This window comes from Citrobacter sp. S39, assembly GCF_009495675.1.
In the GTDB taxonomy this organism is placed as follows: Bacteria; Pseudomonadota; Gammaproteobacteria; order Enterobacterales; family Enterobacteriaceae; genus Citrobacter; species Citrobacter freundii.
In genome coordinates this window covers 1,324,120-1,381,388 of sequence record NZ_CP045555.1, presented here as the reverse complement: position 1 = coordinate 1,381,388, position 57,269 = coordinate 1,324,120, and the positions used below count along the sequence as shown (strand labels likewise).

Here is a 57,269-nt window from a genome sequence, read left to right as displayed (position 1 = left end):
ATCGGCTTCCCGCATCTGATGACCGCACTTAACACACTCAACAATATCGATATTATTTTCACGCCACATCGCCAGCGTATCCTGCGACTGGCAGGACGGACATTTTGCGCCTGCGATAAAACGTTTACGAATTGCCATGATTATCCTCTACTCAAATTCATCCCAGCCATCCAGCTGACGTCGCTCTTGCTGCATCTCTCGTTGGAAAATTTCCTCCAGCTCGCGCCGTGCTTCCCTGGCTCGAGAGATTTGTACCGTATCTGTATGCATGGGGATCAGTTCCCGCAGCATGCGCATATCCAGCCGACGAAAATGCAGCTGGGCACGCTGGGCCTGGTGCGGATGCATCCCCAGTGTAACCAGCGTTTTACGCCCCAACTCCAGCGCACTGGAGAACGTTTCGCGCGAAAACTGCGTCACACCGGCCTGTAATAACTCATGCGCCTCTACACGTCCGCGCGCTCGCGCAAGAATATGCAAATGCGGAAAATACTGTTGGCACAGTTCCACCAGTTTCATTGTGTCTTCAGGCTCATTACAGGTAATAACAATAGACTGTGCCGCCTCTGCCCCTGCGGAGCGCAACAGTTCCACCTGAGTGGCGTCACCGTAGTAGACCTTATAGCCATATTTGCGCATCAGATTCACCGCGCTGATATCTCGCTCCAGGACGGTAATACGCATTTTATTAGCCATCAACAGGCGACCAATAACCTGACCAAAACGCCCAAACCCCACCACAATCACCTGCGGTTTATCATCTTCCACCCAGGGTTTTTCGTCTTCCTCATCCGTGCCGTTAAACTGGCGGGAGAGCCATTTATCAATCAACTTCATCACCAGCGGCGTGGTCATCATCGACAGCGTGACGGTCACCAGCAGCAACGCCATTTGGTCGCCCTGAAACAGCCGTTGCGAGGATGCCGTTGAAAACAGCACGAAAGCGAATTCACCACCCTGACTTAAAACCCCGGCAAATTGCATCCGTTCAGAGCTTCTCATGCCGTTAAGACGCGCCAGTACATACAGCACCAGCATTTTTACGACCACCAGCACGATCACACTCGCTGCCACCCACAGAATATGGGTGTAGAGCACGCCGAGATTGAGCGACATGCCAACGGAGATAAAAAACAGCCCGAGCAACAGTCCTTTAAAAGGATCGATTGCCGTTTCCAGCTCATGTCGGTATTCACTTTCCGCCAGCAGCACACCCGCGATAAACGTTCCCAGCGCCATTGACAGCCCCAGCGCATCCATAAATAAAGCAGAACCCAGCACCAACAGTAGCGTGGCAGCGGTGAACACTTCCCGCACGCCAGAATCCGCAATAAAGCGGAAAACCGGACGCAGCAAATAGCGCCCGCCAATCAGCATGCCGGCAAAGGCCAGCACCTTCATTCCCACTTTAATCCAGTCAAAATGTTCGTCAGCAGACCCCGCCAGCAGCGGAACCAGCGCCAGCGCAGGGATCACCGCCAGATCCTGAAACAGCAGCACCGAAAAACCCAACTGCCCGGATTCACTGCGGTTCATGCCTTTCTCACGCATCAACTGCAGCGCCATCGCGGTCGATGACATCGCCAGACCAATGCCGCCAACCACTGCCGCCTGCCAGGAGAACGCAGTGAGCATCAATAATCCGGCCAACACCACCGCGCTCAGCATCACCTGCGCGGCGCCGACGCCAAAAATTGAACGCCGCAGTTGCCACAGCTTGGCCGGATTAAGTTCCAACCCAATGATGAACATCAGAAAAACCACGCCCAGCTCGGAAAAGTGCAGGATTTCATCCACATCGCTGATGAACCCTAATCCCCACGGGCCGATGGCAATACCCGCCAGCAAGTATCCCAACACCGGGCCGATACCCAACCGCGATGCCAACGGTACCGCCGCCACCGCTGCGAAGAGGAACAACACTCCGGCTGTCAACAAATCTGAACCTTCCATCAGCGGCCTCCCACAGGGATCGGATTCGCCAGCCAGTCACCATACGCTTTCGCATGGCTGTCCAGCTCCTGCTTCGTTTGCCTTCTGGCCCAGTAAACGATAATAGGGCTCATCCAGTGCATGCGGCACATACCGGCCGTCAGCTCGAAAGGGCGCAGCACATCGCTCATTGGATAACGGTTTAGCGCGTCATAGCGGTAGGCACTTTCCGGTTCTCCGGTAGTGATAACGCTACGCCAGTACTTTCCCGCCAGTTGATTCCCTCCGGGACCGCTGGCAAATCCGCGGCTCAGTACGCGGTCAAGCCACTCCTTTAACAGCGCCGGACAGCTATAGGTGTAAAGCGGATGCTGAAAAACGATCACATCATGCTCACGCAGCAGCGCCTGTTCATGCGGAATATCGATAAAAAAATCAGGATAGTGCGCGTAAAGGTCGTGCACGGTAACATTGCTGAGCTGCATGGCCGGTTTAAGCAGAACACGGTTCGCGACCGAGTCCTGAGATTCCGGATGGGCATACAGCAGCAAGACTTTCGCTGGCTGGAACATCATCCCCCTCCCGGTTTTGTCTTTTGTCTATTTTCGACGTTTTGGGCTACCATTGCGCCTCGGTGCGGCAAACGGCCCGCACATTACATTATCATAATGATAAATTAACATAGTCTGAACATACGGCGCCTTATGATTGTTTTCTCATCGTTACAAATTCGTCGCGGCGTGCGCGTCTTGCTGGACAATGCCACGGCCACCATTAATCCAGGGCAGAAGGTTGGCCTGGTGGGTAAAAATGGCTGCGGTAAATCTACCCTGCTGGCATTGCTGAAAAATGAACTCAGCGCCGACGCTGGAGGATTTACCTATCCGGGAAACTGGCAGCTCGCGTGGGTGAATCAGGAAACGCCTGCGTTGCCACAGCCCGCGCTGGAGTACGTCATTGACGGTGACCGCGAATATCGTCAACTGGAAGCGCAGTTGAACGACGCCAACGAACGTAACGATGGACATGCCATTGCCACTGTCCATGGCAAGCTGGATGCCATCGACGCCTGGACCGTGCGTTCACGCGCCGCCAGCCTGCTGCATGGCCTCGGTTTCTCCAACGAACAGCTTGAACGGCCGGTCAGCGACTTCTCCGGTGGCTGGCGTATGCGCCTCAACCTGGCCCAGGCGCTGATTTGCCGTTCAGACCTACTACTGCTCGATGAACCTACCAACCACCTCGATCTCGACGCGGTGATCTGGCTGGAAAGATGGCTGAAAAGCTATCAGGGCACGCTGATCTTGATCTCCCACGACCGCGACTTCCTCGATCCGGTGGTGGACAAAATTATTCATATCGAACAGCAAACCATGTTCGAGTACACCGGCAACTACAGCGCGTTTGAAATACAGCGTGCGACCCGCCTCGCGCAGCAACAGGCAATGTACGAAAGCCAGCAGGAGCGCGTGGCACATCTGCAAAGCTATATCGATCGTTTCCGCGCTAAAGCAACGAAAGCAAAACAGGCGCAGAGTCGTATCAAAATGCTGGAACGCATGGAGCTGATTGCCCCAGCGCACGTGGACAACCCGTTCCACTTCAGCTTCCGTGAACCGGAAAGCCTGCCAAACCCGCTGCTGAAGATGGAAAAGGTCAGCGCTGGCTACGGCGATCGCGTCATTCTCGATTCGATCAAACTGAACCTGGTGCCGGGTTCCCGCATCGGTCTGCTCGGTCGCAACGGCGCGGGTAAATCGACGCTGATTAAGCTGCTGGCCGGCGAACTGGCCCCCATCAGCGGCGAGATTGGCCTGGCGAAAGGCATCAAGCTGGGCTACTTCGCGCAGCACCAGCTGGAGTTTTTACGCGCCGATGAATCACCAATTCAGCATCTGGCGCGCATGGCGCCGCAGGAGCTGGAGCAGAAACTACGAGACTACCTGGGTGGATTCGGCTTCCAGGGCGATAAAGTCAGCGAAGAGACTCGCCGCTTCTCCGGTGGTGAAAAGGCGCGTCTGGTGCTGGCATTGATCGTCTGGCAGCGCCCGAACCTGCTGCTGCTCGATGAACCGACCAACCACCTGGACTTAGATATGCGTCAGGCGCTGACCGAAGCGCTGATCGATTTTGAAGGCGCGCTGGTTGTCGTCTCGCACGACCGTCACCTGATCCGCTCCACCACCGACGACCTCTATCTGGTACACGACAAGAAAGTCGAGCCGTTTGACGGCGATCTGGAGGATTATCAGCAGTGGCTGAGCGATGTGCAGAAACAGGAAAATCAGAGCGACGAACCAGCGAAAGAGAGCGTTAACAGCGCCCAGGCACGTAAAGACCAGAAGCGTCGTGAAGCGGAACTGCGCACTCTGACGCAACCGCTGCGCAAAGAGATCACCCGTCTGGAAAAAGAGATGGAGAAACTGCACGCGCAGTTAGCTCAGGCGGAAGAGAAACTCGGCGACAGCGAACTGTACGACCAAAGCCGCAAAGCCGAACTCACCGCTTGTCTGCAGCAGCAGGCCAGTGCGAAATCCGGACTGGAAGAGTGTGAAATGGCCTGGCTGGAGGCTCAGGAGCAGCTTGAGCAGATGCTCGCCGAGTAGTCATAATTGCCGGATCTGACGCCAATACGTCCTATCCGGCATTTTTGTTGAATTATCCCTGCATCGCCAGACGCTGGCGGATTTCTTCGAAATGCTCGCGGTTAAACAGCTTGCCGTTGAGAAAACGAGTTTTCAGCTCCCCTTCCTGCTCTTGTTTCCAGGTTTGTTCATCATGCAGACGCAATTCCCCTTGCTCATCACGCGTGACGCGAAGCAGACCACGGGCTGAACGCTTCAGGCCATTATCGGTTTTCGGCTCTTTGAAAATCGTCCGGCCTTTGCCGTCGACTTCTCCCCACGTCGCTTTCATCGCAAAACCGAAGGTGTCACGCGTGTTGTACTGATAGGTAAAGGAACCGACGCCAAACACGACGTTTGAACTGGCAAAGCCTTTCGCTTCCAGACGACGCAGGATCTCATTCGCTCGCTCAAGGGTGATGGAGTCGCCATAAATCAGTCCAACATGCGGGTCGAGCACCTTGTAACCTTTGGCGTTAATCGTACCGCCAAAAATCTCCCACAGCACTTCCACGGACCCTTTCTCCTGAGCGGTACGATCGCTGCTTGTATCGTTATCTTCGCCAGTACCGCACAGAATCTCTACCGGGTTGCTGCTATCCGGACGGAATACCACACGACCTTCACGCGCCAGAATGATGCTCTTCAGTTCGCGGGTAAATTCCATCAGCACCTGCCAGTAGTCCCAGGTATCAGATACTATCGATACAAATCCTTGCGGGTAAAGATCGGCAATCAGGCGGCGGAAGGTTTCAATCTCATGCTCGCGCTCGCCCATACACATCACGCTGTGTTCAGTAGCTGGAATGCTGGCGCCGATAAAATAGGGCTCGCCGTCGGTGTAGTAATCGCGGGCGTACAACAGAGATGGAATACTGTCGGTCCCTTTAAAGCTCAACAAATGCCCACTGCCCGCCTGCATGGTGTCCTGTAATCCGGACATACCGCGAAATGAAAAGTCATGGCACTGGAAGTCAAGATGCGTCTGGTCGCTACAGGTTTTCTGTGCCCAGCGTGCGCAGATTTTGCGGTAATGGTGAGCAATCGTGGCGTTTGTCGACGCTTTCCACAATTCCGCCGACAGGACGGTCTCCAGGTAATTCACCAGCCAGAAAAATTCGGGTTTGGTGTTGATAATGGTTAAAACCGGCACCGTCATTGGGACTTTGCTACCTTCATCCAGCGCCTTGATGTGCAGCGGCAGATAGCCCAACTGATGCAATGCACGAATATGGTCCACCGCCACTGCATCTTTGCCGAGATAGCTATCCATGACCTGTTTGTATTCACTCACAACCTCATCTTCCGGGCGGGCAAAGAACGCCTCATTAAACAGGTCGACTAAAAACCACTGCATAAACCCCTGCAGGCCGAAAAATACCAGTTTGCCATCCGCCAACGGCGAGGAGAAAAAGCGATCGCTGCGTGGGGTAAAGTTGGAATACACGCGACGGGTGCCCTGCGGATACTGCACGCGGTGAGACACTTTGTAGCCGTCGATAGCTAAAATTGGATTCATTTTCATAACAGGTGTCTCCCTCAGGCGCGGTAAATCGCGTCAATATCGATAAGTTCAAGCTGCGGATGTTCCAGCGTCGGGGCAGCTAAAGAAGTGGTGGTGTAGATGGCGTCAATACCGTTAGCAAACAGGTGTTCAACGCCCTTAGAAAAGATCCCGTGGGTGACGTACAGGCTAACGCTGCGGGCACCGGCATCACGTAGCACCTGCGCAGAACCTATGAAGGTGCCGCCAGCATCACACAGGTCGTCGACAATCAGCAGATCCCTCCCCCTGACGTCTCCGGCCAATAACGCAAATCCCGTCAGGCTGCCGCTTGCCACATCACGTTTTTTGCTCAGGATGGCGTACTGCTCCACACCGGCCGCTCTGGCTACGGCATCAATCTTCTTCAGCGATCCTGCATCGGGAGCAACCAACATCAGCGCGTTTTGCTGAAACAGCCGCGATAATGACGCGCTTTGCATCAGGCAAACCTCCTGGGGGATCGCCACAAAGTTGTCGATTGCAGCCGCCGCCGCGTCACTGTGCGGGTCGAGCACGTTGACCTTGTCAAATTTCAACGTATTGAGCTGACTGGCGAAGACTTTCAGCGCAAAGCTGTCACCCGATACCATATGTCTGTCCTGACGCGCCCACGGCAGCCAGGGAAGGTCGAGATGGCTGACCAGTACATCGGTCTGATGACGGACCGCCTCAACCAGTTGCGCCAGCAGCATAAAATCGTTCATATCGCGCATAGCCGTGGCACGGATGCGCATCAGGCGAGCAAAGGTTGGCAACGCATCGGTGACTTTTAACCAGACAGCACCATCAGGAAAAACACCGCTGGCAACGGCATAGACCTGGTCGTCCAAAGTTAGTGTCAATTTTATGTTCATCGCGCTCACCCCTTAATTGTGTCCCTTCGACACAATTAATAGTGTCCCTAAGACACATATTAAGCAAGCAGAAAATGAATTATTTTTAAGCTGTTAGTTAATCCACTGATAAGTAATGAGAAAAAACGAACCTTGCCCCCCGTTGCCGGGCTGGTACACTTATCAGCGTTACAAATCATCGTGAGTACCTTATGACCACCGAAGCCGACTACCTGAATCAGTACGACGCCAGCCGCTTCCCTTCACCTCTGGTGACAGTAGATAGTGTGTTATTTACCCTGCATCAACAGGCGCTGTGCGTATTACTGGTCGAGCGGGCAAAGCAGCCGCAAAAAGGACGTTGGGGATTACCCGGCGGCTTTATTGATATCGAAAACGATGATTCAACCCGTACCACCGCGCTGCGCAAACTCACTGAAAAAACGGGTGTTTCGCCTTCGTGGCTGGAACAACTGGATACCTTTTCCGGGCCTGATCGTGACCCGCGCGGCTGGAGCCTGACGGTCACCTGGTTTGCACTAATCGCCTGGGTAGACTGCGCGCCCCATATCGCCAGCGTCAGCAATGCCCGTTGGGTGCCGGTTGATGAGCTGAAAAACTATTCACTCGCGTTTGATCACGAGAAAATCATTACAGCGGCGCTGCATCGCTTGCGGCAAAAAACGATGTACTCGCTCCTGCCAGTGTACTGCTTGCCAGAAACATTTACCCATGGGCAACTACTCGAAGCCACTGAGGTGATCCTCGGTCAGTCGATCCAGCGTAAAAGTCTGATTCGTCGCTTTGAAGCGTCAGGAATGTTTGAAGATACTGGAGAAAGCGTGGCGACAGGGACGCGTAAAGCCCGCCTGTGGCGACGTAAACCTAACGTCGATTTTCATTTTTTCTCGCGTAACCTGCTGACTGACTAGCGACAAAATCACATATTGGCTAACCCGCACGCGCTGTGCGCGGTATAGTTATTCTTTCCGATTATTAATTGCTCCGGTGTTATGGTTGAAATCACGTCCACAGAAATGACCCCACCTACCGACGATTCGCGAGAATTCCGCCCGATGCGCGGTATCAGTAACTGCCATCTGCAGACGATGCTGCCGCGATTAATTCGCCGTAAGGTGAAGTTCGACGCCCACTGGCAGCGTCTGGAATTGCCCGACGGCGATTTCGTCGATCTGGCGTGGAGTGAAGATCCGCAACAGGCGAAACACAAACCGCGCCTGGTGGTTTTTCACGGTCTGGAAGGTAGTCTGAACAGCCCCTACGCACATGGCCTGATTGAAGCAGCACAAAAGCGCGGCTGGCTGGGCGTGGTAATGCATTTTCGCGGTTGCAGTGGTGAGCCCAATCGTTTGAACCGTATTTATCACTCCGGTGAAACAGAAGATGGCACCTGGTTTTTACACTGGCTGGATCGTGAGTTCGGTCGCGCACCGACCGCCGCGGTAGGTTATTCACTCGGTGGAAACATGCTGGCTTGTCTGCTGGCAAAAGAAGGCAACGATATTCCGATAGATGCAGCGGTTATCGTTTCTGCGCCTTTCGTGCTCGAAGCCTGTAGCTACCATATGGACAAGGGCTTTTCCCGTGTCTATCAGCGCTACCTGCTCAATTTATTGAAAGCCAACGCCTCGCGTAAGCTTGAGGCGTATCCAGGTTCGCTGCCGGTAAGTCTGGCCCAGTTGAAATCTTTGCGCCGCATTCGCGATTTTGACGATCTGATCACCGCCAAAATCCACGGTTTCGCCGATGCTATAGACTATTACCGCCAGTGCAGCGCCATGCCGTTGCTCAATCGGATCGCCAAACCAACGCTGATTATCCATGCTAAAGACGATCCGTTTATGGATCATCACGTGATCCCGAAACCGGAAAATCTGCCTTCGCAGGTGGAATATCAGCTGACTGAACATGGCGGCCACGTCGGATTTATTGGTGGCACAGTGTGCCGTCCTGAGATGTGGCTGGAATCAAGAATCCCGGACTGGCTGACAACGTATCTGGAGGCGTCATCATGATTATCCCATGGCAAGATATCTCTCCGGACGCGCTGGACAATCTGATTGAAAGCTTTGTCTTGCGTGAAGGCACCGATTACGGTGAACATGAACGCTCGCTCGAACAAAAAGTCGCCGACGTCAAACGCCAACTACAATCAGGTGAAGCCGTGCTGGTGTGGTCCGAACTGCATGAAACGGTCAACATTATGCCGAGGAAGCAGATTCACGAGTAATCCGTAGCCGTCGGCCGACTTTACTATAATTACAACCATTTCATGGAGTTGTTATGTCTGCCAAACATCCGGTGATTGCGGTAACAGGATCCAGCGGCGCGGGGACCACCACCACCAGCCTCGCGTTTCGTAAAATTTTCGCGCAGTTAAACCTGCGCGCCGCCGAGGTGGAAGGTGACAGTTTTCACCGCTATACCCGTCCGGAAATGGACATGGCGATTCGCAAAGCACGCGATGCCGGGCGGCATATCAGCTATTTCGGCCCCGAAGCTAACGACTTCGGTCTGCTGGAGCAAACCTTCATTGAATACGGCCAGACGGGCAAAGGTCAGTCGCGTAAATACCTGCACACCTACGATGAAGCAGTACCGTGGAATCAGGTTCCGGGGACATTCACGCCCTGGCAGCCGCTGCCTGAACCGACGGATGTCCTGTTCTATGAGGGACTTCACGGCGGCGTTGTCACCCCTCAGCAAAATGTGGCCCGGCATGTCGATCTGCTGGTTGGCGTGGTGCCAATCGTGAACCTGGAGTGGATCCAGAAGCTGATCCGCGATACCAGCGAGCGTGGACACTCGCGTGAAGCGGTGATGGACTCGGTGGTGCGCTCAATGGACGATTACATCAATTACATCACGCCACAGTTTTCCCGTACGCATATCAACTTCCAACGCGTACCAACCGTCGATACCTCTAATCCCTTTGCCGCCAAGAGCATTCCGTCACTCGATGAAAGCTTTGTCGTTATTCATTTTCGTAATCTGGAAGGGATCGACTTCCCGTGGCTACTGGCCATGCTGCAGGGCTCATTCATTTCTCATATCAATACGTTGGTCGTACCGGGCGGAAAAATGGGTCTGGCGATGGAATTGATTATGCTGCCGCTGGTGCAGCGACTGATGGAAGGCAAAAAGATAGAGTGATATGTGGAAAGCGCCCGATGGCGCTTCGCTTATCGGGCCTACGACTCAACATCACCCTGTAGGCCGGATAAGGCAACGCCGCCATCCGGCATCAGCAATTACGCGGCAACCACTTCATAGGAGTGGGTAATGTTCACCGCCTTTTCCAGCATCAGCGCCACGGAGCAGTATTTTTCCGCCGAAAGATCGACCGCACGTGCGACGGACGCATCTTTCAGATCGTTACCCGTTACGATGAAATGCAGGTTGATATGGGTAAACAGGCGCGGCGCTTCATCACGACGCTCGGAGGTCAGCTTCACTTCGCAGTTGGTCACATCCTGACGACCCTTTTGCAGGATCGACACCACATCAATTGCGCTGCAACCACCCGCAGCCATTAAGACCATTTCCATCGGGCTCGGCGCTTTATCACCGGAATTACCGTCCATCAAAATCTGGTGGCCAGAGGCGGACTCACCGAGGAAGGTCAGCCCTTCAACCCACTTAACACGTGCTTGCATATTTTATTACTCCGATGCATCAATTTTCCTGACAGATTACGCGCACACAACAAATCTCGCAACGGAAGGCGACCTGCGTCATGCTGAAGCGAGACACCAGGAGACACACGGCGAAAGCTATGCTAAAACAGTCGGGATGCTACAGTAATACATTGACGTACTGCATGTATGCAGAGGACATCACATTACAGGCCGTCGCACGTATTGACAGCCCCCTTCCCAGGTAGCGGGAAGCACATTTTTGCAAACCCAGAGACAGGATGTTTTTTGGCTCTGGAGACAGCTTATAACAGAGGATAACCGCGCATGGTGCTTGGCAAACCGCAAACAGACCCGACTCTCGAATGGTTCTTGTCTCATTGCCATATTCATAAGTACCCATCGAAGAGCACGCTGATTCACCAGGGTGAAAAAGCGGAAACGTTGTACTACATCGTTAAAGGCTCAGTGGCAGTGCTGATCAAAGATGAAGAAGGGAAAGAAATGATCCTTTCTTATCTGAATCAGGGCGATTTTATTGGTGAATTAGGCCTCTTCGAAGAAGGTCAGGAACGCAGCGCCTGGGTCCGTGCTAAAACTGCATGTGAAGTCGCTGAAATTTCCTACAAAAAATTTCGCCAATTAATCCAGGTCAATCCAGATATTCTGATGCGCCTGTCCTCTCAGATGGCTCGCCGTCTGCAGGTCACGTCTGAAAAAGTGGGCAACCTTGCCTTCCTCGACGTTACCGGTCGTATCGCGCAGACTCTGCTGAATCTGGCGAAACAGCCTGATGCGATGACCCACCCGGACGGCATGCAGATTAAAATCACCCGTCAGGAAATCGGCCAGATCGTTGGCTGCTCCCGTGAGACCGTCGGTCGTATTCTGAAGATGCTGGAAGATCAGAACCTGATCTCCGCACACGGTAAGACCATCGTCGTCTACGGCACACGTTAACCCCATCGAAGTGGCGCGTTACCCCGTAATGCGCCACTTTTGTTTGCTCCGATGTGGCGAAGACTGATATACCACCCAGAGATCAACTACGCACTACGACAAACGCTGGTGCTATGTTTACCTGTGGCCGTCGGCCTGATCATTGGTCAGCTTCATCTGGGACTCCTCTTTTCCCTCGTCCCTGCCTGCTGCAATATTGCCGGTCTTGATACCCCGCATAAGCGCTTTTTCAAACGCTTAGTGATTGGCGCGTCTTTGTTTGCCGGATGCAGTCTGATCATGCAATTACTGCTGGCACAGACTATACCGCTGCCGCTGATCCTCACCGGCCTGACGCTGATTCTTGGTGTAACCGCAGAATTAGGCCCTCTGCATGCGCGACTACTACCTGCCTCGCTTATCGCGGCAATTTTCACACTCAGTCTGGCAGGTAACATGCCCGTCTGGGAGCCGCTGCTAATCTACGCGCTGGGCACATTGTGGTATGGCCTGTTCAACTGGTTCTGGTTCTGGATGTGGCGCGAGCAGCCGCTGCGTGAGTCGCTCAGCTTGTTGTACCGCGAATTAGCCGATTACTGTGAGGCCAAGTACAGCATGCTGACCCAGCATGCCGACCCAGAAAAAGCGCTGCCTCCCCTGCTGGTGCGCCAGCAAAAAGCGGTGGATTTAATTACCCAGTGCTATCAGCAAATGCATATGCTGTCGGCGCATCGCAACAACGATTATAAGCGCCTGCTACGTGCCTTTCAGGAGGCGCTCGATTTACAGGAACATATTTCCGTTAGCCTCCACCAGCCGGAAGAGGTGCAAAAGCTGGTCGAACGTAGCCACGCCGAACAAGTGATTCGCTGGAATGCGCGCACCGTCGCCGAACGCCTTCGCGTACTGGCCGATGATATTTTGTATCACCGCTTACCGACCCGTTTCTCAATGGAAAAGCAGATTGGCACGCTGGAGAAAATCGCCAACCAGCATCCGGACAATCCGGTGGGTCAATTTTGCTACTGGCACTTCAGCCGTATTGCCCGTGTGCTACGCACCCAGCGGCCACTGTATGCCCGTGATTTAATGGCTGACAAGCAGCGTCGGCTGCCGCTGATCCCTGCCCTGAAAAGCTATCTGTCGTTGAAATCCCCGGCGCTGCGTAATGCCGGACGCATCAGCGTCATGTTGAGCATTGCCAGCCTGATGGGCAGCGCCTTACACCTGCCAAAACCCTATTGGATTTTGATGACAATCCTGTTTGTCACGCAAAATGGCTACGGGGCAACCCGGGTACGTATCTTACACCGTTCAGTAGGGACGCTCGTCGGTCTGGTGATCGCCGGCGTCACGCTGCACTTTCATATTCAGGAAGGTTACACGCTGGCAGGCATGCTACTGATAACCCTGGTGAGTTATCTGACCATCCGCAAAAACTACGGCTGGGCTACCGTCGGCTTTACCGTCACCGCGGTATATACCCTGCAACTGCTGACACTGAACGGGGAACAGTTTATCGTGCCGCGGTTTATCGATACGGTCACTGGCTGCCTAATCGCTTTTGGCGGGATGCTCTGGCTGTGGCCGCAGTGGCAGAGCGGTTTACTGCGTAAAAACGCCCACGATGCGTTAGAAGCCGATCAGGAGGCCATTCGACTGATTCTTAGCAATGATCCCCAGGCCACACCGCTAGCGTATCAACGCATGCGGGTCAACCAGGCGCATAACACGCTGTTCAACTCGCTGAACCAGGCGATGCAGGAGCCTGGGTTCAACTCGCACTATCTGGCGGACATGAAACTGTGGGTTACGCATAGTCAGTTCATCGTCGAACACATCAACGCAATGACTACGCTGGCAAGGGAACATACGATGCTGACGCCGGATTTGGCGCAGCGTTATCTGGAGTCCTGTGAAATTGCGATCCAGCGCTGTCAGCAGCGGCTGGAATATGACGGACCCGGAAGCTCCGGCGATGTGAATATTCTTGAGGCGCCAGAGATGCTGTCCCATGGGCCTTTAAGCACCCTTGAGCAGCATCTGCAGCGGGTTTTGGGGCATCTGAACACCATGCATACCATTTCGTCGGTAGCATGGCGTCAGCGACCGCACCACGGGATCTGGCTGAGCCGCCGGTTGCGGGACATGAAAGGTTAAGGTCGACTGCCGGATGCGCTACGCTTATCCGGCCTACGAATCACACCTTACCCTGTAGGCCGGATAAGGCGCTCGCGCCGCCATCCGGCAATCAGCCCACCACCTTCGCCACGGCCTGCGCGAAGCGCTGCATCCCTTCATCGATATCGGTCTGCTCCACCACCAGCGACGGCGCGAAACGCATCACGTCCGGTCCGGCGTTCAGTACCATCACGCCTTCATTCGCCGCGGCGTACAAGAAATCACGCGCCCGGCCTTTAAACTGCGGCTTCAGTTCGGCGCCAATCAGCAGTCCCATACCGCGAATGTCGCTGAAAATGTCAAACTGCTGGTCAATTTTCTGCAAATGCTGAACAAACGCCTGGCGTTTGGCCTGAATACCTTCCAGCACTTCCGGCGTGTTGATGATATCAAACGCAGCTCCCGCAACCGCGCAGGCCAGCGGGTTACCGCCGTATGTGGAGCCGTGTGAACCCACGTGGAACGCGGAGGCAATCTCCTGGGTGGTCAGCACCGCGCTCACCGGGAAACCGCCACCGAGCGCCTTGGCGCTGGTCAGGATATCCGGCGTCACGCCGTAGTGCATATAGGCAAACAGTGAGCCAGTACGCCCCATCCCGCTCTGTACTTCATCAAATACCAACAGCGCCTGGTGCTGATCACAGAGCTCACGCAAGCCTTGCAGGAATGCCGGCGTTGCCGCAGTAACGCCACCCTCGCCCTGAATAGGCTCGATCACCACCGCGCAGGTGTGATCGTCCATCACCGCTTTGACCGCATGCAGATCGTTAAACGGGACATGGATGATATCTGCCGGCTTTGGTCCAAAGCCGTCGGAATATTTCGGCTGCCCGCCGACGGATACGGTAAACAGCGAGCGGCCGTGAAACGCGTTATGGAAGGCAATGATTTTGGTTTTGAACGGGCTATGACGCACGCAGGCATAGTGGCGCGCCAGCTTAAAGGCGGTTTCGTTAGCTTCGGTACCGGAGTTCATGAACAGTACGCGTTCGGCGAATGTTGCCTCAATGATTTTACGGCCTAAGCGCAACGCAGGTTCGTTGGTGAAAACGTTGCTGGTATGCCACAGGGTTTCACCCTGGGTTTTTAACGCCTCAACCAGCGCAGGATGGCAATGCCCTAACGCGGTAACTGCAATGCCGCCCGCGAAATCAACATACTCTTTACCCTGTTGATCCCATACTCGACTCCCTTTCCCTTTTACCGGGATAAACTCAGCCGGTGCATAAATCGGCAGAATCACTTCATCGAATGTCGCGCGTGTAATTGCAGTTTGTTCAGTTGCCATGTCATTACCACCCTGTTAAGCAGAAATGCTAGTGAAATTATAATCACAAAATATGAATAAAAAATCACTGAATAGCAACCACAAATCACCGGTTGAGGAAATTAGCCAGCAGCTGATGCCCCTGTTCGCTGAGAATGCTCTCCGGGTGAAACTGCACCCCTTCCATATCCCACTCCCGGTGGCGAATACCCATGATCTCCTGCGTTTCACTCCAGGCGGTCACCTCAAAGCAGTCAGGAAGGGTTTCGGGAGCAACCACCAGAGAATGGTAGCGCGTTACCGTTAATGGATTGGCGAGCCCCTGAAAAACGCCCTGCCCGTTATGCGTAATCGGCGACGTTTTACCATGCATCACTTTCGCCGCCCGAACCACGGTCGCGCCAAAGGCCTGCGCCATCGCCTGGTGCCCCAGACAAACGCCCAGCAGAGGGATCTTCCCTGCGAAATAGCGAATAACCTCCAGCGAAATACCGGCGTCATCCGGCGTACAGGGTCCCGGGGAAATGACGATTTTTTGCGGGCTCAGCGCGTCAATTTGCGCCAGCGTCAGATCGTCGTTGCGCCTGACAAGGACATCAGCCCCCAGTTCGCAGAAGTATTGGTACAGGTTCCAGGTAAAAGAATCATAGTTATCGATAAGCAGGATCATGGCGGCTCCGGTACATAAGAACCGCGCTATTCTACTCAGTTTCCGGTGCTTCACTTACCACTTTACGAAATATCGCCCGCAGTGCAGACAGGTCACCCATCGCCCCGCTCTGATTAGCCTGATTCCACTCCTCAACCGGAATGCCATCCCAGCTCAGCACATACCCTGCATGAATCGCTAACTGTTCGAAGAAAATACGCTGCGCCAGACCGCTACCAATGCGAAACGGATGCAGCACATTGATTTCGCAATAATAGTGCGCAAGACGATCGACAAACTTGTCTTCCGGTAATCCCACCAGCCAGGACTCATCTTCCAGGTCCTGCATCAGTGCATTGCCCTCTTTCTCGATATAGGCGAAATGGCAAAAGCGAGTATCGCCCTGGTAAATATCGACTTCGCGCAGGTGTCCCGCCCAGTCAAAAATATCCCGATACAGCTGGCGATGAATGGCGCACAGGTGCGGTAAGCCCCGTTTAAGCGGCCCCAATTCGATAGTCGCCGCACGCAGCGCCGTCAGTTCATAAGCCGCCTGCGCCAAACGCTGCGCCTGATGAATCCCCAGACGGTTACGCATGACATTCAGGCCCGGATATAAATACGGGTCGCGACCATCACCGAATTTATCGCTCATAGTGCCTCCTCAGCTCTTCAAGACGCGCCAGAGCGTCTTCAGCACTCAGAGTAACCCGTAGAATATCTACGCCTTCCAGCCGTCGGCTGGCCTGGAAATTAGCGTTTCGCCGCTGTTCCCACAGCCTGGACTTTTGTTTATCGGTGAGTTTTTTCACGTGACCTCCCTGAATGAGCCGACACTTGCCACAAGTATAAGCAGCAATTTCGGGTTACGCAGAGAGAGGGGGGAACGCGGGCAAGAACTACCCGCGCGAGATACGATTACGGCAGAACTTTAGCAGAAAGGATAACAATCGGTTTTGACGGAACATTCTGGTATGGACCGACATCATGGGTCTGTACCTGAGAGATCTTATCCGCGACATCCATACCTTTCACAACTTTTCCGAAGACAGCATAGCCAAAGTCGCGCTGGCCGTGATCGAGGAAAGCGTTGTCTGCAATGTTGATAAAGAACTGGCTGGTCGCGCTGTCTTTATCCGCTGTACGCGCCATAGCAATCGTGCCGCGGGTGTTACGCAGTCCGTTATCGGCTTCATTCTTGATTGGCGGGTTAGGTTTCTTCTGCTGCATCTGCTCGGTAAAACCGCCACCCTGCACCATGAAGCCAGGGATCACACGGTGGAACGTAGTGTTGTTATAGAAACCGCTGTTGACATAATCGACAAAGTTTTGCACTGAAACCGGGGCTTTCTGACTGTTCAGCTCCAGCTCAATGTTACCAGCAGAGGTTGTCAGCAGAACATGAGGATCACCTTTTGCTGCCAGTGCTGCGGGAGAGAGAGCAGAAAGAGCGAGAACAGCTGCAACAGCCGCCAGAGTCGATTTGAGCATGAGAATTCCTTAACAAGAGCAGAAATGAAGCAAGTGAATTGATTCTAAAGAGCCTTCAAGGACAAGGCCATCCCTTTACCTAATTTTACGTACTTGAAACAAATGTAACCTTACTGCCGCATGAATCAATGTGATTTAGATCACATACAAAAATGTAATAAACAAAGTCATTACCAATAAATATTTAAATACATCACAAAAGCGCCTAAAATCTGCCCGCTCACGGCGCAGTCAATGCGCCTTACACTTCTATACAGGCCAGTCATGACTAACAGCAATCGCATCAAGCTCACATGGATTAGCTTTCTCTCCTACGCCCTGACAGGTGCGTTGGTAATTGTCACCGGGATGGTGATGGGAAACATCGCAGATTACTTCCATTTGCCCGTTTCCAGCATGAGTAACACCTTCACCTTCCTGAATGCCGGCATTCTGATCTCTATCTTTCTGAATGCATGGTTAATGGAAATCGTGCCCCTGAAAACCCAGTTGCGCTTCGGCTTTATCCTGATGGTACTGGCAGTCGCCGGACTGATGCTCAGCCATAGCCTGGCCTTGTTCTCTGCCGCCATGTTTGTATTGGGTCTTGTGAGCGGTATAACCATGTCGATTGGTACGTTCCTGGTAACTCAAATGTACGAAGGTCGCCAGCGCGGTTCCCGCTTGCTGTTTACTGACTCCTTCTTCAGCATGGCCGGTATGATTTTCCCGATGGTTGCCGCGTTCCTGTTAGCGCGCAGCATCGAATGGTATTGGGTCTATGCCTGCATCGGCCTGGTATACGTCGCCATTTTCCTGCTGACCTTCGGTTGTGAATTTCCGGCACTGGGTAAACACGCTCAGCAGTCAGATGCGCCGGTAGTAAAAGAAAAATGGGGGATTGGCGTGCTGTTTCTGGCGATCGCCGCACTGTGCTACATCCTCGGTCAGTTGGGCTTTATCTCCTGGGTTCCGGAATACGCCAAAAGCCTGGGTATGAGCCTGAACGACGCAGGTAAACTGGTCAGCGACTTCTGGATGTCTTACATGGTTGGCATGTGGGCGTTTAGCTTCATTCTGCGTTTCTTCGATTTGCAACGCATCCTGACCGTACTGGCGGGTCTGGCCACCGTACTGATGTATCTGTTTATCACGGGTACGCCGGAACATATGCCGTGGTTCATTCTAACGCTGGGCTTCTTCTCCAGCGCGATTTATACCACCATCATTACCCTTGGATCCCAGCAGACGAAGGTCGCCTCACCCAAACTGGTTAACTTCGTTCTGACCTGCGGCACCATCGGTACTATGCTCACCTTCGTGGTAACCGGCCCTATTGTGGCACATAGCGGCCCACAGGCGGCATTGCAGACGGCTAACGGCTTATATGCGGTTGTATTCGTAATGTGCTTTATTCTTGGCTTCGTCACGCGTCATCGCCAGCATAACGCGCCAGCAACGCATTAATTTCAGTGCCGGGGGCGCTTCGCTAGCCCGGCCTACACACTGCCGGATGGTATCCACATCACCCGGCATATTTTCGCCTCCTCTCTTCTTTCTCTGGTCATGTAGGCCAATTCTTACAAAAACCCCTTAATTTGTACGCTATTTGTACAAACACGAAAACTCAAATAATTCCGTCACTTATAAAAATGCTGACAAATCAGTTATATACCTCTTAAGGAGTATATAAGGGCGAATTTGATTTGCATCAATAAGTGCGGTTGCTGAATCGTTAAGGTAGGCAGTAATAGAAAAGAAATCGAGGCAAAAATGAGCAAAGTCAGACTCGCTATTATCGGTAATGGTATGGTCGGCCATCGCTTTATTGAGGATCTTCTTGATAAATCCGACGCTGCCAATTTTGATATTACCGTCTTCTGTGAAGAACCCCGCAAAGCATACGACCGCGTACACCTGTCTTCCTACTTCTCCCACCACACCGCCGAAGAGCTTTCTCTGGTGCGTGAAGGATTCTACGAGAAGCACGGCGTTAAGGTGTTAGTGGGCGAGCGCGCAATTACCATTAACCGCCAGGAGAAAGTAATCCACTCCAGCGCAGGTCGTACGGTTTACTACGATAAGCTAATCATGGCGACGGGCTCTTACCCGTGGATCCCACCGATTAAAGGTTCGGAAACCCAGGACTGCTTCGTTTACCGCACCATCGAAGACCTCAACGCGATTGAGTCTTGCGCGCGCCGTAGCAAACGCGGTGCCGTGGTCGGCGGTGGCCTGCTGGGCCTGGAAGCCGCTGGTGCGCTGAAAAGCCTCGGCGTTGAAACCCACGTGATTGAATTCGCCCCAATGCTGATGGCTGAACAGCTGGATCATATGGGTGGCGAGCAGTTACGTCGCAAAATTGAAAGCATGGGCGTGCGTGTGCACACCAGCAAAAACACCAAAGAGATCGTTCAGGAAGGCACCGAAGCGCGCAAAACCATGCGTTTTGCCGACGGTAGCGAACTGGAAGTCGATTTCATCGTCTTCTCTACCGGTATTCGTCCACGCGACAAACTGGCCACCCAGTGCGGCCTTGACGTCGCGCCACGCGGCGGTATCGTCATTAACGACACCTGCCAGACTTCTGACCCGGACATCTATGCCATCGGCGAATGCGCAAGCTGGAACAACCGCGTGTATGGTCTGGTCGCTCCTGGCTACAAAATGGCGCAGGTTGCCGTTGACCATATTCTCGAAACTGAAAACGCCTTTGAAGGCGCGGACCTGAGCGCCAAGCTGAAGCTGCTCGGCGTTGACGTCGGCGGTATTGGCGACGCGCATGCTCGCACGCCGGGCGCACGTAGCTATGTCTATCTCGACGAAAGCAAAGAAGTCTACAAACGCCTGATCGTTAGCGAAGATAACAAAACCCTGCTCGGCGCGGTTCTGGTTGGCGACACCAGCGATTACGGCAATCTGCTGCAGTTGGTGCTGAACGCCATTGAACTGCCGGAAAATCCAGATTCACTGATTCTGCCAGCACATGCGGGCAGCGGTAAGCCATCTATCGGTGTCGATAAACTGCCGGACAGCGCGCAGATTTGCTCCTGCTTTGACGTCACCAAAGGCATGCTGGTTGCCGCTATCAACAAAGGCTGCCATACCGTTGCGGCGCTGAAAGCGGAAACCAAAGCCGGTACCGGATGTGGCGGGTGTATCCCGCTGGTAACGCAGGTCCTGAACGCCGAACTGGCGAAACAGGGTATCGAAGTTAACAACAACCTGTGCGAACACTTCCCGTATTCACGTCAGGAACTGTTCCACCTGATCCGCGTAGAAGGCATTAAAACTTTCGAAGAGTTGCTGGCCAAACACGGGAAAGGCTACGGCTGCGAAGTGTGTAAACCTACCGTGGGTTCTCTGCTGGCGTCCTGCTGGAATGAGTACATCCTCAAACCACAGCACACGCCGCTGCAGGACACCAACGACAACTTCCTGGCTAACATCCAGAAAGACGGTACTTACTCCGTGATCCCGCGCTCTGCGGGCGGTGAAATTACCCCTGAAGGCCTGGTGGCCGTGGGCCGTATCGCGCGTGAGTTTAACCTGTACACCAAAATTACCGGTTCTCAGCGTATCGGTCTGTTCGGCGCGCAGAAAGATGACCTGCCGGAAATCTGGCGTCAGCTGATTGAAGCGGGTTTTGAAACCGGCCACGCGTATGCCAAAGCGCTGCGTATGGCGAAAACCTGCGTAGGTAGCACCTGGTGTCGTTATGGCGTCGGCGATAGCGTCGGCTTCGGCGTGGAGCTGGAAAATCGCTACAAAGGCATTCGTACCCCGCACAAAATGAAATTCGGCGTCTCCGGTTGTACCCGCGAATGTGCGGAAGCTCAGGGCAAAGACGTGGGTATCATCGCCACTGAGAAAGGCTGGAACCTGTACGTTTGCGGTAACGGCGGGATGAAACCTCGCCATGCAGACCTGCTGGCAGCAGATATCGATCGCGAAACGCTGCTCAAGTATCTTGATCGTTTCATGATGTTCTACATCCGTACCGCCGACAAACTGACCCGCACCGCACCGTGGTTAGACAATCTGGAAGGCGGTATCGAGTATCTGAAGTCCGTCATCATCGACGACAAGCTGGGCCTGAACCAGCATCTTGAAGAAGAGATGGCCCGTCTGCGTGAAGCGGTGGTCTGCGAGTGGACAGAAACCGTTAACACTCCATCCGCGCAGGTTCGCTTCAAACACTTTATCAACAGCGATAAACGCGATCCGAATGTCCAGGTTGTGCCTGAACGTGAACAACATCGTCCGGCCACGCCTTATGAGCGTATCCCGGTGACTCTGGTGGAGGAAAACGCATGAGCCAGTGGAAAAACATCTGCAAAATCGATGACATTCTGCCTGCAACAGGCGTCTGCGCCCTGTTAGGTAACGAGCAGGTTGCGATTTTCCGCCCGTATCACAGCGACCAGGTGTTTGCGATCAGCAACATCGACCCGTTCTTTGAGTCCAGCGTGCTTTCTCGTGGGCTGATTGCTGAACACCAGGGCGAATTGTGGGTTGCCAGCCCGCTGAAAAAACAGCGTTTTCGTTTAAGCGACGGACTGTGCATGGAAGACGAACAGTTCTCCGTGAAACATTACGAAGCGCGAGTGAAAGACGGCACGGTGCAACTGCGCGGTTAATTAATTTTTGGGAGGCGCAACGCCTCCCCTTTTTTGTATTTTTTTCATTGTAATTGTTATCACAAAATCATTTGTGCTGCATCGCGGCGGCAACTGAGCAAACCCCCAGGAGCATAGTTCACTATGTGACTGGGGTGAGCGAGGGCTGCCAACAAAGAGGCAGTGCAAAGGATGAAGTGAGAAAAGGATAATCAACACATGTTCACAGACACTATCAATAAGTGTGCGGCTAACGCTGCGCGCATCGCACGCCTGTCGGCAAATAACCCGCTCGGGTTCTGGGTCAGTTCGGCAATGGCAGGGGCCTATGTTGGCCTCGGCATCATCCTTATTTTTACCCTCGGTAACCTGCTCGACCCGTCCGTACGTCCGCTGGTGATGGGTGCAACCTTTGGTATCGCCTTAACGCTGGTTATTATTGCCGGTTCAGAACTGTTTACCGGTCACACCATGTTCCTGACGCTTGGCGTCAAAGCGGGCACCATCAGCCACGGCCAAATGTGGGCTATCCTACCGCAAACCTGGCTGGGAAATCTGGTCGGATCAGTGTTTGTCGCCCTGCTTTATAGCTGGGGAGGCGGCAGTCTGCTGCCGGTCGATACCAGCATCGTCCATTCGGTCGCGCTGGCGAAAACCACCGCGCCTGCAACGGTGCTGTTCTTTAAAGGCGCACTGTGTAACTGGTTGGTTTGTCTGGCAATATGGATGGCAATCCGTACCGAAGGCGCGGCAAAATTCCTCGCTATCTGGTGGTGTCTGCTGGCGTTTATCGCTTCCGGCTACGAGCACTCGGTGGCCAACATGACGCTGTTTGCCCTCTCCTGGTTCGGTCATCACAGCGAAGCTTATACCCTGTCAGGAATTGGTCATAACCTGCTGTGGGTGACACTCGGTAATACTTTGTCCGGTGTCGTATTCATGGGATTAGGTTATTGGTATGCTACGCCAAAATCGGAGCGTCCGGCTCCGGCAAAAATCAACCAGCCAGAGGCGGCTGCTAATAATTAATTAAGGGGTAATGTCGTGGACCATTTGCCTATATTTTGTCAACTACGTGACCGCGACTGCTTGATCGTCGGCGGTGGTGATGTCGCAGAACGCAAAGCGCGGTTACTGCTGGAAGCGGGCGCCCGTTTAACGGTTAATGCACTGGCGTTTATTCCGCAGTTCAAAGTATGGGCAGATGAAGGCATGCTGACGCTGGTTGAGGGACCGTTCGATGAGTCCCTGCTCAACACCTGCTGGCTGGCTATTGCCGCCACCGATGACGATGCCGTCAACCAAAGCGTCAGCACCGCCGCGGAGTCACGTCGTATCTTCTGCAACGTGGTCGACGCGCCAAAAGCAGCCAGTTTTATCATGCCCTCCATTATCGACCGCTCGCCGCTGATGGTGGCGGTCTCCTCCGGCGGGACATCGCCGGTGCTTGCCCGTCTGCTGCGTGAAAGGCTTGAATCCGTACTGCCTCAGCATTTGGGCCAGGTCGCACAATATGCCGGCAAGTTGCGCTCCCGGGTGAAGAAACAGTTTGCCAGCATGGGTGAACGTCGCCGCTTCTGGGAAAAATTGTTCGTGAATGACCGCCTGGCGCAGTCGCTGGCTAACAATGACCTAAAAGCCGTCGAGGAAACCACCGAGCAAATGCTCAGCGAACCGCTGGATCACCGTGGTGAAGTGGTGCTGGTTGGCGCCGGTCCTGGCGATGCCGGACTATTGACGCTGAAAGGGTTACAGCAGATCCAGCAAGCGGATGTCGTGGTTTATGACCGCCTGGTTTCCGACGACATCATGAACCTTGTCCGCCGCGATGCAGACCGAGTGTTCGTCGGCAAACGTGCGGGCTATCACTGCGTACCGCAGGAAGAGATCAATCAGATCCTGCTGCGTGAAGCACAGCAGGGCAAGCGCGTGGTACGACTGAAAGGTGGCGACCCGTTCATCTTTGGCCGTGGTGGCGAAGAGCTGGAAACGCTGTGCCATGCCGGTATTCCATTCTCTGTAGTGCCTGGTATTACCGCAGCCTCTGGTTGTTCTGCCTATTCCGGCATTCCACTGACCCATCGTGATTACGCTCAGAGCGTGCGTCTGGTTACCGGACACCTGAAAACCGGCGGTGAGCTGGATTGGGAAAACCTGGCGGCCGAGAAACAGACGCTGGTGTTCTATATGGGACTGAACCAGGCTGCTACCATCCAGGAAAAATTGATCGAGTTTGGCATGCAGCCTGATATGCCCGTCGCGCTGGTAGAGAACGGGACTTCCGTCAAGCAACGCGTCGTCAACGGAGTACTAACGCAGCTTGGTGAGCTGGCACAGCAGGTTGAAAGTCCGGCGCTGATTATCGTCGGTCGCGTGGTTGGACTACGCGATAAGTTGAACTGGTTCTCGAATCATTAATTGAATGCTAATAAATGCCCTGATATTCAGGGCATTTATTTATGATTCACAAAAGTTAATATTTAATCTAAATAAAATATCATCCATAGCATTCATCATTTTATTAAAAATAGATACATTTCATAGCATTTTAATTCATTAAAAATATAATTTATCCTAACATTATCATGTCCTTATTCGGACTATTTAAAATCTTCCTTAGTTGATATCTTAATCGCCGAGAAATGGATTTCATCCATTTAATAAATAGATATTTTACAAGGATTTTATCATGTTTAAATTTGCAAAAATCACCATCGTGGCAGGTGTACTGGCTATGCTGACCGCATGTACTGGTCATATTGAAAACACAAAAAACAACTGTAGCTACGATTATTTATTCCATCCGGCGATTTCAATTTCTAAAATTATTGGTGGCTGCGGCCCGGCTGCAAATCAATAATATACGCGATTGCGCAGATACAAAAAAACCGGGAATTTCCCGGTTTTTGCATTTATAGATTAGCTACTCATTCACACATCATCGCGCTCACGCTCTCGCGCAAAATACGCAGCACCGTTTCTTCTCCACTTCGGTTAGGATTAATGCGAATCGCATAATCACCCAGCAACGGATTAGCTTCGCGAAACGTCCCCGAAAGGCGATAGAACAGCGGAGGGATCTCATACTTCGACTCAGCTCCCACCGGGTATGGCAGCGCACCTCTTTTTTGTGCCTCTTCCAGCACACCAGCGGCAATTGGCTGGTGAAACTCCACGATCAGCACCTTCGACTGGGCATTAGCAATAACCGCTTTTTTCACCTCAGGTATCGCTCCACTATCGAGCAGATTCAGCAGACGCTCAGAAACGCCAGCCTGTACCGCATGCATCACCGGTGCGAAAACCAGACCGCGAAGTACCTCGAGCGCCTGCGCCCCCTGAATCTGGCTGCCGCCGGAATAGAGGGTGTTACGGATTTTAGCGATGACCTCTGCCTTGCCAACAACCGCCCCTACGCCTTCCGGGCCGAAGAGCTTAAAGCAGGAAAAGGTGGACAGCGTCGCCCCGCATTCGCAGCCGATACCCTCTACTTTCATCACCGCGTAGTTGTCATCGGTTAACGTCGGTACGCCGCATTGTGTTATTTCCGCCAACACATCTGCTAAAACGTAATGGTCCTGCGGTTGCTGCCGCGTATGCTGTACCAGCGCGGCATCAGGGCGATACTGCGTAACAGCACGCGCGATTGCCGGGAGGCAGTTGAAATCAGCCCTGACCAGGGTGATGCCCATCTGCTCGATGATCACCTGTGTTGTAGGATACACAGGTGCGTCGTGTACCAGCAGCCGCTGCCCGGGTTTGAGCAGTGCGGCCAGCCCGGCGCGAATAGCCCCGGTGCCAGCCCCCTGAACCAGCACGGCGGCTTCAGCATGAAACGCCTCGGCCAGCACCGTTTCCACACGCTGCGTGACCCGGGGCTGATTCAGCCCCGGGGTCAGCCCGAAATCGCCACCGGCCAGAAAGTCAGCGCCAGGAAAGTGACGGCAGAGCGTATCCACCAGCGCAAACTGCTTTTGTTGTGCTTGCGCGAGCGTCAAACTTTGTAGAGGGAACGTCTTCATGTTTTACGCCTCCTCAGGCCGGAACAAACAGACCAAACCAGTAGAGAATATTCAGCACAATACCCGTAATCATCACCGCCACGACCGGGGCCGCCATCTTCTGCACCGGACGCCCTATCGATTCGTTAAGGAAGTAAATCGCCACCGCAATCGAGAAACCGGTGTAGCCAGCCATCTTAATGGCGGCAAAAATCGAGCCTATCAGCAGCGCCATTTCCATCAGCATATTCATCGCATTACGAATATTGTCCGATGCGTTACGCACTGACGGATAACGCCCCAGCCATTTGCCAATTGAGCGCAGCAGCAACACTTCCGCGGAAATCACGATAGCGCCAAGGAGTGCCGCTATCCACGGGTTCGGTGCCAGATAACCAACGGAATAAACAAAGGTGAAGCCCGCTACCGCGTACACACCGGTTGCCAGCGCGGTGGTGGCAATCAACGGCACAAAACCCAACCCACGCATAAATTCCGCCAGCGCCGCCTGGTTAACCAGCGTCTGCGATTGCTCAGGCGTAATCCCCGCTGAATAGGCTTTTTCCAGCGTAAAAATTGAGACCTCGCTACCAGCAAAAATTTTCATACTGGCAACGGCGGCAATCAGCGCGCCTACAATGGCAATATACGGCAGGTTTTTAATAATCCGTGAGGTTCGTTCTTCAAAGACCGATAGCCCGCTGGCATCCATCTCCTCATCACCGCGATGGCGAATATCATGCGTAATAGCGATCGCCAGCAGCATCATCATCCCCACAAAAATCTCAATTGATTCCGGGTTCAGATGCGGGAAGTAACGCACCACCACCACGCGGGTCATCAGTACCACTACTGCCGCGATAATGCTGTGTTTCCAGCCAAACTGGTAGAAAATCGCCACCAGCGGGAAGAGTGCGAATGCAGAAACCACCGGCGAACTTAATTCACCCAAGCTACCCAGCACATCCACCGGCAGCGCCGTGAGCAGATGGTTCACCGGCAGCAGGCAGGTCAGAATCAATACGCCCCAGATAGCGCCCAGACCGAACGCCAACACGCTGTTCATTGCCAGCACGCCGAGAATATCCGTCGGCAGGAACAGCAGCCAGGCGTTGAGCAAGCCGGTTTTCAGGGTAAAGGAGATCCCCACCGACGCGACAAAGCCGATACTCAGACCAAACGCGATACTTCCCGCCTCCCGGCGGTTCATGTACCCCTCGATCAGTTGCGGCAGAATCGGGCGGATGCCGTCATGAAAGACGGCCGCCGAGCGGTGTGCCAGAAGTGACGTCATGCCGGTCAGGCAGGCCACCACCACAATCTGAATATACAGATCCATAGTCATGCCTTTTATTTCAGGTGGTTAACCAGCATCGGAATCGCATGTTCAACATGTTCGACGGAGAGACCAAACGCCACTTTCCCTTCCGCAACCATTTTTGCGATATGTTCGTCTTTCGCCTTAATACCCGGCTTGGCGATAGTGCAACTCTTGTTGTAGCCAATCACCGCGATGGCAATCGACAGTGCTGCACCCGCACCGGTGTTACAAGCGCCGATGTAGTAATCCAGTTGTCCGGATTTCACCTTCATCGCCGCTTCCATATCATTATGAATGGAGACTTCAAAGCAGCCCGGTGCTGCGGTTTCGATGGTTTTTTTAATCTGCTCACGCTGTAAGCCAGCAACGCCAATCTTTTTCATGATTCTGTCCTTATTGGAAAAATTTTGAGGGGTTATCACGTAACATCGTGTCCACATCGGCCTGACTGAATCCTGACTGGCGCAGCTGTGGGATAAAGGTGGTTAACAGATAGTCGTAGCCATTGCCGCCATTGGCTTTTAAATGCGAGCGGCGGGTAATGTCCATAGAGAGCATGACGTGGCTAAGCAGTCCGCAATCGCGTATCGCGTGCAGCATGGCGATGCGTTTCTCGTCCGGGTAATAGTTGTTTTTTCCGATGGTATCGAATTGCACATACGCGCCGAGCTCGATCATGCGTAAGATATTGTCGAGATTATCTTTCAGGTCGCAGTGACCAACGGTTACGCGGGAAAGGTCGACGCCGTGCGCCTGTAGCAACACCAGCTGTTCCACTCCCATCGTGCTAAAAGAGGTATGGGTTGAGATGGGGCGTCCGGTTTCGATGTGTGCCCGTGCCGCGGCGATAAACACCTTCTCTTCAAGCGGCGTAATCACGCCTTCACTAGAGCCAATTTCCGCGATAATTCCGGCCTTCAATTCAGTACCATCAATACCGATGACTATCTCATCGACCATCTCCTGCGCGAGCTGTTCCACGCTGTGCGCCGCAACATGTTCAGGGAAGAACGCATCCTGGTAATAGCCTGTGCAGGCCACGACGTTGATTCCGGTATCGCGCATCAGGTCGAGCATGAATTGCGGATTACGTCCCATATAGCGGTTGGTCATCTCAATAATGTTGCTGACGCCTGACGCCCGGAGATCCTTCATTTCCTGACAAATGAGATCGTACTGATCTAACCGGCAGTCGAGGTTATTCTTAAATCCGGAGAGATCGATATGCAGATGTTCGTGGACCCAGGTGTAGCCCGTCGGATCAAAGTTCATAAGGTGTCTCCTGTAAGGCGCAATGCCGAGAGAAAAGAACAGCCGTTTTGTGGCGCCGCCGCGCCGAAAAATTCACACACCGTAGCGCCAACATCGGATAACGTCGCCCGGATGCCTAATTGCGCAGGTTCAAGCCCCTGTTGATACACCAATACCGGCACAACTTCCCGGGTATGGTGGCTGTGCCCTATGGTCGGATCGTTGCCGTGATCGGCCATGACCACCAGACAGTCATTTGGCTCCATAGCGGTCAGAAGGCGTGAAAGATTAAGATCAACAAGCTGCAGCCGTTCGGCATAACGTGCGACGTCTTCAGCGTGTCCGGCGAGATCGGTTTCCTGAATGTTGGTACAGATAAATACCGTCGATTCCGCGTTAAATTCGTTAAGCGTGATATCCATAATCTGCTGGCTATCTACCAGGTTTTGCCAGCTGCGCCCGTGCGGATTGCCAACGATGTCCGCCACTTTACCGACCAGCACGGTAGGGATTCCGGCGTCATGCAGTTTTTGCGGTACCTGTACCTGCTCATCTACGCCAAAGCCCATATGCCTGACCTGAAAACCGCTTTCATACGCGCCGGAGCGTGGGGCATTAATGCCGACAAAGCGCCCTTCCATCGTTTCGGCGGCATCCAGAATGCGCTGGCTGTTCGCAAGCTGGCCGCCAAAGGTGATGACGCGCCCGACCTGAACCTGTTCACGCACTACGCGGCCAATCTTTAGCACCTCATCAAACGCAATGGCGGACAGGTTGGCAGTGACGTTGTAGACCTGACCTAAATCCGCCTCTAGGTTATCGCCCACTGCAACCGCATCGTTGACCCACAGAAACGCCAGTTCGCCGCCGCGACGTTCCACCTGCCAGCCTGCGGCTTTTAGCGCTTGCTCAACGCGATCAATGACGTCGCTAAATGGCATCCGCAGCGGGGCCTGAGGCCGTGTGCCTAAAATCTCCTGATGGCCCATAAAGGTATCTCCCCCTTCATGCTGCAGTTCCGCAACGCCCCAGACCGCCGATTCCGAAGGTTTCATCACGCCAGGCGCAAAGCCCAGAGCGTTAATCAGCCCCAACTTCTCAAGCGTTGGCAGCCGTAACTGCGGGAGTTTGCCCAGGATATGACCACAGGTATTCGCTCCGGCATCCTGCGGCCTGACCCGCGTGACGTCTTTCATTGCGCCAACGCCAAAACTGTCGATTACCAACACCACGAATCGGGCCATTAGTCCTCCAGAATATTGCCGAGACTGTCGTATCGCGCGACGATTTCAGCTACGCCGCGCTGAATGCCCGACACCAGCACCACGTCGCTACGCGTCACGAAGATCTGGGTGCGAAAACAGAAGATCACCGCGCTGCTCACCGGAAACTCACCGGCCACAGGCAGGTAGTAGTCAATGCTGCTGTCGTCCACGGGTTTTAGCTTCGCTGCGATCGGCGCGTCATTTTCTGGCGTAAAGACCAGCGCATTTTGCGCATGGCCGCGACGATAATAGCCCCCGCCGTAGCAATAACTGTCCCCGCGAAAATTGTGCGATATCTCGCTCAACCACAGCATCGCAATGCGTTCCGGCTGGTCGCCTTTTTGATTGGAAGGAATGGTGCCGGTCAACGCATGACCCGGCTCCGCATGGGTGACACCATATTCCGCCAGCAAAGGGAGTGACGAACAGCTACTGGCTGACGGCGCATTAAGCTGCTCAATGGCAATCCCGGCCTCAACCAACTGACGTCGGGCATTTACCAGCGTATGCAGATTAGGCGTCGGCATCGTCTGCGCGGAGTTTTCATCCCATAACAGGCATGGGAAATGGGTGAGGCCGCTCAGGCGCAGGCCCGGCAGTCTGCGGATTTCATTGACCACATCCGTCAGATACATCAGCGGAAATCCGCTTTCCTGCCCCGGGTAGAGAAAATCATCTTTGTCGTACACCTTCAGCATCACATTCTGTTCACAACCGGCCTTCACCGCAGCAGCGGAAACTTCGCGCGCTTTCTCCAGTGAGAACAATGTGATGACTTCAGTACCTTGCGCTACAGCTTCATTGACCAGCCGCGACGGGATCTGCACCAGATGTCCCTGATGCGCAACCGGCAACCCGGCACGGCGCATGACGCGACTCTCCTTGTAATCGACAACCACGATGCCTTCATAGCCAAGCTGCAACAGTTTCTCCGCCAGCCACGGGTTACGTCCAACCTGTTTGGTCATCAGATACAGCGAGATACCATGTTGCCCCGCGACATCCAGCAGACGTTTGCCATTCTCAATGACCTGGTCAACATCAATGACCCAACTATCAGGGGCGATCTTTCCCTGCTGCCATAACGCGATAGCGGCGGAGATTAGCGCGGGGTTCTGGCGTTTCAATGCGTCTATAAACATTTCTCGGCCTCGTTTCTAATCCTTCAGTTAAATATTCATTTTTTTGAATATTTAAGATGCAATAAGCTCATTCCCAGTGATTTCAGACACCTTCGTTCGCCGCCATCCACAATCCATACAAGTTCGCCAACATATAGCCTTCTTCATTCGCGTGCAGCGCCACCGTAAACTCTTTCATCAGCGCCTGATGTACCAGCAAAATAGTTGGCCAGAGATGAGATTGCGCCAACTCCTCCAGCAACTCACCATCCAGCGCTTCAATCACTTCGCCCTGGCGACTGCGCATTAACGCACTCGCCATATGGGTCATCGCCATGGTTCCTTGCTCGCTGTGAATCGGCAAACGCCACTCTTCATCCAACCGCCTGACCACTTGCAGCATGCCGCTACAAATATCCTTGTCGATAACGCCTGCTTCACACAGCAGGTTAAGCCTGTTTTCCATGTCGTTTGCCTTCACTTAATAACTGGGTTCCTGTTCACCGTTCGCCACACGTTGTTGGTGGGCAAGCAGCGCCTCTTTGTTAACAACGGCGCGCAGTAGCTGCTGCATCGCATAATCCTCTGCGCGGGTAAGTACCACGGCCTCCGTGGCCTGCAAAAATCGCGGGTCGTTGGTGAGCGGCGTAGCTTCTAACCCCAAAACCGCCAGCTCGGCCTCGGCAACCACGTTCCAGATAACCGCATCCACATCCCCTTTCGCGATGCGCTGCAAGCTTTCGTGATAAGGCATATCGATCAATTCAACGTCACGGTTGCCAAAACAGGCCTCGGTCATGATTTTCTGATCCGCCGAACGGTTATCGAGCCCGACACGTTTTACAACTGCAGATTCGCCCTTGCGACAAATTAGCTGATGCTCGCCAACGTAGGTATGCGGTCCCAGCGCCAACGTGATGCGCAGCCCGTCCTGAGCAAGGTAACTTTCCGCCGCCAGACGAGAAACCACCGCCATGTCGTAGACGCCGTTTAGCAGGCATTCCACGCGAATATCAGCCCCACGCATGTGTGCGTAATAAAACGGGATCCCATCGAACTGCGCTTTCAGCCCACTCGCCAGCCCTTCATATAAACGGGTGTAAGGCAGCGGCATCGCACAGACCACGTTATTAATATCCACATGCTTTAGCAGCGTACGGTTATCCATATCCACCAGATAGCTACCGTTACGCCCACGACGCTCAATACGGATTGCCCCAGAGGATTCCAGCGTTTTCAACGCAGCCTGAGTTAACCCTACCGATGAGTGACACTCGGCTGCCAGTTCATCAATAGTTTTCAATCTGTTACCGCACTTCTCACCGAGCAGATAACGGGCCAGGGTTGTCAGCACAACCCCCTCTTTCTTGATAAATGTCCGACGCATTTTATATTTTCAGTAAATTGAATATTTATATCTTCATTAAAGTGAAGATATAACGCAATGAGGAAATATGCAAACGGCGAGGCGCTTCACATTTTTTGAGGTTCACAAACCAACAGGCGAAAAAAAACCGGGCGTAACCCGGTTTCTTCAACAACACAGAGCGCATTACGGCTTGGCGACAAAACCAATCGCTTCGTAAACGGCTTTAAGCGTAACAGAAGCACGTGCGCTGGCTTTTTCCGCACCGTCTTTCATCACTTTCTGCAGGAAAGCTTCATCGTTACGGAAACGGTGATAACGCTCCTGAAGCTCGGTCAGCATACCGGAAACGGCCTCTGCGACTTCACCTTTCAGATGACCATACATTTTGCCTTCGAAGTGCTGTTCCAGCTCCGGAATGCTCTGGCCGGTGACCGCAGAGAGGATATCCAGCAGGTTGGAAACGCCCGCTTTGTTCTGCACGTCGTAGCGTACAACAGGCGGCTCTTCAGAGTCGGTCATCGCGCGTTTGATTTTCTTAACCACAGATTTCGGATCTTCCAGCAGGCCGATCACGTTGTTGCGGTTGTCATCCGACTTGGACATTTTCTTCGTCGGCTCCAGCAGCGACATCACGCGCGCGCCGGATTTAGGAATGAACGGCTCAGGCACTTTGAAGATCTCGCCATACAGGGCGTTGAAGCGCTGGGCGATATCGCGGCTCAGTTCCAGATGCTGTTTCTGATCTTCGCCAACCGGTACCTGGTTGGTCTGATACAGCAGAATGTCTGCCGCCATCAGTACCGGATAATCAAACAGGCCGGCGTTGATGTTCTCCGCATAGCGTGCGGATTTATCTTTGAACTGGGTCATACGGCTCAGCTCGCCGAAGTAGGTGTAGCAGTTCAGTGCCCAACCTAACTGTGCATGCTCCGGTACGTGAGACTGCACGAAAATTGTACTTTTTTCAGGATCGATACCGCATGCCAGGTACAGCGCCAGCGTATCGAGCGTTGCTTTACGCAACTGCTGAGCATCCTGACGAACGGTGATGGCATGTTGGTCAACGATGCAGTAGATGCAATGGTAGTCATCCTGCATGCTCACCCACTGACGCAGCGCACCCATATAGTTGCCAATGGTCAATTCACCTGAGGGCTGTGCGCCACTAAAAACGATGGGCTTAGTCATTTTTTGATTCCTGATTTTCGCTATGCGGAAGCCCGAGAGCGGGCAGTAGTTCATTAATACGGTCGTAAATAACGTCGGGTTGGCTCAGCGCGATCGACTCACCGTAGTTGTAGCCATAGGTCAGGCCAACGGACGGACAGCCAGCAGCTTTTGCCGCCTGAATATCATTGCGTGAATCCCCTACGAAGAGCATTTGCTCAGGCTTGATGCCAAGCTTGTTTGCCACCAGCAGCAGCGGATCCGGATGCGGTTTTTTATTCTGCACGTCGTCACCACCGATGACCACGCTAAAGTATTTGGCGATATCTAATGCTTCGAGTAATGGCGCGACAAACGGGGTCGGTTTGTTGGTTACCAGACCCAGCGGCAATCCTTTCGCATGCAGCGCGCCCAGCGTGTCGGCAACATCAGGGAACAGGAATGTCCCCTCTTCTGCGACATCACCGTAGTATCTGTCGAACAGCTTACGCAAAATACGTACCTGTTCCTCAGCGGGAATATCATCATCAACGGGCGGTTTACCCATCGTTTTACGTAATGTCGCGCGCTCCTGACGAGACCACGCCAGCGCGCGCTCCATCAGTACATCTGCACCGTTACCAATCCAGGTGATAACGCGTTCTTCTCCGGCAACCGGCAATTCCAGCGCATACAGCGCCATATCCACCGCTGCGGCTAATCCCGGCGCGCTGTCGACCAGCGTGCCGTCGAGGTCAAATGCAGCGCCCCGAATATCCTGAAACTTATCCATGACTTACCTTCGCCAGTTCATTGCGCATTTCATCAATGACTTTTTTGTAGTCTGGTTGGTCGAAAATAGCGGAGCCTGCGACAAACATATCTGCGCCTGCCGCGGCAATTTCGCCAATGTTGTTCACTTTGACACCGCCGTCCACTTCGAGGCGGATATCGTAGCCAGATTCATCAATGCGACGACGCACTTCGCGCAGTTTATCCAGCGTTTGTGGGATGAAGGACTGCCCGCCAAAGCCTGGGTTAACGGACATCAGCAGGATCACATCGAGCTTATCCATGACGTAGTCCAGATAGCTCAGCGGCGTTGCCGGGTTGAACACCAGGCCCGCTTTACAGCCATGTTCTTTGATCAGCTGTAAAGTGCGATCGACATGCTCGGAGGCTTCCGGGTGAAAAGTAATGATGCTGGCACCGGCGGCGGCGAAGTCCGGGACAATACGATCGACCGGTTTCACCATCAGGTGAACATCAATCGGGGCAGTGATGCCATATTTACGCAGCGATTTCAGTACCATCGGTCCGATGGTCAAGTTCGGTACGTAGTGATTGTCCATGACGTCGAAGTGCACAACGTCGGCACCGGCAGTCAGCGCTCTCGCAGTGTCCTCACCCAGGCGGGCAAAATCAGCCGACAGAATTGAGGGGGCGATCAAATACTGTTTCATCCGCTTCTCCTTGAGATTTATTTCTTCGCAGGCGTTACAACTCCTGGTTTATACAGTGCCAGCAGTTCGTTCACCTTTTTACGCGTGCCGCCATTGCTGCTTATGCTGCGCCGCACTTTGACCTGAAAATGTTTCGCCGCTCGGTACCATTCACGGGTATCGGGCGTATCGTGGTTCGAAATTAACACTGGGATCTGCTTACTGACCAGCTTTTCTGCCATCTCGGCCAAATGCGCCTGCTCTTTCGGGCTAAAGCTGTTGGTGTGATACGCAGTGAAATTTGCCGTCGCCGAAAGTGGTGCATAAGGCGGGTCACAATAGACCACAGAGTTGCTATCCGCACGATCCATGCACTCTTCATAGGAGAGGCAATGGAACTCCGCATTCTGCGCTTTCTCAGCAAAATGGTACAACTCGGCTTCCGGGAAGTAAGGTTTTTTATAACGCCCAAACGGGACGTTAAACTCGCCGCGCAGGTTATAACGGCACAATCCGTTGTAACCAAAGCGGTTCAGATACAAGAACAGCACTGCTCTGCGGAACGGATCCTGGCTGGCATTAAATTCTTCTCTGAACCGATAGTACACCTCAGCCTGATTGGTTTCAGGCATAAACAGCTCACGAGAAGCCTGCACATACTCATCGGTACGCGTCTTCACGATGTTGTAGAGACTGATAAGGTCGCTGTTGATATCGGCAAGAATATAACGAGAAAAGTCGGTGTTGAGAAACACCGACCCGGCACCCACGAAAGGTTCAATCAGGCACTCACCCTGAGGTAAATGCCGTTTAATATCATCAAGCAGGGGGTATTTCCCCCCTGCCCATTTTAAAAAAGCGCGATTTTTTTTCATGCTGACTAACTAATTACACCTTCTCCGGCTGTGGAGAAAGCTCCGACAGCATCCTGCGCTTTAGTCTTTGTCCCGCAATTGGGCGAAACAGCAAACCATTGCAGAACATATCCTATCTTACTTCAAATCGGCCTGAACCTGGTGCAGCGGTTTTGCCCACGGGTTTTTCGCCTGAATATCAGCGGGTAACGTAGACACTGCACGTTTCGCATCTTCTTTAGACGCATACACGCCTGTTACCAGAACATACCACGGTTGACCGTTACGCGTCGTCTGGTACACCACATAGTTCTTCAGGTTTTCTTTCTTCGCCCAACCGTTCAGGTTGTCGTAGTTAGAAGAACTGCTGAGCTGCAGCGTGTAATGGCTGGACGGCGCAGATTTTAACGCTCCAACGTTACCTGCACTTTTCGCTCCGCCAGCAACAGGTGTTGTCGTTGTTGCTGTCGCCGTTGGCGCAGGCGTTGCGGTCTGTGCTGGCGCCGTCGTGGTTGCTTTCGGCTCAGCGGTCGCTTTCGGCGTAGCGGTTACCACAGGCGCTTTGGTTGTGGTAGTCGGCGCAGTTGCGGTTGGTTTTGCCTGGGCAACAGGTTTCGGCTCTGTCGGCGTCGCTTTCACCGTAGTTTGCGGTTTGCTCTTCGGCTCAATTACGGCCTGTTTACGTTCCTGATGCGTAGCCACAGGACGTTCAGTCGTTTCCGTTTTCGCAGTCTGGCGCGCAGCACTACCATTACGCATCGGCGCAACGGTCGCAGGTTCGGTCGGCAGCGTAGAGTTAACCACAGCGTTGTTAACTTGCTCCTGGCCTTGCGGTTGTGTCAGAGCGTTGTTCAAATCGCCCTGCACTTCAACACGCTGCTGCCCTTCAGTTGCCGCAGGTGCCTGACCTTGAGTCGGGGTAGAGGAAATCGGTGGCAGGGAAACATCCTGCTGGGTATTGCCAGCAGTCTGCTCTGCGCCCGTTGCAGGTGGCGTTGCACTCGCCTGATCCGTTGCATTGCTGCCAGAGAGATCGATGCTCTTCTCACCAGATGCTGCCTGCTCATTGGAAGAAGATGAGGGGGCTTTCAGCGCAGAACCAATGCCGATAATCAGCAGCAGCAGTACCAGAACACCCACGCCCATCATCATATACTGGCGGGAGGCAGGCTTGCTGGCGGCTTTCTTACGCTTGCGCGGACGACGTTCTACACGCTCTTCATCCACGGTATCGTCATCAGATTCATACTCTTCTTCAATGTCCTGCTCTTCATCACGCTCTTTGCGTGCGCGCGCAGGACGGCGATCGTCAGCATCCAGATCAACATCATCAAAATTGATTTGCGGCTCATTATCGCGTTCAGACGATTGACGAGAACGACCAGTACGACGATCGCTGGGATCGGGTTTCAGCTCGTCTTCTGGTTTGAATTCATCCATTTAACACCCCACTCAAAGGTTAATGCTTACGACTTTGCACATAACCTGAAGCTAAAAGACCTACGTTTCGCAACGTAAGCCTGACCTTTCTTGTTGTTACGCCTGCTGGCAATCAGCAATAGCGTTAAGAACCACCTCGTGCGACACTCCGCCGCGCACTTCACTCTTCCCTATCGCTCGCGGAAGCACCAAACGAATCTCTCCCGCTAACACTTTTTTATCTCGCAGCATGTGCGGCAGATAAGCCTCAGTGGACATTTCACGCGGCCCATTCACCGGTAAGCCTGCTCGCTGTAACAGCGTAATGATGCGCTGCGTATCAGCGGAGGTGAACTGACCCAAACGTTCAGACGTACGGGCAGCCATTACCATACCAGCGGCCACCGCTTCACCATGTAACCAATTGCCATAACCCATTTCAGCTTCGATTGCATGACCAAACGTGTGCCCCAGATTCAGTAAAGCACGTAAGCCCATTTCGCGCTCGTCTGCTGCGACAACTTCTGCTTTCAGCTCACAACAACGACGAATACAGTACGCCATCGCCGGACCGTCCAGACGCAGCAACGCATCCAGATTGTCTTCCAGCCAGCTGAAAAATTCACCGTCAAGAATGATGCCGTATTTGATCACTTCCGCCAGCCCCGATGCCAGCTCACGCGCAGGAAGCGTTTTCAGACAATCGAGATCCACCACCACGGAGGCCGGTTGGTAAAACGCGCCAATCATGTTTTTACCGAGGGGATGGTTTACGGCGGTTTTGCCGCCAACGGAGGAGTCGACCTGCGACAACAGGGTTGTCGGGACTTGAATAAAACGAACACCACGTTGATAGCTGGCTGCCGCAAAACCGGTCAGATCGCCAATCACGCCGCCGCCAAGGGCAACTAACGTGGTATCACGACCGTGCGGTTTTTGCAGTAACGCGGTGAAAACCGTATCCAGAACCGTCAGGCTTTTATGCTGCTCGCCATCGGGAAGGATAACGCTATCAACGTTAACACCCGCCTGTTCAAGTACGCCGCGAACCTTATCGAGATAAAGGGGGGCCAGGGTTCCGTTGGTCACCAACATAACCTGATCGCCCGATTTCAGCGGTAAGAATGAAGCTGGTTCATTGAACAAACCAGCCGCGATGGTGATAGGGTAACTACGTTCCCCGAGAGTGACTGTGATCCTCTCCATTACGCGACATCCACCTTAGTTACTTGTACCCGCAGACGAGTGTGTATTCAGCCAGAATTAGTTGCTTTCCAACATATGAATAATCTGGTTTGCTACGACTTTTGCGCTCTGATCGTCGGTGCGAATGGTCACGTCAGCAATCTCTTCGTACAGAGGATTGCGTTCGTCAGCCAACGCTTCCAGAACTTCACGAGGCGGTGATTCTACCTGCAGCAGCGGGCGTTTCTTGTCACGTTGAGTACGCGCAAGTTGTTTTTCAATTGTCGTTTCAAGATAGACCACGACGCCACGCGCGGAAAGACGGTTACGTGTTTCACGTGATTTTACAGAGCCACCGCCAGTTGCCAGCACAATACCCTGTTTTTCCGTCAACTCGTTGATGACTTTTTCTTCGCGATCACGGAAGCCGTCTTCACCTTCTACATCGAAGACCCAGCCCACATCAGCTCCGGTTCGTTTCTCAATCTCTTGATCAGAATCGTAAAATTCCATATTGAGTTGTTGAGCTAACTGGCGCCCAATAGTGCTTTTTCCGGCACCCATAGGCCCAACCAGAAAGATATTGCGTTTCTCTGCCATTTTTTCGGTACTACTAAGACTATTCGTTAATGGTAAACCCGCTTCGCAGACACCCAGCGCAGCAGGACATGAACTGAAACCTCATAAGATATTGCGAGAGTCAGACTGAAAATTATCTCAATACTCAAGCGGGTTTGGCAACTGAATAAATCACCAAACCTAACGCATTTCTGGTCGTGGCAGGCATGCTACCCTGCAAACATCAGACCTGGCGACGTATCGCGCAGCCAAATGACACCCAATAAGCCTATGGCACACCACCGGAAAGGCAAAGCGTATTCACTGCCGCATAAGTAAAGAAAAGTACCGACGCTCAAATCGGTACTCCTTGTATGCTAAATACACCCTCACGTCAAATCCCTGAAACGTGTTCAGTGCAAAAACAACGGCTTTTCATGCATAAGTTATTCCGTTGAAACCAGTCTGGGCGTAATAAAGACCACTAATTCGCGCCGTTCATCTTCTTTACCATCATGGCGAAAAAGAGAGCCAAGCCAGGGAATGTCGCCTAATAGCGGCACGCTGTCGGCTGCGGATTTATTCTTATGTGAAAAAATCCCGCCAAGCGCAATCGTCTCGCCGCTTCTTACCTCGACCTGCGTTTCAATCTCTTGCTTGTCGATAGCCAACACTTCGCCATCCGCCTGTTGTAGAACCTGTCCCGGAACATTCTGGCTGATATGCAGTTTCAGCCTGATTCTCCCTTTCTGCAACACCGTTGGCGTCACCTCCATCCCCAGTACCGCTTCCTTGAACTCGACGGATGTCGCACCGCTTTCACCGCTGGAGACCTGATAAGGGATCTCACTGCCCTGCTTAATACTGGCAGGTTGCAGGTGAGATGCCAGTAATCGTGGACTGGCAATGATATCCAGTTGCTGTTTTTGCTCCAGCGCAGACAACTCCAGTTCCAGTAAACGACCGTTAATACGGCCAATGTTAAATCCCACACGGGATGTGGCGGTGGCTACAGAGAGATCGCTGGCAAGCGTTGTGACATTCCCAACCGCCCCCGGTTGTTGTGCGTCAGCCAGTGACCACTTCACCCCCAGCTCACGCAAACTTTTTTCATTAATGGTGACGATATGCGCCGCCAGTTCAACCTGGGCAACCGGCAAATCCATTTGCGCTACCCACGTTTCCAGGGTGTCGAGAACAACACGATTGTCACGCAGCAGTAAGCGGTTGGTTCGTTTATCCACCGTCATGCTTCCTTTGGCACTGAGCAACTTTTCTCCGGCTTTTACCAGCTCGGTGGCATCAGCATAGTGCAAAATGATGCTGCGATGTTCCAGCGGAAGACTAGCCTGAATCCGCGCCTGCTCGTTTTCCTGACGAGCCGCATTTTCACTCTGCCATTGAACAGAATGCACATGCAGGACGTTGCCTTCCTGACGTAATACCAGCCCGGCACTTTTTACCACCGTCTGCAATGCCTGCTTCCAGGGGACATCCGTCAAATGCAGCGACAGCACACCGCTGACATCCGGCGAAACCACCAGGTTTTTTTGTTCCTGTTCAGCCAGCGCCTGCAATACCTGCGTAACCGGCACATCATCGACCACCAGCGTCACGTTTTGCGGTTTCGTCGCCAGCGCGCTCGTTATCCCGACCGCCAGTGCCATTACTATCAACGCTATCCATCGCTTCATTTACCGCTCCTTGTCGCTGCCACTGCCACCGCGGCGGTTCGCAGTTTTTTTCTGTGTCGAGGGTTATGTTCTGGGCCGTTATCTGCATAATCGTCCAACCGTTTTCCAGGACGTCATTTCGCTTAACCCGCCGCCATTTTTTCTGGCTATCCTGAACGATGCCGATGGGTCGTGTGCCCTGACTCACCATGCCCTGAAAACGCCATGTCGACAGCTCAGCAATTTGACAACGGTCCTCCGGCGGCAGGAAGGGATTACGCATACCGGTGAGCATCAGTACGCTTATACATGCCAACAACCAGCGTTCAACCATCATTCAGGCGCTCCAGCTGTAGCGTTAGCAGCAGCTCCGTGCCTTCTGCGCTAAGCGAAAATCGGCTGACGTTCATCCCCTGATCCGCCAACTGGACAAACGTCAGCGGGATAGCATCCCAGGCCGATATCAGCGCCATCTCTCCCCCCTGAACTGAGGGTTGCCAGTGGATAAGACGGGTAAGTGAATTCTGAAACAGCAGCGGGGAGAACAAGGTCAGTTTCTCTTCAGACTCTGCTGGTGATGCCGCCAGCAGATATACATCTCGCCATTGCATCTGAATAGCCGCACGTTGCTGGACCAGCGACTCGCGTTGCATAGTCCGCTCCCGCGCTACGGGGTAAAGACATAGCGTCACCAGTATGAGTAACCCCAACATCCAGCCGCACCAGCATATGAGTCGAAAGCGTGGCGACTGCGCTAACCAGACATCACAGAGCGTTATCATGCGCACCGCTCCGTGTCAGTCGAAAGTGGAATTGCCAGCGTCCCTGCGCATCCTGCTGCGTTTCTCCTGGGCTGTTCAACATAAACAACGGCAACTGGCGTAATTGCGCTTCCAATGCATTCAATGCGGCAAAGTTCAGTGTGTTTCCCGTCAGTTCCAGCGTGTCCTGCTGCCAGGTCATTTTTGTTAACCACGCCTGCTCCGGCAGTAATTCCGCCAGCCCTTGCAAAGCCCGCTGCCAGCTTCGGGTCTGCTCACGCTGTTTGTTCCGCGCCTGAACCTGCTGCCATCGTTGCTGGCGCTGTTGCACACGCGGCTTCAGCGCCATGAGGGCCTCGGCCCGCGTCTTTTCGGCGTCTGCCAGCAACAATTCAGCCCGATTTTCTACACTCAAAGCGCTGTAATAGCGCAACAACACGCCAATACTAAGCAAGAGTGAAGCGCTAAATAAGATGCCCCAGAAGCGCAGGCAAGCGTAACGCCGAGCCTGACGCCAGGGCAGAAGATTAATGGTCGCAATCATCAGTACACGCCCCCCATAGCGAGTCCCAGCGCAATGGCGAAGTGATGGCTTTGCGTTGGAATGGGCGGCTGGCGTACAGACACGGCGCTTAAAGGATCGAAGCCGCCGGGGGAGCATTGCGCAATGGCTGTCGTGGGCAGAGATAATGTCGTGGCAAGCTCCTCGATACAGCTAATATCGCCCGTTGATTTACGTCCCCATGCTGAACGGGTCGCCCATAACCACTGGGCATCATCGCGCCATACCAGACACTGGTGATGCTCCGGCAGGAAGGGAATAAATCGCTGTAACGCGCTGGCGTCCGGGGTAATCGCCGTAACCTGCACCTTCAGGGTTTGGATAAGCGTCAGAAGCGCTGAAATCTCTTTGCTTTGCGCAGCAGTGACGTTAAACGCCGGGCTCAAAGTGTCTTCGCTATAATCAAAATGCAGTGCATCCGGCGCCATATCCAGTTCACGCGCCATCGAACCGGACAACCATGCGGTTTGCTCTGGCTCGCGTAACGTCATTGTCGGACGAGGAAACTTTTTTTGTAACGTCCTGTTGGCGGGAAAAGAGAGATGAATATAGTGTCGGCGAGGGAGCTCCCGGCTCCACGGCAGTAGCGCGGCGACCAGCTGTTCAGGCTCGCGAATGTGGCCATCGACGATAACCTGAGGCGTCAGCGGTATACGCCACCAGCGCTGCAGATACCAACCTGATGCTTCGCGAACGATAGCGACAGCCAGCACTTCATGTTGCTGAATATGCAGACCAATTTTCCAGATATTGAAAGCCATTGCTGATGATCTCCTTATCACCCGTCGCTTTAACGGGTATATCAATGCGTCTGGCTTGCCTTTATACTACCGCGCGTTTGTTTATAAACTGCCCAAATGCCACTAAATGGGAAATCTCCAGTGAAGTTCGTAAAGTATTTATTAATCCTTGCAGTATGTTGCATCCTGCTGGGAGCAGGCTCGATTTATGGCCTTTATCGCTATATCGAGCCGCAATTACCTGACGTCGCGACGCTCAAAGATGTGCGTTTACAGATCCCGATGCAGGTTTACAGCGCTGACGGCGAGCTAATCGCGCAGTATGGCGAGAAACGTCGAATCCCGGTCACGCTGGATCAGATGCCGCCGGTAATGGTTAAAGCCTTTATCGCCACAGAAGACAGCCGCTTTTATGAGCACCACGGGGTAGACCCGGTGGGGATCTTCCGTGCGGCCAGCGTAGCATTGTTCTCTGGTCACGCGTCGCAAGGGGCGAGTACCATTACCCAGCAGTTGGCGAGAAACTTCTTCCTGAGCCCGGAACGTACGCTGATGCGTAAGATCAAAGAAGTGTTCCTGGCGATCCGCATTGAACAACTGCTGAGTAAAGATGAGATCCTCGAGCTGTATCTGAACAAGATTTACCTGGGGTATCGCGCCTATGGCGTGGGTGCTGCCGCGCAGGTCTATTTCGGTAAAACGGTGGATCAACTCAGCTTAAGTGAAATTGCGGTGATTGCCGGTCTGCCAAAAGCGCCGTCAACCTTCAACCCTCTCTATTCGATGGACCGGGCAACCGCGCGACGTAACGTTGTACTGTCGCGTATGTTGAGCGAAAACTACATCACGCAGACCCAGTACGATCAGGCGCGCGGCGAGGCCATTGACGCCAACTACCACGCACCGGAAATCGCTTTCTCTGCACCATATCTGTCTGAAATGGTGCGCCAGGAGATGTATAACCGTTATGGTGAGAAAGCCTATGAAGACGGGTATCGCATCACCACCACCATTACACGCAAAGTACAGCAGGCAGCTCAGCAGGCAGTACGTAACAACGTGATGGATTACGACATGCGCCACGGCTACCGCGGCCCATCGAACATACTGTGGAAAGTGGGCGAAAGCAGTTGGGACAGCAAAAAAATCACCGATACGCTGAAAGCGCTGCCGACTTATGGCCCGCTGTTACCGGCGGTTGTTACCAGTGCCAATCCGCAGGAAGCCATTGCCGCGCTGGCGGATGGTACGTCAGTGTCATTACGCATGGATGGTATGCGCTGGGCGCGTCCTTACCGCTCGGATACTCAACAAGGCCCAACGCCGCGTAAAGTGACCGACGTGGTACAGGCCGGCCAGCAAATCTGGGTACGCCAGGTGGGCGATGCCTGGTGGCTGGCGCAAGTGCCGGACGTCAACTCCGCACTGGTCTCCATCAATCCGCAAAACGGCGCGGTGCTGGCACTGGTTGGTGGTTTTGACTTCAACCAGAGCAAGTTTAACCGCGCAACGCAGGCGTTACGCCAGGTGGGTTCTAACATCAAGCCATTCCTGTATACCGCCGCGATGGATAAAGGTCTGACGTTGGCGAGCATGCTCAACGACGTACCAATCTCCCGCTGGGATGCCGGTGCTGGTTCCGACTGGCAGCCGAAGAACTCCCCGCCGCAGTATGCCGGTCCTATCCGCTTACGTCAGGGGCTGGGTCAGTCGAAAAACGTGGTGATGGTACGCGCCATGCGCGCCATGGGCGTGGATTATGCGGCAGAGTATCTGCAACGTTTCGGTTTCCCGGCACAGAACATTGTGCATACCGAGTCACTGGCGCTGGGTTCGGCTTCGTTCACACCGTTGCAGGTGGCGCGCGGTTACGCAGTGATGTCTAACGGCGGCTTCCTGGTCGATCCGTATTTCATCAGTAAGATCGAAAGCGATATGGGCGGCGTTATCTTCGAAGCGAAGCCGAAAATTGCCTGCCCGGAATGCGATATTCCGGTGATTTACGGCGATACCCAGAAATCTAACGTGCTGGAAAACAGTAACGTAGAAGATGTCGCCGTCTCGCAGGAACAGCAGAATGCCGCCGTGCCTATGCCGCAGCTTGAGCAGGCTAACCAGGCACTGGTCGCGCAAAGCGGCACACAGGAATACGCTCCGCACGTGATCAACACACCGCTGGCCTTCCTGATTAAAAGCGCGCTGAACACCAATATATTTGGTGAACCAGGCTGGATGGGAACCGGTTGGCGCGCAGGTCGCGATTTACAGCGTCATGATATTGGTGGGAAAACCGGAACCACCAACAGCTCTAAAGATGCGTGGTTCTCCGGTTACGGACCAGGCGTGGTGACGTCAGTATGGATCGGCTTTGATGATCATCGCCGCAACCTTGGTCATACGACAGCTTCCGGCGCGATCAAAGACCAAATCTCCGGCTACGAAGGCGGTGCGAAGAGTGCGCAGCCAGCATGGGATGCCTACATGAAGTCCGTGCTGGAAGGCGTGCCTGAACAGCCGTTGACGCCGCCACCGGGTATCGTGACGGTCAATATCGATCGCAGCACAGGACAACTGGCAAGCGGTGGCAATAGCCGCGCGGAGTACTTCATTGAAGGCACTCAGCCGACGCAACAGGCGGTGCATGAGGTGGGAACAACCATTATCGATAATGGTGAAACGCACGAACTGTTCTGATCAAAAAAGGCGCTTAGGCGCCTTTTTTGTTGTTCGTGTATTAGCTGCAGAGAAATTAAAGCCGCCCCTGCCCTTTCAGCCATTCGCGCACGAGGAACAACGCACTGACATTACGCGCTTCGTGAAAATCAGGATCTTCCAGCAGGTCCATCAAATGCGCCAGCGGCCAGCGCACCTGCGGCAATGGCTCAGGTTCATCACCCTCCAGCGATTCAGGATATAAATCTTCTGCCACCACGATGTTCATCTTGCTGGAGAAATAAGATGGTGCCATGCTGAGTTTCTTTAAAAACGTCAGATCTTTTGCGCCAAACCCCACCTCTTCTTTCAGCTCCCGATTCGCCGCCTCAAAAATGCTTTCGCCAGGATCGATTAATCCCTTAGAAAAACCCAGTTCGTAAGATTCGGTCCCGACTGCGTACTCGCGGATGAGGATCATGTGGTCGTCAACAATCGGCACAATCATTACCGCTTCACGCGTGGATGGACGCATACGTTCATAAACGCGGCGTACGCCATTGCTGAACTCAAGGTCCACGCTTTCGACTTTAAACAGCCGGGATTGGGCGACGGTTTCCACTTTCAAAATCGTGGGTTTCTGTAATGATTTGCTCATTGTGAGGATCTTTGCTGTGAAATCTGGGGTTATTGTGCGATATACCGCACGGTTTCGGCAATGTGAATTGCCGTTTATTTACATTTATGTAACGTACTAAAAGTTAATCCCTATTTCAAATTAAAAGTCAATAGGTTGAAATAACTCCAGGAATTTGCTGATATTCCATTTTTAGTGATTTTGCTATGATTCGCTTTTACTGGGCTGTACTTAAAGATGCTCAAGTTCGACTCCACACTTGCCGATAGCCAACCACAGAATCACGAATATTGAACAGGGTGCGACTGACCACGCCTGACAGACTAAGTAAGATGGGGAAAGCATGAGCACCATTCTGATTTTTTTAGCTGCTTTGCTGGCCTGCTCATTGCTTGCAGGATGGCTACTCAAATCAAAATCCAGGCAGAAAAATTTACCCTTGAGCAGCGTTTTCTCAGACGCCTCGAAACGTAAACTCGCGCCTGAAGAACGCACTGCCGTCGAAAACTATCTCGAAAGCCTTAGTCAAATTCAGCAAGTACCTGGTCCAACTGGAGCCAGTTCTGCGCCAGTCTCATTAACGTTGAATGCCCAAAGTAATAGCGTCATCGTGCTTACTCGTTCGATTACACGTTACGGCATCACTACCGACGATCCTAACAAATGGCGCTACTATCTTGATTCCGTTGAGGTACACCTTCCCCCTTTCTGGGAACAATACATCAATGACGAAAATAGCGTTGAGATAATCCATACCAATACAATACCGCTGGTTATCTCGTTGAACGGCCATACGCTGCAGGAATATATGCAGGAAGCGCGTGGCTATGCGTTGCAGCACACCGCTTCTACCCAGGCATCCATTCGTGGTGAAGAAAGTGAGCAGATTGAACTGCTGAATATTCGCCAGGAAACCCATGAAGAATATGCGCTCAGCCGCCCTTCGGGATTGCGCGAGGCGTTGCTGATAACCGCATCATTCCTGCTATTCTTTTTCTGTTTGGTTATCCCGAATACGTTTGTTCCGTGGGCAGTCGGTGGCGCGGTGTTGCTGTTAGCTGCGGGTCTGTGGGGATTATTCGCCCCGCCGTCCAAAACCGCCCTGCGGGAAATTCATTGTCTGCGCGGCACGCCGCGTCGCTGGGGGTTGTTTGGCGAAAACGACCAGGAGCAAATTAATAATATCTCGCTGGGTATTATTGATCTGATCTACCCACCTCACTGGCAACCTTACATCGCCCAAGACCTTGGCCAGCAAACGGATATCGATATTTATCTCGATCGCCACGTTGTCCGCCAGGGGCGTTTTTTATCTCTGCACGATGAAGTCAAAAATTTCCCGTTGCAACATTGGCTGCGCAACGCCGTCATCGCGGGCGGCTCGTTGCTGGTACTGCTGATGCTGCTGTTTTGGATCCCGCTGGATATGCCGATAAAGGTCACGCTTTCCTGGATGAAGGGCGCGCAAACTATCGAAGCCACCAGCGTTAAACAGCTCGAAAACGCGGGCGTTCGCGTGGGTGACACGCTGCACCTGAGCGGTACGGGTATGTGTAATATTCATACCCAAGGGAGCTGGAATGCGCAGCCCACCACGCCGTTTATGCCTTTCGATTGCTCGCAAATTATCTGGAATGACGCACGCGCATTACCGCTGCCCGAATCCGATCTGGTGAATAAGGCCACTGCGCTCACGCAGGCCGTGAACCGCCAGCTGCATCCCAAACCTGACGATGACTCTCGCGTCAGCGCATCGCTACGCTCGGCAATCCAAAAGTCCGGCATGGTGTTACTGGACGATTTTGGTGAGATTGTCCTGAAAACGGCCGATCTGTGTGCAGCCAAAGATGAATGTGTACGCTTAAAGAATGCGCTGGTTAACCTCGGTAACAGCAAAGACTGGGCCGCGCTGGTAAAGCGAGCGAACGCAGGCAAACTGGATGGGGTGAACGTGCTGCTGCGTCCGGTAAGCGCTGAGTCGTTAGATAATCTGGTGAATACCTCTACGGCACCATTTATTTCACGCGAGACTGCGCGAGCGGCCCAGGCGCTGAATAGCCCTGCTCCCGGCGGTTTCCTTATTATCAGCGATGAAGGCAGCGATCTGGTCGATCAGCCGTGGCCGACGACCTCGCTATATGACTATCCTCCCCAGGAACAGTGGAACGCCTTCCAGCGCCTGGCGCAGATGCTGATGCAGACACCGTTTCGCGCAGAGGGGATCGTCACCAATATTTCGACTGACGCCAATGGCACCCAGCACATTGGCCTGCACCGTATCCCGGATCGTTCAGGGTTATGGCGCTACCTTGGCACGACGCTGCTGATGTTCTCCATGCTCGGATGCGCTGTCTACAACAGCGTGCAGGCATTCAGACGCTACCAGCGTCACCGCACCCGCATCGCGGAAATTCAGAGCTACTACGAAAGTTGCCTGAATCCAACGCTGATTGACGACCCGGAAAGCCTGATTCGATAACACGCTTGCACGACAGGATATGCTACTCTGTCGCGCATCATGTTTTCTTGTGGGGAGTTTCCATGCATATCAATATTGCCTGGCAGGATGTCGACACCGTGTTGTTAGATATGGACGGCACGCTGCTCGACCTGGCATTCGATAACTATTTCTGGCAAAAACTGGTGCCGGAAACCTATGGCGCGAAGCAGGGTATCTCTCCCCAGGAAGCCCAGGACTATATTCGTCAGCAGTATCATGCCGTGCAGCATACGCTAAACTGGTACTGCCTGGATTACTGGAGCGAGTGCCTGGATCTGGATATTTGCGCCATGACAACGGAACAGGGACCGCGCGCCGTTTTGCGTGAAGATACCGTACCGTTTCTTGATGCTTTAAAAGCCAGCGGCAAGCGCCGTATTTTGCTCACCAACGCGCATCCGCATAATCTGGCGGTGAAGCTGGAGCATACCGGTCTGGCCTCACACCTTGATTTATTACTTTCCACCCACACATTTGGTTATCCCAAAGAGGATCAGCGGTTATGGCACGCTGTGGCTGAAGAAACGGGAATGAGTGCAGAGAAGACGCTGTTTATTGACGACAGCGAACCCATTCTCGACGCCGCTGCTCTGTACGGTATTCGTTACTGCCTCGGCGTGACCAATCCCGACTCCGGCATCGCCGAAAAGCAGTACGCACGCCATCCGTCACTGAATGACTACCGCCGACTGATCCCCTCACTGATGTGAAGGAGACGCCATGAAAGAAAAGCCCTCTGCTGAAGTCAGGCTGGATAAATGGCTGTGGGCTGCACGCTTTTACAAAACGCGTGCGCTAGCTCGCGAAATGGTTGAAGGCGGTAAGGTGCACTACAACGGCCAGCGCAGTAAGCCGAGCAAGATTGTCGAGCTGAACGCCACCCTCACCCTTCGCCAGGGAAATGACGAGCGAACGGTCATTATCAAGGCCATTCCCGAGCAGCGTCGCCCGGCAACGGAAGCCGTTACGCTGTATGAAGAAACCGCGGAAAGCGTGGAAAAACGCGAAAAAATGGCGCTGGCGCGTAAACTTAACGCGTTAACCATGCCGCACCCGGACAGACGACCGGACAAGAAAGAGCGCCGCGACCTGTTACGATTTAAACATGGCGACAGCGAGTGACTGTCACCTGCAAGAGAGATGATTATGCCGCAACATGACCAATTACATCGTTATCTGTTTGAAAACTTTGCCGTGCGCGGCGAGCTGGTGACCGTTTCGGAAACCCTGCAACAGATCCTCGAAAATCATACTTACCCGCAGCCGGTCAAAAACGTACTGGCTGAGCTGCTGGTTGCCACCAGCCTGCTCACCGCTACGCTGAAGTTTGCCGGTGATATCACTGTGCAGTTGCAGGGTGATGGTCCGCTGAGCCTGGCCGTCATCAACGGCAACAACAATCAGCAGATGCGCGGCGTGGCCCGCATGCAGGGTGATATTCCTGAAGATGCCGATTTGAAAACCCTGGTGGGCAACGGCTACCTGGTGATCACCATTACCCCGGAAGAAGGCGAGCGTTATCAGGGCGTGGTCGGTCTGGAAGGTGACACGCTGGCAGCCTGTCTGGAAGACTACTTCATGCGTTCCGAACAGCTGCCGACACGCCTGTTCATCCGCACTGGCGACGTTGATGGCAAACCCGCTGCTGGCGGAATGCTGCTGCAAGTGATGCCGGCGCAAAACGCACAGGCAGATGATTTCGATCACCTGACCGCCCTGACCGAAACCATCAAGGCCGAAGAGTTGCTGACGCTGCCGGCCAACGAAGTGCTGTGGCGCTTATACCACGAAGAAGAGGTTACTCTCTACGATCCGCAGGACGTTGAGTTCAAATGCACCTGTTCACGCGAACGCTGCGCAGGCGCACTGAAAACGTTGCCGGACGAAGAAGTTGACAGCATTCTGGCGGAAGAAGGCGAGATCGATATGCACTGCGATTACTGCGGTAGCCACTATCTGTTTAACGCCATGGATATTGCAGAGATCCGCAGCAACGCCTCCCCTGCCGATCCACAGGTGCATTAATCACCGTCTTGCCTGAAGGCGCTTATCAGGCCTACGGAAAAACTGTCGTAGGCCGGATAAGGCGTTCGCGCCGCTATCCGGCAAAAACGCTGTCGGCAACACACTCACTCGGTGTAATAAGTCATCGGCAGTCTTTTGCCATCAATAGTGATATCCCGCCAGATTCTGGGGGCTGAACCCAGTTGCTGATTCGCCACCGCCTGCAGCAATTTATCCTTATTGAATCCTTCTGGTAGCCTGGCAACAGCTAACAAATCCCATTTGTTTTTCTGCATGCCGAAGACCAGACTCTCCCCATCGCCAAAAGCATATAGCACCTGCTCAGGATGACCATCCGCATTGAGGTCCTGACTCACCAATACGCACGCATTCTGCTCAGCACAAGAGGTGATACGATACCCCTGTGCTTTGACAAACGTCCAGAACGCATCGTCTGGCTTCTCGCTTCCCGGAGCAATCACAACCTTCGATACTAACTGTGTTGCGGTTAGCTCTTTAACCGGATCCCGGCTCCCTTGCAGCAGAGAATTCAAGTCGCGTCTGCGCTTACTGTCTTGATTAAACGCCACATCTTTTTGTAATGCTTCCAACGCTGCGCGCCCCGGTTTTCCGCTGTGATCCAACATATACAGGCTGACCTGATCCGGTTTAATTTTCCCGCTGTGATACAGCCCCATATGGCTGCTAACGCTGATACGCCAGGCATCAATAACCGGCGACGACAGCAGAACCAACAACCCCAACGCCAGCAACGAAACGCCAAGAATGACCGGCCCCTGAAGCTCAAGCGGATTGCGCCCGCGGCGTAAAATGCTGGCCAGATAGCCAAACGACCATACCAGCAGTACCACGACCACCAGCACGCCATACAAACGCTCAGGCGTCCAACCGTACTGCTGTATTCGCACCCACAGTGACCAACCAGCAATCAGCATATAGATGGGCGCGACAATCAGAGAGCATTTGATCAGGTAGCGTAACGCGCCAGGATAGGGTAACGCCTCTTTTTGCGGTTCACGCACGATAGCCATCAACAGCAACAGGAGCAGCGTCAGCGTTGACATCAACCCGGCCGCAGACACGCGTTGCGAAATAGCCTCCAGTCCGGTGAAGGGCAAGGTCAGTATGAACATCAGCGCCAACAGCGCGACCAGAGGTAACAGACCGGTGGCAATAAACGTCAGTAATTTTTGTACCGCCGTGACCAGACGCGACTGTGTACGAGCCAGTACCACTGCCAGTGCGGTAATCAGACCAAAGGCCACATAGCCAAACCAGTCGGTATCAAAGAAGAGCGTGCTGAAGAAGGGAATACCGACCAGCTTAAACATCTCGCTCCATAGCAGGAGCACCAGCCAGAACAGACCGTTGGCGACAAAGACAATCAGCAACGTCAACGCATTAAGCCACAATTGCCGATAAAAATGCGGGTAACGCGCCTGCTCACGAGAGACATGAAGCGAGTACTGAATCCAGGGCAAGGCAAGCATCGCCATCAGCAGTAAGCGCCAACCGTAGAACATAAAAACTTCATGTTGCCGCCACTTATCACTGTCCTCGACTTGCCACTTTAGCCAGACGCTCATCGCCAGCACCACAACAAAGATCAGCGCCATCCAATACCACAGCGCGCGTTGTTTGAAAGAAACGACAGTAAGCAAAAGTGCCGAGGTGATCGCAATCGTCGCAGGCATGCCATAGAACAGCCAGCCGTCGTTATGGGGCACCAGATATGTCATCAGCAGGTAGCATAATGCCCCCTGCAGCAGGCCGATAAATATCATGCCCAAACGCGTCGTACGTGAAATTTCAGCACTATCCATGTCAGTTTCCAGAATGAAGGGAAAAGCTAATTATCGCATCAACTTCACAATTTTGAGCATTGGTAGGCTGATTTCAGACTAATGCGACGGGAAGTGAATCGATATTGTATATGTATGAGTTACGTTATTTTCTTACGTGAATACGATTACACTCACAAGATTCCCGCCAAAAACACTCTTCATTAACGTTTTAAGAACATTTTCCACAACAAAAAAGGGTTTCCTGCCATAATATCCGCCTCTTTGTGACAGGAGTCGCAGCGTATTCGGTAACCCGTGATTTTCCCGGATGCGTAAATCTATGAGCCTTGTCGCGGTTAGCAATCCCTAAAAAACCTTACTATTCCAGGTAATACATATTGGCTAAGGAGCAGTGAAATGCGTGTGAACAACAGTTTAACCCCGCAAGATCTCAAGGCTTATGGTATCAATGACGTTCAGGATATCGTTTACAATCCAGACTACGACACGCTTTTCCAGGAAGAACTTGATCCAAACCTGGAAGGTTATGAACGTGGCGTGTTAACGAATCTGGGCGCCGTTGCCGTTGATACCGGTATCTTTACCGGACGTTCGCCAAAGGATAAGTACATTGTCCGTGACGACACCACGCGCGACACGCTCTGGTGGTCCGACAAAGGTAAAGGTAAGAACGACAACAAACCGCTCTCCCCGGAAACCTGGCAGCATCTGAAAGGATTAGTTACCCAGCAACTTTCCGGCAAGCGCCTGTTTATCATTGATGCATTCTGCGGCGCTAACGCCGATACCCGTCTTTCCGTGCGCTTCATTACCGAAGTTGCCTGGCAGGCGCATTTCGTCAAAAACATGTTCATCCGCCCAAGCGACGAAGAGCTGGTTGATTTTAAACCGGATTTCATCGTGATGAACGGCGCTAAGTGCACCAACCCACAATGGAAAGAGCAGGGTCTGAACTCTGAAAACTTCGTGGCTTTCAACCTGACTGAGCGTATCCAGCTGATTGGCGGCACCTGGTACGGCGGCGAAATGAAGAAAGGTATGTTCTCCGTGATGAACTACCTGCTGCCGCTGAAAGGCATTGCCTCCATGCACTGCTCAGCAAACGTCGGGGAAAAAGGTGATGTGGCAGTCTTCTTTGGCCTGTCCGGTACCGGTAAAACAACGCTGTCCACCGATCCGAAACGTCGCCTGATTGGCGATGACGAACACGGCTGGGATGACGACGGCGTATTTAACTTCGAAGGCGGTTGCTACGCGAAGACCATCAAACTGTCTAAAGATGCCGAGCCAGAAATCTACAACGCAATTCGTCGTGACGCGCTGCTGGAAAACGTCACCGTGCGCGAAGATGGTTCCATCGACTTCGACGACGGTTCCAAAACTGAAAACACCCGCGTTTCCTACCCGATTTATCACATCGATAATATCGTTAAGCCAGTGTCAAAAGCGGGTCATGCGACCAAAGTGATCTTCCTGACTGCCGACGCATTTGGCGTGCTGCCGCCGGTTTCTCGCCTGACAGCAGACCAAACTCAGTACCATTTCCTGTCTGGCTTCACCGCCAAACTGGCCGGTACCGAACGCGGCGTTACCGAACCGACCCCAACCTTCTCTGCCTGCTTCGGCGCAGCATTCCTGTCTCTGCACCCAACGCAGTATGCAGAAGTGCTGGTGAAACGTATGCAGGCGGCAGGTGCGCAGGCGTATCTGGTTAACACCGGCTGGAACGGTACTGGCAAACGTATCTCTATCAAAGATACCCGTGCGATTATTGACGCCATCCTGAACGGTTCGCTGGATGACGCAGAAACGTTCCGTCTGCCGATGTTTGACCTGGCTATCCCGACCGAGTTGCCGGGCGTGGATACGCGCATTCTCGATCCGCGTAATACCTACGCGTCTCCAGAGCAGTGGCAGGAAAAAGCCAATGCACTGGCGAAACTGTTTATCGAGAACTTCGAGAAATACACCGACACCCCTGCGGGTGAAGCGCTGGTTAGCGCCGGACCGAAGCTGTAACGAAAAATGCCGGATGGCGGTTGCCACATATCCGGCCTACAGCAACAAAAAGGGAGGCATTTCGCCTCCCTTTCTTATACGTCTTTCGTGATACCCGGCGCGCGAGTGAAAGGAACCGGAAGCCATGCACGAATCGACAACCCACCACGTTCACTGGTACCAATCTCCAGCATGCCGTTATGGTTATCGATAATACGTTGCACAATCGCCAGACCCAGCCCCGTGCCGCTGGTACTGCGCGCGCTGTCGCCGCGGACAAATGGCTGGAACAGGTGCTTACGCTGCTCCGGCTTGATGCCCGGACCATCATCTTCTACCTGGAACCAGGCGCGATGCGTCTCCGTACCGCTACTGACCTTAATCCAGCCATTGCCGTAGCGGGCGGCGTTAACCACCATATTGGCAACCGCACGCTTGATCGACAGCGGGTGCATCTTCACCTGAATGGCGCCAGGCTGCAGCGCAGTTTCGATTTCACGTTCATAGCCGCTTTCTGCCGCAACCACTTCACCCAGCACCGAGTTCAGATCCGCCATCTCCATCGGCATCTCCTGACCGGTACGCAGGTAATCGATGAACTGCTCGATGATGGCGTTACACTCTTCGATGTCCTTATTGATGGACTCCGCAAGATAACCGTCCTCTTCGCCCATCATTTCCGTTGCCAGACGAATACGCGTCAGCGGAGTACGTAAATCGTGGCTCACGCCCGCCATTAACAGCGTACGGTCATCGGCCAACTGCTTCACACCTGCGGCCATATGGTTAAAGGCTCGGGTTACGGAGCGCACCTCTGAAGCGCCATACTCACGCAACGGCGGTGGAATGATACCTTTCCCCACCTGCAGCGCCGCATGTTCAAGATCCACCAACGGTCGGTTCTGGATACGGATAAACAGCCACGCGCCACCGATAGCCAGCAGCATAATCGCCAGCGTATAGCGGAACAGCGGTGAGAAATCGCCTTGATGAATTTCCGTAAGCGGCACACGTACCCAGATGTTGGGCGACAGCCAGGTTTTCAGCCACACAACCGGCGAGCTTTTGTTTACCTCAACGCGGACTTCCGTTGGGCCACCCAACTGCTGCGCCATCTGATGGCTTAAGAATTCATAGTGTTGCGCCCAACGCAGTCCGGCTTCTTCAGCGGCCTCGTTGGAATAGAGGGAAATACCCAGCTCACGATAAATTTCCCGACGGAATGCGGGCGGCACCACCAGTTGCGTACCGTCCTCCAGCTGTAGTTTATCGGTCATCAGCATACGAACTTCGTAGGCCAGGACCTTATTAAACTGCTGGAGGCTCGGCAGAATCGCGAAGTTCAGCACGACCAGGTAAGTCGTCACCAGGCTGGCAAACAGCAAGGTGACGATGAGCAATAACGTGCGGGCAAACGAACTTCGTGGCGAGAAGCGCATTCGCCTCATGCTTTAGAACCGTCCGGAACAAAGACGTAGCCCAGACCCCATACGGTCTGAATGTAGCGTGGATGCGCCGGGTCTTCTTCCACCATGCGACGCAGACGGGAAATCTGGACGTCGATAGAACGTTCCATCGCAGAATATTCACGACCACGGGCCAGGTTCATCAACTTGTCGCGGGACAGCGGCTCACGCGGATGGCTGACCAGTGCTTTCAGCACCGCAAACTCACCGCTGGTGAGCGGCATAGGCTCATCTTCACGGAACATTTCACGCGTACCGAGGTTCAGTTTGAACTTACCAAACGCAATGACTGCTTCTTCCTGAGAAGGCGCGCCCGGCAGTTCATTCGCCTGACGGCGCAGGACTGCGCGAATACGTGCCAGTAGCTCACGCGGGTTAAACGGTTTCGGAATGTAATCGTCAGCGCCGATTTCCAGTCCTACAATACGGTCCACTTCTTCGCCCTTCGCCGTGACCATAATGATCGGCATCGGGTTGCTCTGGCTGCGCAGGCGACGGCAAATAGACAGGCCATCTTCTCCCGGCAGCATTAAATCCAGCACCATCAGGTGGAAAGACTCACGGGTCAGCAGACGATCCATCTGCTCAGCGTTTGCGACGCTTCGAACCTGGAAGCCCTGCTCGGTCAGATAACGCTCCAGAAGCGCACGTAAGCGCATGTCGTCATCGACCACCAGAATCTTATAGTTCTCTTGCATTGTTATTACTCCCAAAGGTTCGCAACAATTAAGTGTATATTCTTAAGAAAGCTAACGTGAGTCACCAGCGAATTCTGGTATGAATTCCAGGCTAAATTGTTACAAAGCATATTAAACAGCAGCTTAAGTATACAATGTTTCTCGCAATACATTATTTATTCTGTTGATATGCTCACGTAATACTAATTGTGCGTATCATCACAGAGTCGAAGGTAAAACAATAAGATGAAAACGCCCCTGATAACCCGTGAAGGGTATGAAAAACTCAAACAAGAGCTGAATTATCTCTGGCGTGAAGAGCGCCCGGAAGTCACCAAAAAAGTTACCTGGGCCGCAAGTCTGGGTGACCGCAGCGAAAATGCCGACTACCAGTATAATAAAAAGCGCCTGCGTGAGATCGACCGCCGCGTCCGATATTTGACCAAGTGCATGGAGAATCTGAAAATCGTCGATTACTCCCCGCAGCAGGAGGGCAAAGTCTTCTTTGGCGCATGGGTTGAGATTGAAAATGACGATGGCGACATCCGCAAATTCCGTATTGTTGGCTACGATGAGATCTTCGGTCGTAAAGATTACATCTCTATCGACTCACCAATGGCGCGGGCGCTGCTGAAAAAAGAAGTCGGCGATCTCGCAGTAGTAAACACCCCTGGTGGCGAAGCCAGCTGGTACGTGAACGAGATTGAATACGTTAAGTGAGACCGGAACAATCCGAAGCCCCGGCAGATGGCTGGCATTTTTGTCAGTCAATCCGTATAACTATCCCCTGATTTTTTATCCTATAGACGAAGCTATCCATGATGAATGATTCTTTCTGCCGCATTATCGCAGGTGAAATTCAGGCTCGTGCTGAACAGGTAGAAGCTGCCGTTCGCCTGCTTGACGAAGGGAACACCGTGCCGTTTATCGCACGATATCGTAAGGAAATCACCGGCGGTCTGGACGATACGCAACTGCGTAATCTGGAAACCCGTCTGGGATATCTGCGTGAACTGGAAGACCGCCGTCAGGCAATCCTGAAATCTATCGGCGAGCAAGGCAAACTGACCGACGACCTGGCGAAAGCGATCAACGGCACGTTAAGTAAGACCGAACTCGAAGATC

Annotated in this window: 56 protein-coding genes (2 of these 56 only partly in view); 21 read left to right on the top strand and 35 right to left on the bottom strand. The window is 53.3% G+C overall.

Annotated elements, in window-relative coordinates; genetic code table 11:
- The 3 genes in view from GFB57_RS06415 to kefG are tightly spaced (at most 9 nt apart) and all read right to left on the bottom strand, a layout consistent with a single transcriptional unit that may run on beyond the window.
- Positions 1–138, bottom strand: the 5' portion of a protein-coding gene (locus tag GFB57_RS06415; protein ID WP_003023632.1) for a YheV family putative zinc ribbon protein. The gene continues 63 nt to the left of window position 1, outside the view; 138 of the gene's 201 nt are visible here — the first part of the coding sequence; its start codon is at positions 136–138; its stop codon lies beyond the left edge, outside the window.
- Positions 139–147: 9 nt separating this feature from the next.
- Positions 148–1,953 (bottom strand): glutathione-regulated potassium-efflux system protein KefB, encoded by a 1,806-nt coding sequence (gene kefB, locus GFB57_RS06410; RefSeq protein WP_003023630.1) that lies wholly within the window; start codon positions 1,951–1,953, stop codon positions 148–150.
- The gene (kefG, locus tag GFB57_RS06405) at positions 1,953–2,504 is read right to left on the bottom strand and encodes a glutathione-regulated potassium-efflux system ancillary protein KefG (protein WP_003023629.1); all 552 of its coding nucleotides are present in this window, start codon (positions 2,502–2,504) and stop codon (positions 1,953–1,955) included. The genes kefB and kefG overlap by 1 nt, the downstream gene beginning before the upstream one ends.
- A 132-nt stretch (positions 2,505–2,636) precedes the next feature.
- Between kefG and GFB57_RS06400 the strand changes: the two genes are divergently transcribed.
- Positions 2,637–4,538: an ABC transporter ATP-binding protein gene (locus GFB57_RS06400; RefSeq protein ID WP_003023627.1), complete on the top strand. Its 1,902-nt coding sequence runs from the start codon at positions 2,637–2,639 to the stop codon at positions 4,536–4,538.
- 52 nt (positions 4,539–4,590) lie between these two features.
- On the opposite strand, the gene GFB57_RS06395 is transcribed toward GFB57_RS06400, so the two are convergent.
- Both GFB57_RS06395 and prs read right to left on the bottom strand, forming a co-directional pair.
- Positions 4,591–6,081, bottom strand: coding sequence for a nicotinate phosphoribosyltransferase (locus tag GFB57_RS06395; protein WP_290366945.1), 1,491 nt, complete (start codon positions 6,079–6,081; stop codon positions 4,591–4,593).
- A 14-nt stretch (positions 6,082–6,095) separates the two neighbouring features.
- Positions 6,096–6,956: a ribose-phosphate diphosphokinase gene (gene prs / locus GFB57_RS06390; RefSeq protein WP_003023622.1), complete on the bottom strand. Its 861-nt coding sequence runs from the start codon at positions 6,954–6,956 to the stop codon at positions 6,096–6,098.
- A 191-nt stretch (positions 6,957–7,147) separates the two neighbouring features.
- On the opposite strand from prs, the gene GFB57_RS06385 reads away from it, so the two are divergent.
- The 4 genes from GFB57_RS06385 to GFB57_RS06370 all read left to right on the top strand — a co-directional run bounded on the left by GFB57_RS06385 (position 7,148) and on the right by GFB57_RS06370 (position 10,109).
- Positions 7,148–7,867, top strand: a complete 720-nt coding sequence (locus GFB57_RS06385; RefSeq protein WP_003023620.1) for an NUDIX domain-containing protein — start codon at positions 7,148–7,150, stop codon at positions 7,865–7,867.
- A gap of 81 nt (positions 7,868–7,948) precedes the next feature.
- Positions 7,949–8,971 (top strand): hydrolase, encoded by a 1,023-nt coding sequence (locus GFB57_RS06380; protein ID WP_003023617.1) that lies wholly within the window; start codon positions 7,949–7,951, stop codon positions 8,969–8,971.
- Positions 8,968–9,186, top strand: coding sequence for a YheU family protein (locus tag GFB57_RS06375; RefSeq protein WP_003023615.1), 219 nt, complete (start codon positions 8,968–8,970; stop codon positions 9,184–9,186). Before GFB57_RS06380 ends, GFB57_RS06375 begins: the two co-directional genes overlap by 4 nt.
- Positions 9,187–9,239: 53 nt before the next feature.
- Positions 9,240–10,109 carry a phosphoribulokinase gene (locus tag GFB57_RS06370; RefSeq protein ID WP_003023614.1) on the top strand — a complete coding sequence of 290 codons (870 nt, stop codon included), beginning with the start codon at positions 9,240–9,242 and terminating at the stop codon, positions 10,107–10,109.
- Between the two features lie 98 nt (positions 10,110–10,207).
- On the opposite strand, the gene GFB57_RS06365 is transcribed toward GFB57_RS06370, so the two are convergent.
- Positions 10,208–10,612, bottom strand: coding sequence for an OsmC family protein (locus GFB57_RS06365; RefSeq protein ID WP_003023611.1), 405 nt, complete (start codon positions 10,610–10,612; stop codon positions 10,208–10,210).
- A gap of 306 nt (positions 10,613–10,918) precedes the next feature.
- Here GFB57_RS06365 and crp point away from each other — a divergent pair, with 306 nt between their 5' ends.
- Positions 10,919–11,551, top strand: a complete 633-nt coding sequence (crp, locus tag GFB57_RS06360; RefSeq protein WP_000242758.1) for a cAMP-activated global transcriptional regulator CRP — start codon at positions 10,919–10,921, stop codon at positions 11,549–11,551.
- Positions 11,552–11,602: 51 nt separating this feature from the next.
- Entirely contained in the window at positions 11,603–13,690 is a 2,088-nt protein-coding gene (locus GFB57_RS06355; protein ID WP_003023605.1) for a YccS/YhfK family putative transporter, read from the top strand.
- Between the two features lie 91 nt (positions 13,691–13,781).
- Here GFB57_RS06355 and GFB57_RS06350 read toward each other — a convergent pair whose 3' ends face one another.
- From GFB57_RS06350 to ppiA, 5 genes are all read right to left on the bottom strand, one after another.
- On the bottom strand, positions 13,782–14,999 hold the full coding sequence (locus GFB57_RS06350; RefSeq protein WP_003023603.1) for an aspartate aminotransferase family protein: 1,218 nt from the start codon (positions 14,997–14,999) through the stop codon (positions 13,782–13,784).
- A gap of 85 nt (positions 15,000–15,084) precedes the next feature.
- Positions 15,085–15,648, bottom strand: a complete 564-nt coding sequence (pabA, locus tag GFB57_RS06345; RefSeq protein WP_003023601.1) for an aminodeoxychorismate synthase component 2 — start codon at positions 15,646–15,648, stop codon at positions 15,085–15,087.
- Positions 15,649–15,679: 31 nt separating this feature from the next.
- On the bottom strand, positions 15,680–16,282 hold the full coding sequence (locus tag GFB57_RS06340) for a putative adenosine monophosphate-protein transferase Fic (protein WP_003023599.1): 603 nt from the start codon (positions 16,280–16,282) through the stop codon (positions 15,680–15,682).
- Positions 16,272–16,439 carry a YhfG family protein gene (locus tag GFB57_RS06335; protein WP_003023597.1) on the bottom strand — a complete coding sequence of 56 codons (168 nt, stop codon included), beginning with the start codon at positions 16,437–16,439 and terminating at the stop codon, positions 16,272–16,274. The genes GFB57_RS06340 and GFB57_RS06335 overlap by 11 nt, the downstream gene beginning before the upstream one ends.
- Before the next feature lie 106 nt (positions 16,440–16,545).
- Positions 16,546–17,118 (bottom strand): peptidylprolyl isomerase A, encoded by a 573-nt coding sequence (gene ppiA / locus GFB57_RS06330; protein ID WP_003023595.1) that lies wholly within the window; start codon positions 17,116–17,118, stop codon positions 16,546–16,548.
- A gap of 264 nt (positions 17,119–17,382) precedes the next feature.
- Between ppiA and tsgA the strand changes: the two genes are divergently transcribed.
- From tsgA to GFB57_RS06300, 6 genes are all read left to right on the top strand, one after another.
- The gene (gene tsgA, locus GFB57_RS06325; protein ID WP_003023593.1) at positions 17,383–18,564 is read left to right on the top strand and encodes an MFS transporter TsgA; all 1,182 of its coding nucleotides are present in this window, start codon (positions 17,383–17,385) and stop codon (positions 18,562–18,564) included.
- A gap of 306 nt (positions 18,565–18,870) precedes the next feature.
- Entirely contained in the window at positions 18,871–21,414 is a 2,544-nt protein-coding gene (gene nirB / locus GFB57_RS06320; RefSeq protein ID WP_003023592.1) for an NADPH-nitrite reductase large subunit, read from the top strand.
- Positions 21,411–21,737, top strand: a complete 327-nt coding sequence (gene nirD / locus GFB57_RS06315; RefSeq protein ID WP_003023590.1) for a nitrite reductase small subunit NirD — start codon at positions 21,411–21,413, stop codon at positions 21,735–21,737. Before nirB ends, nirD begins: the two co-directional genes overlap by 4 nt.
- Before the next feature lie 198 nt (positions 21,738–21,935).
- Positions 21,936–22,745, top strand: a complete 810-nt coding sequence (gene nirC, locus GFB57_RS06310; protein WP_003023587.1) for a nitrite transporter NirC — start codon at positions 21,936–21,938, stop codon at positions 22,743–22,745.
- Positions 22,746–22,760: 15 nt separating this feature from the next.
- Entirely contained in the window at positions 22,761–24,134 is a 1,374-nt protein-coding gene (cysG, locus tag GFB57_RS06305) for a siroheme synthase CysG (RefSeq protein WP_003023586.1), read from the top strand.
- Between the two features lie 271 nt (positions 24,135–24,405).
- Entirely contained in the window at positions 24,406–24,576 is a 171-nt protein-coding gene (locus GFB57_RS06300; protein WP_003023584.1) for a YhfL family protein, read from the top strand.
- Positions 24,577–24,643: 67 nt separating this feature from the next.
- Here GFB57_RS06300 and GFB57_RS06295 read toward each other — a convergent pair whose 3' ends face one another.
- The 20 genes from GFB57_RS06295 to GFB57_RS06200 form a co-directional block, all read right to left on the bottom strand.
- Entirely contained in the window at positions 24,644–25,738 is a 1,095-nt protein-coding gene (locus GFB57_RS06295; protein ID WP_003023582.1) for an aminotransferase class V-fold PLP-dependent enzyme, read from the bottom strand.
- Positions 25,739–25,751: 13 nt separating this feature from the next.
- Positions 25,752–27,056 carry a YhfT family protein gene (locus GFB57_RS06290; protein WP_003023579.1) on the bottom strand — a complete coding sequence of 435 codons (1,305 nt, stop codon included), beginning with the start codon at positions 27,054–27,056 and terminating at the stop codon, positions 25,752–25,754.
- An 11-nt stretch (positions 27,057–27,067) separates the two neighbouring features.
- The gene (locus GFB57_RS06285; protein WP_003023576.1) at positions 27,068–27,421 is read right to left on the bottom strand and encodes a DUF2620 domain-containing protein; all 354 of its coding nucleotides are present in this window, start codon (positions 27,419–27,421) and stop codon (positions 27,068–27,070) included.
- Positions 27,422–27,431: 10 nt separating this feature from the next.
- Positions 27,432–28,310, bottom strand: coding sequence for a phosphotriesterase-related protein (locus GFB57_RS06280; RefSeq protein ID WP_003023575.1), 879 nt, complete (start codon positions 28,308–28,310; stop codon positions 27,432–27,434).
- Positions 28,307–29,533: a phosphopentomutase gene (locus GFB57_RS06275; protein WP_003023573.1), complete on the bottom strand. Its 1,227-nt coding sequence runs from the start codon at positions 29,531–29,533 to the stop codon at positions 28,307–28,309. The genes GFB57_RS06280 and GFB57_RS06275 overlap by 4 nt, the downstream gene beginning before the upstream one ends.
- A complete protein-coding gene (locus tag GFB57_RS06270; RefSeq protein ID WP_003023571.1) occupies positions 29,533–30,696 on the bottom strand; it encodes a YhfX family PLP-dependent enzyme in 1,164 nt (387 codons plus the stop codon). Before GFB57_RS06270 ends, GFB57_RS06275 begins: the two co-directional genes overlap by 1 nt.
- An 82-nt stretch (positions 30,697–30,778) precedes the next feature.
- On the bottom strand, positions 30,779–31,141 hold the full coding sequence (locus GFB57_RS06265; RefSeq protein ID WP_003023568.1) for a hypothetical protein: 363 nt from the start codon (positions 31,139–31,141) through the stop codon (positions 30,779–30,781).
- Between the two features lie 15 nt (positions 31,142–31,156).
- Entirely contained in the window at positions 31,157–32,062 is a 906-nt protein-coding gene (yhfZ, locus tag GFB57_RS06260) for a GntR family transcriptional regulator YhfZ (RefSeq protein WP_003023565.1), read from the bottom strand.
- 165 nt (positions 32,063–32,227) lie between these two features.
- Complete coding sequence (trpS, locus tag GFB57_RS06255; RefSeq protein ID WP_003023564.1) at positions 32,228–33,232, bottom strand: tryptophan--tRNA ligase; 1,005 nt, start codon at positions 33,230–33,232, stop codon at positions 32,228–32,230.
- Positions 33,225–33,983 carry a phosphoglycolate phosphatase gene (gene gph, locus GFB57_RS06250; RefSeq protein ID WP_003023562.1) on the bottom strand — a complete coding sequence of 253 codons (759 nt, stop codon included), beginning with the start codon at positions 33,981–33,983 and terminating at the stop codon, positions 33,225–33,227. The genes trpS and gph overlap by 8 nt, the downstream gene beginning before the upstream one ends.
- Entirely contained in the window at positions 33,976–34,653 is a 678-nt protein-coding gene (gene rpe, locus GFB57_RS06245) for a ribulose-phosphate 3-epimerase (RefSeq protein WP_003023561.1), read from the bottom strand. Before rpe ends, gph begins: the two co-directional genes overlap by 8 nt.
- A 17-nt stretch (positions 34,654–34,670) precedes the next feature.
- Entirely contained in the window at positions 34,671–35,507 is an 837-nt protein-coding gene (dam, locus tag GFB57_RS06240) for an adenine-specific DNA-methyltransferase (protein WP_003023558.1), read from the bottom strand.
- A gap of 117 nt (positions 35,508–35,624) precedes the next feature.
- The gene (gene damX / locus GFB57_RS06235; protein WP_003023557.1) at positions 35,625–36,926 is read right to left on the bottom strand and encodes a cell division protein DamX; all 1,302 of its coding nucleotides are present in this window, start codon (positions 36,924–36,926) and stop codon (positions 35,625–35,627) included.
- Between the two features lie 96 nt (positions 36,927–37,022).
- Positions 37,023–38,111: a 3-dehydroquinate synthase gene (gene aroB, locus GFB57_RS06230; protein WP_003023554.1), complete on the bottom strand. Its 1,089-nt coding sequence runs from the start codon at positions 38,109–38,111 to the stop codon at positions 37,023–37,025.
- 57 nt (positions 38,112–38,168) lie between these two features.
- The gene (gene aroK, locus GFB57_RS06225; protein WP_003023552.1) at positions 38,169–38,690 is read right to left on the bottom strand and encodes a shikimate kinase AroK; all 522 of its coding nucleotides are present in this window, start codon (positions 38,688–38,690) and stop codon (positions 38,169–38,171) included.
- Between the two features lie 404 nt (positions 38,691–39,094).
- On the bottom strand, positions 39,095–40,342 hold the full coding sequence (gene hofQ, locus GFB57_RS06220) for a DNA uptake porin HofQ (protein ID WP_008321545.1): 1,248 nt from the start codon (positions 40,340–40,342) through the stop codon (positions 39,095–39,097).
- Entirely contained in the window at positions 40,245–40,658 is a 414-nt protein-coding gene (locus tag GFB57_RS06215) for a HofP DNA utilization family protein (RefSeq protein ID WP_003023548.1), read from the bottom strand. The genes hofQ and GFB57_RS06215 overlap by 98 nt, the downstream gene beginning before the upstream one ends.
- Positions 40,648–41,103, bottom strand: a complete 456-nt coding sequence (locus GFB57_RS06210) for a hypothetical protein (protein ID WP_032932729.1) — start codon at positions 41,101–41,103, stop codon at positions 40,648–40,650. The genes GFB57_RS06215 and GFB57_RS06210 overlap by 11 nt, the downstream gene beginning before the upstream one ends.
- Positions 41,087–41,626, bottom strand: coding sequence for a PilN domain-containing protein (locus GFB57_RS06205; protein ID WP_003023544.1), 540 nt, complete (start codon positions 41,624–41,626; stop codon positions 41,087–41,089). Before GFB57_RS06205 ends, GFB57_RS06210 begins: the two co-directional genes overlap by 17 nt.
- Positions 41,626–42,405: a hypothetical protein gene (locus tag GFB57_RS06200; RefSeq protein WP_003023541.1), complete on the bottom strand. Its 780-nt coding sequence runs from the start codon at positions 42,403–42,405 to the stop codon at positions 41,626–41,628. Before GFB57_RS06200 ends, GFB57_RS06205 begins: the two co-directional genes overlap by 1 nt.
- Before the next feature lie 120 nt (positions 42,406–42,525).
- Here GFB57_RS06200 and mrcA point away from each other — a divergent pair, with 120 nt between their 5' ends.
- A complete protein-coding gene (gene mrcA, locus GFB57_RS06195; RefSeq protein WP_003023539.1) occupies positions 42,526–45,078 on the top strand; it encodes a peptidoglycan glycosyltransferase/peptidoglycan DD-transpeptidase MrcA in 2,553 nt (850 codons plus the stop codon).
- Between the two features lie 55 nt (positions 45,079–45,133).
- Here the strand turns inward: mrcA and nudE are convergent, their stop codons facing one another.
- Positions 45,134–45,694 (bottom strand): ADP compounds hydrolase NudE, encoded by a 561-nt coding sequence (gene nudE, locus GFB57_RS06190; RefSeq protein WP_003023537.1) that lies wholly within the window; start codon positions 45,692–45,694, stop codon positions 45,134–45,136.
- Positions 45,695–46,016: 322 nt separating this feature from the next.
- Here nudE and igaA point away from each other — a divergent pair, with 322 nt between their 5' ends.
- From igaA to hslO, 4 genes are all read left to right on the top strand, one after another.
- Positions 46,017–48,152: an intracellular growth attenuator protein IgaA gene (gene igaA, locus GFB57_RS06185; RefSeq protein ID WP_003023535.1), complete on the top strand. Its 2,136-nt coding sequence runs from the start codon at positions 46,017–46,019 to the stop codon at positions 48,150–48,152.
- 62 nt (positions 48,153–48,214) lie between these two features.
- Entirely contained in the window at positions 48,215–48,883 is a 669-nt protein-coding gene (yrfG, locus tag GFB57_RS06180) for a GMP/IMP nucleotidase (protein ID WP_003023533.1), read from the top strand.
- A 10-nt stretch (positions 48,884–48,893) separates the two neighbouring features.
- Positions 48,894–49,295, top strand: a complete 402-nt coding sequence (gene hslR, locus GFB57_RS06175) for a ribosome-associated heat shock protein Hsp15 (RefSeq protein ID WP_003023532.1) — start codon at positions 48,894–48,896, stop codon at positions 49,293–49,295.
- 24 nt (positions 49,296–49,319) lie between these two features.
- Positions 49,320–50,198, top strand: coding sequence for an Hsp33 family molecular chaperone HslO (gene hslO / locus GFB57_RS06170; RefSeq protein WP_003023531.1), 879 nt, complete (start codon positions 49,320–49,322; stop codon positions 50,196–50,198).
- Positions 50,199–50,302: 104 nt separating this feature from the next.
- On the opposite strand, the gene GFB57_RS06165 is transcribed toward hslO, so the two are convergent.
- Positions 50,303–52,021 (bottom strand): DUF4153 domain-containing protein, encoded by a 1,719-nt coding sequence (locus tag GFB57_RS06165; RefSeq protein WP_003023530.1) that lies wholly within the window; start codon positions 52,019–52,021, stop codon positions 50,303–50,305.
- A gap of 378 nt (positions 52,022–52,399) precedes the next feature.
- Here GFB57_RS06165 and pckA point away from each other — a divergent pair, with 378 nt between their 5' ends.
- Positions 52,400–54,022 (top strand): phosphoenolpyruvate carboxykinase (ATP), encoded by a 1,623-nt coding sequence (pckA, locus tag GFB57_RS06160; RefSeq protein WP_003023529.1) that lies wholly within the window; start codon positions 52,400–52,402, stop codon positions 54,020–54,022.
- Between the two features lie 74 nt (positions 54,023–54,096).
- Here pckA and envZ read toward each other — a convergent pair whose 3' ends face one another.
- The gene (gene envZ / locus GFB57_RS06155; RefSeq protein WP_003023527.1) at positions 54,097–55,449 is read right to left on the bottom strand and encodes a two-component system sensor histidine kinase EnvZ; all 1,353 of its coding nucleotides are present in this window, start codon (positions 55,447–55,449) and stop codon (positions 54,097–54,099) included.
- Positions 55,446–56,165: a two-component system response regulator OmpR gene (gene ompR / locus GFB57_RS06150; RefSeq protein ID WP_001157751.1), complete on the bottom strand. Its 720-nt coding sequence runs from the start codon at positions 56,163–56,165 to the stop codon at positions 55,446–55,448. Before ompR ends, envZ begins: the two co-directional genes overlap by 4 nt.
- Positions 56,166–56,390: 225 nt before the next feature.
- Between ompR and greB the strand changes: the two genes are divergently transcribed.
- Together greB and GFB57_RS06140 are read left to right on the top strand one after the other, a co-directional pair.
- Positions 56,391–56,864 carry a transcription elongation factor GreB gene (greB, locus tag GFB57_RS06145; RefSeq protein ID WP_003023524.1) on the top strand — a complete coding sequence of 158 codons (474 nt, stop codon included), beginning with the start codon at positions 56,391–56,393 and terminating at the stop codon, positions 56,862–56,864.
- Between the two features lie 98 nt (positions 56,865–56,962).
- Positions 56,963–57,269 carry the 5' end (the start) of a Tex family protein gene (locus GFB57_RS06140; protein ID WP_003023521.1) on the top strand. 2,027 nt of this gene lie beyond the right edge of the window, so the window shows 307 of its 2,334 coding nt (coding positions 1–307); it begins with the start codon at positions 56,963–56,965; its stop codon lies beyond the right edge, outside the window.

What these genes read in the sequence shown, in the direction of transcription:
- nudE (WP_003023537.1), bottom strand. Translation starts at nt 45,694, where the DNA reads ATGAGCAAATCATTACAGAAACCCACGATTTTGAAAGTGGAAACCGTC.
- kefG (WP_003023629.1), bottom strand. Translation starts at nt 2,504, where the DNA reads ATGTTCCAGCCAGCGAAAGTCTTGCTGCTGTATGCCCATCCGGAATCT.
- rpe (WP_003023561.1), bottom strand. Translation starts at nt 34,653, where the DNA reads ATGAAACAGTATTTGATCGCCCCCTCAATTCTGTCGGCTGATTTTGCC.
- nirD (WP_003023590.1), top strand. Translation starts at nt 21,411, where the DNA reads ATGAGCCAGTGGAAAAACATCTGCAAAATCGATGACATTCTGCCTGCA.
- ppiA (WP_003023595.1), bottom strand. Translation starts at nt 17,118, where the DNA reads ATGCTCAAATCGACTCTGGCGGCTGTTGCAGCTGTTCTCGCTCTTTCT.
- GFB57_RS06280 (WP_003023575.1), bottom strand. Translation starts at nt 28,310, where the DNA reads ATGAACTTTGATCCGACGGGCTACACCTGGGTCCACGAACATCTGCAT.
- GFB57_RS06265 (WP_003023568.1), bottom strand. Translation starts at nt 31,141, where the DNA reads ATGGAAAACAGGCTTAACCTGCTGTGTGAAGCAGGCGTTATCGACAAG.
- yrfG (WP_003023533.1), top strand. Translation starts at nt 48,215, where the DNA reads ATGCATATCAATATTGCCTGGCAGGATGTCGACACCGTGTTGTTAGAT.
- hofQ (WP_008321545.1), bottom strand. Translation starts at nt 40,342, where the DNA reads ATGAAGCGATGGATAGCGTTGATAGTAATGGCACTGGCGGTCGGGATA.
- gph (WP_003023562.1), bottom strand. Translation starts at nt 33,983, where the DNA reads ATGGATAAGTTTCAGGATATTCGGGGCGCTGCATTTGACCTCGACGGC.
- GFB57_RS06285 (WP_003023576.1), bottom strand. Translation starts at nt 27,421, where the DNA reads ATGAAAAAGATTGGCGTTGCTGGCTTACAGCGTGAGCAGATTAAAAAA.
- GFB57_RS06205 (WP_003023544.1), bottom strand. Translation starts at nt 41,626, where the DNA reads ATGATTGCGACCATTAATCTTCTGCCCTGGCGTCAGGCTCGGCGTTAC.
- damX (WP_003023557.1), bottom strand. Translation starts at nt 36,926, where the DNA reads ATGGATGAATTCAAACCAGAAGACGAGCTGAAACCCGATCCCAGCGAT.
- GFB57_RS06355 (WP_003023605.1), top strand. Translation starts at nt 11,603, where the DNA reads ATGTGGCGAAGACTGATATACCACCCAGAGATCAACTACGCACTACGA.
- envZ (WP_003023527.1), bottom strand. Translation starts at nt 55,449, where the DNA reads ATGAGGCGAATGCGCTTCTCGCCACGAAGTTCGTTTGCCCGCACGTTA.
- pckA (WP_003023529.1), top strand. Translation starts at nt 52,400, where the DNA reads ATGCGTGTGAACAACAGTTTAACCCCGCAAGATCTCAAGGCTTATGGT.
- GFB57_RS06270 (WP_003023571.1), bottom strand. Translation starts at nt 30,696, where the DNA reads ATGTTTATAGACGCATTGAAACGCCAGAACCCCGCGCTAATCTCCGCC.
- hslO (WP_003023531.1), top strand. Translation starts at nt 49,320, where the DNA reads ATGCCGCAACATGACCAATTACATCGTTATCTGTTTGAAAACTTTGCC.
- tsgA (WP_003023593.1), top strand. Translation starts at nt 17,383, where the DNA reads ATGACTAACAGCAATCGCATCAAGCTCACATGGATTAGCTTTCTCTCC.
- nirC (WP_003023587.1), top strand. Translation starts at nt 21,936, where the DNA reads ATGTTCACAGACACTATCAATAAGTGTGCGGCTAACGCTGCGCGCATC.
- aroB (WP_003023554.1), bottom strand. Translation starts at nt 38,111, where the DNA reads ATGGAGAGGATCACAGTCACTCTCGGGGAACGTAGTTACCCTATCACC.
- greB (WP_003023524.1), top strand. Translation starts at nt 56,391, where the DNA reads ATGAAAACGCCCCTGATAACCCGTGAAGGGTATGAAAAACTCAAACAA.
- GFB57_RS06340 (WP_003023599.1), bottom strand. Translation starts at nt 16,282, where the DNA reads ATGAGCGATAAATTCGGTGATGGTCGCGACCCGTATTTATATCCGGGC.
- crp (WP_000242758.1), top strand. Translation starts at nt 10,919, where the DNA reads ATGGTGCTTGGCAAACCGCAAACAGACCCGACTCTCGAATGGTTCTTG.
- hslR (WP_003023532.1), top strand. Translation starts at nt 48,894, where the DNA reads ATGAAAGAAAAGCCCTCTGCTGAAGTCAGGCTGGATAAATGGCTGTGG.
- GFB57_RS06275 (WP_003023573.1), bottom strand. Translation starts at nt 29,533, where the DNA reads ATGGCCCGATTCGTGGTGTTGGTAATCGACAGTTTTGGCGTTGGCGCA.
- GFB57_RS06290 (WP_003023579.1), bottom strand. Translation starts at nt 27,056, where the DNA reads ATGGATCTGTATATTCAGATTGTGGTGGTGGCCTGCCTGACCGGCATG.
- GFB57_RS06380 (WP_003023617.1), top strand. Translation starts at nt 7,949, where the DNA reads ATGGTTGAAATCACGTCCACAGAAATGACCCCACCTACCGACGATTCG.
- dam (WP_003023558.1), bottom strand. Translation starts at nt 35,507, where the DNA reads ATGAAAAAAAATCGCGCTTTTTTAAAATGGGCAGGGGGGAAATACCCC.
- trpS (WP_003023564.1), bottom strand. Translation starts at nt 33,232, where the DNA reads ATGACTAAGCCCATCGTTTTTAGTGGCGCACAGCCCTCAGGTGAATTG.
- aroK (WP_003023552.1), bottom strand. Translation starts at nt 38,690, where the DNA reads ATGGCAGAGAAACGCAATATCTTTCTGGTTGGGCCTATGGGTGCCGGA.
- GFB57_RS06365 (WP_003023611.1), bottom strand. Translation starts at nt 10,612, where the DNA reads ATGCAAGCACGTGTTAAGTGGGTTGAAGGGCTGACCTTCCTCGGTGAG.
- GFB57_RS06200 (WP_003023541.1), bottom strand. Translation starts at nt 42,405, where the DNA reads ATGGCTTTCAATATCTGGAAAATTGGTCTGCATATTCAGCAACATGAA.
- GFB57_RS06375 (WP_003023615.1), top strand. Translation starts at nt 8,968, where the DNA reads ATGATTATCCCATGGCAAGATATCTCTCCGGACGCGCTGGACAATCTG.
- GFB57_RS06395 (WP_290366945.1), bottom strand. Translation starts at nt 6,081, where the DNA reads ATGAAAATGAATCCAATTTTAGCTATCGACGGCTACAAAGTGTCTCAC.
- GFB57_RS06350 (WP_003023603.1), bottom strand. Translation starts at nt 14,999, where the DNA reads ATGGCAACTGAACAAACTGCAATTACACGCGCGACATTCGATGAAGTG.
- ompR (WP_001157751.1), bottom strand. Translation starts at nt 56,165, where the DNA reads ATGCAAGAGAACTATAAGATTCTGGTGGTCGATGACGACATGCGCTTA.
- GFB57_RS06215 (WP_003023548.1), bottom strand. Translation starts at nt 40,658, where the DNA reads ATGATGGTTGAACGCTGGTTGTTGGCATGTATAAGCGTACTGATGCTC.
- GFB57_RS06300 (WP_003023584.1), top strand. Translation starts at nt 24,406, where the DNA reads ATGTTTAAATTTGCAAAAATCACCATCGTGGCAGGTGTACTGGCTATG.
- GFB57_RS06295 (WP_003023582.1), bottom strand. Translation starts at nt 25,738, where the DNA reads ATGAAGACGTTCCCTCTACAAAGTTTGACGCTCGCGCAAGCACAACAA.
- pabA (WP_003023601.1), bottom strand. Translation starts at nt 15,648, where the DNA reads ATGATCCTGCTTATCGATAACTATGATTCTTTTACCTGGAACCTGTAC.
- GFB57_RS06165 (WP_003023530.1), bottom strand. Translation starts at nt 52,021, where the DNA reads ATGGATAGTGCTGAAATTTCACGTACGACGCGTTTGGGCATGATATTT.
- nirB (WP_003023592.1), top strand. Translation starts at nt 18,871, where the DNA reads ATGAGCAAAGTCAGACTCGCTATTATCGGTAATGGTATGGTCGGCCAT.
- kefB (WP_003023630.1), bottom strand. Translation starts at nt 1,953, where the DNA reads ATGGAAGGTTCAGATTTGTTGACAGCCGGAGTGTTGTTCCTCTTCGCA.
- prs (WP_003023622.1), bottom strand. Translation starts at nt 6,956, where the DNA reads ATGAACATAAAATTGACACTAACTTTGGACGACCAGGTCTATGCCGTT.
- yhfZ (WP_003023565.1), bottom strand. Translation starts at nt 32,062, where the DNA reads ATGCGTCGGACATTTATCAAGAAAGAGGGGGTTGTGCTGACAACCCTG.
- igaA (WP_003023535.1), top strand. Translation starts at nt 46,017, where the DNA reads ATGAGCACCATTCTGATTTTTTTAGCTGCTTTGCTGGCCTGCTCATTG.
- GFB57_RS06210 (WP_032932729.1), bottom strand. Translation starts at nt 41,103, where the DNA reads ATGATAACGCTCTGTGATGTCTGGTTAGCGCAGTCGCCACGCTTTCGA.
- GFB57_RS06370 (WP_003023614.1), top strand. Translation starts at nt 9,240, where the DNA reads ATGTCTGCCAAACATCCGGTGATTGCGGTAACAGGATCCAGCGGCGCG.
- GFB57_RS06400 (WP_003023627.1), top strand. Translation starts at nt 2,637, where the DNA reads ATGATTGTTTTCTCATCGTTACAAATTCGTCGCGGCGTGCGCGTCTTG.
- GFB57_RS06385 (WP_003023620.1), top strand. Translation starts at nt 7,148, where the DNA reads ATGACCACCGAAGCCGACTACCTGAATCAGTACGACGCCAGCCGCTTC.